Annotated in this window: 54 protein-coding genes and 1 tRNA gene (2 of these 55 running past the window's edge); 10 read left to right on the top strand and 45 right to left on the bottom strand. The window is 39.4% G+C overall.

The window, feature by feature from the left end; all coding sequences use genetic code 11:
* On the top strand, positions 1–397 hold the end of the coding sequence (locus NYF15_RS17990; protein WP_371354306.1) for a methyl-accepting chemotaxis protein. 1,628 nt of this gene lie to the left of the window's left edge; only the last 397 of its 2,025 coding nucleotides appear in the window; its start codon lies beyond the left edge, outside the window; the stop codon is at positions 395–397.
* Here NYF15_RS17990 and NYF15_RS17995 read toward each other — a convergent pair.
* From NYF15_RS17995 to NYF15_RS18005, 3 genes are all read right to left on the bottom strand, one after another.
* Positions 382–591: a hypothetical protein gene (locus NYF15_RS17995; RefSeq protein ID WP_130151644.1), complete on the bottom strand. Its 210-nt coding sequence runs from the start codon at positions 589–591 to the stop codon at positions 382–384. The two genes, NYF15_RS17990 and NYF15_RS17995, sit on opposite strands and share 16 nt — an antisense overlap.
* A gap of 243 nt (positions 592–834) precedes the next feature.
* Positions 835–993, bottom strand: a complete 159-nt coding sequence (locus tag NYF15_RS18000; RefSeq protein WP_064971745.1) for a YqaE/Pmp3 family membrane protein — start codon at positions 991–993, stop codon at positions 835–837.
* A 61-nt stretch (positions 994–1,054) separates the two neighbouring features.
* Positions 1,055–1,621: a BON domain-containing protein gene (locus NYF15_RS18005; RefSeq protein ID WP_130151643.1), complete on the bottom strand. Its 567-nt coding sequence runs from the start codon at positions 1,619–1,621 to the stop codon at positions 1,055–1,057.
* Positions 1,622–1,950: 329 nt separating this feature from the next.
* Here NYF15_RS18005 and NYF15_RS18010 point away from each other — a divergent pair, with 329 nt between their 5' ends.
* Entirely contained in the window at positions 1,951–2,610 is a 660-nt protein-coding gene (locus NYF15_RS18010) for a LiaF domain-containing protein (protein ID WP_371354307.1), read from the top strand.
* A gap of 220 nt (positions 2,611–2,830) precedes the next feature.
* Here the strand turns inward: NYF15_RS18010 and NYF15_RS18015 are convergent, their stop codons facing one another.
* Positions 2,831–3,247 carry a VOC family protein gene (locus tag NYF15_RS18015; protein WP_130151641.1) on the bottom strand — a complete coding sequence of 139 codons (417 nt, stop codon included), beginning with the start codon at positions 3,245–3,247 and terminating at the stop codon, positions 2,831–2,833.
* Positions 3,248–3,377: 130 nt separating this feature from the next.
* Positions 3,378–4,715: a metalloprotease PmbA gene (pmbA, locus tag NYF15_RS18020; protein WP_371354308.1), complete on the bottom strand. Its 1,338-nt coding sequence runs from the start codon at positions 4,713–4,715 to the stop codon at positions 3,378–3,380.
* A gap of 137 nt (positions 4,716–4,852) precedes the next feature.
* Between pmbA and yjgA the strand changes: the two genes are divergently transcribed.
* Positions 4,853–5,374: a ribosome biogenesis factor YjgA gene (gene yjgA / locus NYF15_RS18025; protein ID WP_062567435.1), complete on the top strand. Its 522-nt coding sequence runs from the start codon at positions 4,853–4,855 to the stop codon at positions 5,372–5,374.
* A gap of 146 nt (positions 5,375–5,520) precedes the next feature.
* On the opposite strand, the gene NYF15_RS18030 is transcribed toward yjgA, so the two are convergent.
* The 5 genes from NYF15_RS18030 to NYF15_RS18050 form a co-directional block, all read right to left on the bottom strand.
* Positions 5,521–7,593, bottom strand: coding sequence for a M13 family metallopeptidase (locus NYF15_RS18030; RefSeq protein WP_130151639.1), 2,073 nt, complete (start codon positions 7,591–7,593; stop codon positions 5,521–5,523).
* Positions 7,594–7,868: 275 nt separating this feature from the next.
* Positions 7,869–8,873 carry an NAD-dependent epimerase gene (locus NYF15_RS18035; RefSeq protein WP_371354309.1) on the bottom strand — a complete coding sequence of 335 codons (1,005 nt, stop codon included), beginning with the start codon at positions 8,871–8,873 and terminating at the stop codon, positions 7,869–7,871.
* Between the two features lie 286 nt (positions 8,874–9,159).
* Positions 9,160–9,561, bottom strand: coding sequence for an 8-oxo-dGTP diphosphatase MutT (gene mutT, locus NYF15_RS18040; protein ID WP_371354310.1), 402 nt, complete (start codon positions 9,559–9,561; stop codon positions 9,160–9,162).
* A gap of 62 nt (positions 9,562–9,623) precedes the next feature.
* Positions 9,624–12,332 (bottom strand): preprotein translocase subunit SecA, encoded by a 2,709-nt coding sequence (secA, locus tag NYF15_RS18045; protein WP_341803743.1) that lies wholly within the window; start codon positions 12,330–12,332, stop codon positions 9,624–9,626.
* A gap of 409 nt (positions 12,333–12,741) precedes the next feature.
* A complete protein-coding gene (locus tag NYF15_RS18050; protein ID WP_371354311.1) occupies positions 12,742–13,215 on the bottom strand; it encodes a DUF721 domain-containing protein in 474 nt (157 codons plus the stop codon).
* Between the two features lie 199 nt (positions 13,216–13,414).
* Between NYF15_RS18050 and NYF15_RS18055 the strand changes: the two genes are divergently transcribed.
* Both NYF15_RS18055 and NYF15_RS18060 read left to right on the top strand, forming a co-directional pair.
* A complete protein-coding gene (locus NYF15_RS18055) occupies positions 13,415–14,335 on the top strand; it encodes an NDP-sugar synthase (RefSeq protein ID WP_371354312.1) in 921 nt (306 codons plus the stop codon).
* A gap of 7 nt (positions 14,336–14,342) precedes the next feature.
* Positions 14,343–15,419, top strand: a complete 1,077-nt coding sequence (locus tag NYF15_RS18060; protein ID WP_130151633.1) for a phosphotransferase enzyme family protein — start codon at positions 14,343–14,345, stop codon at positions 15,417–15,419.
* Between the two features lie 162 nt (positions 15,420–15,581).
* Here NYF15_RS18060 and galU read toward each other — a convergent pair whose 3' ends face one another.
* From galU to NYF15_RS18100, 8 genes are all read right to left on the bottom strand, one after another.
* Positions 15,582–16,490 carry a UTP--glucose-1-phosphate uridylyltransferase GalU gene (gene galU / locus NYF15_RS18065; protein ID WP_130151632.1) on the bottom strand — a complete coding sequence of 303 codons (909 nt, stop codon included), beginning with the start codon at positions 16,488–16,490 and terminating at the stop codon, positions 15,582–15,584.
* 546 nt (positions 16,491–17,036) lie between these two features.
* Positions 17,037–18,203, bottom strand: a complete 1,167-nt coding sequence (locus tag NYF15_RS18070) for a nucleotide sugar dehydrogenase (protein WP_371354313.1) — start codon at positions 18,201–18,203, stop codon at positions 17,037–17,039.
* A 9-nt stretch (positions 18,204–18,212) separates the two neighbouring features.
* Positions 18,213–19,298 (bottom strand): glycosyltransferase family 4 protein, encoded by a 1,086-nt coding sequence (locus NYF15_RS18075; RefSeq protein ID WP_371354314.1) that lies wholly within the window; start codon positions 19,296–19,298, stop codon positions 18,213–18,215.
* A complete protein-coding gene (locus NYF15_RS18080) occupies positions 19,295–20,179 on the bottom strand; it encodes a glycosyltransferase family 2 protein (RefSeq protein WP_371354315.1) in 885 nt (294 codons plus the stop codon). The genes NYF15_RS18075 and NYF15_RS18080 overlap by 4 nt, the downstream gene beginning before the upstream one ends.
* Complete coding sequence (locus tag NYF15_RS18085; RefSeq protein ID WP_130151628.1) at positions 20,176–21,450, bottom strand: O-antigen ligase family protein; 1,275 nt, start codon at positions 21,448–21,450, stop codon at positions 20,176–20,178. The genes NYF15_RS18080 and NYF15_RS18085 overlap by 4 nt, the downstream gene beginning before the upstream one ends.
* Positions 21,450–21,998, bottom strand: coding sequence for a DapH/DapD/GlmU-related protein (locus NYF15_RS18090; protein WP_341803738.1), 549 nt, complete (start codon positions 21,996–21,998; stop codon positions 21,450–21,452). The genes NYF15_RS18085 and NYF15_RS18090 overlap by 1 nt, the downstream gene beginning before the upstream one ends.
* The gene (locus NYF15_RS18095; protein ID WP_371354316.1) at positions 21,988–23,190 is read right to left on the bottom strand and encodes a glycosyltransferase family 4 protein; all 1,203 of its coding nucleotides are present in this window, start codon (positions 23,188–23,190) and stop codon (positions 21,988–21,990) included. Before NYF15_RS18095 ends, NYF15_RS18090 begins: the two co-directional genes overlap by 11 nt.
* A 5-nt stretch (positions 23,191–23,195) precedes the next feature.
* A complete protein-coding gene (locus NYF15_RS18100; protein WP_130151626.1) occupies positions 23,196–24,095 on the bottom strand; it encodes a Wzz/FepE/Etk N-terminal domain-containing protein in 900 nt (299 codons plus the stop codon).
* Positions 24,096–24,362: 267 nt separating this feature from the next.
* Here NYF15_RS18100 and pssD point away from each other — a divergent pair, with 267 nt between their 5' ends.
* Positions 24,363–24,839, top strand: a complete 477-nt coding sequence (gene pssD, locus NYF15_RS18105) for a PssD/Cps14F family polysaccharide biosynthesis glycosyltransferase (RefSeq protein ID WP_130151625.1) — start codon at positions 24,363–24,365, stop codon at positions 24,837–24,839.
* Positions 24,836–25,291 (top strand): PssE/Cps14G family polysaccharide biosynthesis glycosyltransferase, encoded by a 456-nt coding sequence (gene pssE / locus NYF15_RS18110; protein ID WP_237119787.1) that lies wholly within the window; start codon positions 24,836–24,838, stop codon positions 25,289–25,291. The genes pssD and pssE overlap by 4 nt, the downstream gene beginning before the upstream one ends.
* 40 nt (positions 25,292–25,331) lie before the next feature.
* On the opposite strand, the gene NYF15_RS18115 is transcribed toward pssE, so the two are convergent.
* From NYF15_RS18115 to NYF15_RS18130, 4 genes are all read right to left on the bottom strand, one after another.
* A complete protein-coding gene (locus NYF15_RS18115; RefSeq protein ID WP_237119788.1) occupies positions 25,332–26,480 on the bottom strand; it encodes a glycosyltransferase family 4 protein in 1,149 nt (382 codons plus the stop codon).
* On the bottom strand, positions 26,455–27,735 hold the full coding sequence (locus tag NYF15_RS18120; RefSeq protein ID WP_371354317.1) for a lipopolysaccharide biosynthesis protein: 1,281 nt from the start codon (positions 27,733–27,735) through the stop codon (positions 26,455–26,457). Before NYF15_RS18120 ends, NYF15_RS18115 begins: the two co-directional genes overlap by 26 nt.
* Positions 27,736–27,773: 38 nt before the next feature.
* The gene (gene wecA, locus NYF15_RS18125) at positions 27,774–28,865 is read right to left on the bottom strand and encodes a UDP-N-acetylglucosamine--undecaprenyl-phosphate N-acetylglucosaminephosphotransferase (protein WP_341803734.1); all 1,092 of its coding nucleotides are present in this window, start codon (positions 28,863–28,865) and stop codon (positions 27,774–27,776) included.
* 384 nt (positions 28,866–29,249) lie between these two features.
* The gene (locus NYF15_RS18130) at positions 29,250–30,398 is read right to left on the bottom strand and encodes a polysaccharide pyruvyl transferase family protein (RefSeq protein WP_346729912.1); all 1,149 of its coding nucleotides are present in this window, start codon (positions 30,396–30,398) and stop codon (positions 29,250–29,252) included.
* A gap of 131 nt (positions 30,399–30,529) precedes the next feature.
* Here NYF15_RS18130 and NYF15_RS18135 point away from each other — a divergent pair, with 131 nt between their 5' ends.
* Both NYF15_RS18135 and NYF15_RS18140 read left to right on the top strand, forming a co-directional pair.
* Complete coding sequence (locus tag NYF15_RS18135) at positions 30,530–31,861, top strand: flippase (protein WP_371354318.1); 1,332 nt, start codon at positions 30,530–30,532, stop codon at positions 31,859–31,861.
* Positions 31,833–32,726, top strand: coding sequence for a hypothetical protein (locus NYF15_RS18140; RefSeq protein ID WP_371354319.1), 894 nt, complete (start codon positions 31,833–31,835; stop codon positions 32,724–32,726). Before NYF15_RS18135 ends, NYF15_RS18140 begins: the two co-directional genes overlap by 29 nt.
* A 95-nt stretch (positions 32,727–32,821) precedes the next feature.
* Here the strand turns inward: NYF15_RS18140 and NYF15_RS18145 are convergent, their stop codons facing one another.
* The 17 genes from NYF15_RS18145 to NYF15_RS18225 all read right to left on the bottom strand — a co-directional run bounded on the left by NYF15_RS18145 (position 32,822) and on the right by NYF15_RS18225 (position 51,103).
* Positions 32,822–33,364, bottom strand: a complete 543-nt coding sequence (locus NYF15_RS18145) for a hypothetical protein (RefSeq protein ID WP_371354320.1) — start codon at positions 33,362–33,364, stop codon at positions 32,822–32,824.
* A 202-nt stretch (positions 33,365–33,566) separates the two neighbouring features.
* Complete coding sequence (locus NYF15_RS18150; protein WP_371354321.1) at positions 33,567–34,946, bottom strand: hypothetical protein; 1,380 nt, start codon at positions 34,944–34,946, stop codon at positions 33,567–33,569.
* Positions 34,947–35,675: 729 nt separating this feature from the next.
* Positions 35,676–37,751: a secretin N-terminal domain-containing protein gene (locus NYF15_RS18155; protein WP_371354322.1), complete on the bottom strand. Its 2,076-nt coding sequence runs from the start codon at positions 37,749–37,751 to the stop codon at positions 35,676–35,678.
* Complete coding sequence (locus tag NYF15_RS18160) at positions 37,732–38,229, bottom strand: hypothetical protein (protein WP_371354323.1); 498 nt, start codon at positions 38,227–38,229, stop codon at positions 37,732–37,734. Before NYF15_RS18160 ends, NYF15_RS18155 begins: the two co-directional genes overlap by 20 nt.
* Positions 38,226–38,807 (bottom strand): hypothetical protein, encoded by a 582-nt coding sequence (locus NYF15_RS18165; RefSeq protein WP_371354324.1) that lies wholly within the window; start codon positions 38,805–38,807, stop codon positions 38,226–38,228. The genes NYF15_RS18160 and NYF15_RS18165 overlap by 4 nt, the downstream gene beginning before the upstream one ends.
* Positions 38,800–39,924 carry a hypothetical protein gene (locus tag NYF15_RS18170; protein ID WP_193988210.1) on the bottom strand — a complete coding sequence of 375 codons (1,125 nt, stop codon included), beginning with the start codon at positions 39,922–39,924 and terminating at the stop codon, positions 38,800–38,802. Before NYF15_RS18170 ends, NYF15_RS18165 begins: the two co-directional genes overlap by 8 nt.
* Positions 39,921–40,817 carry a general secretion pathway protein GspK gene (locus tag NYF15_RS18175; protein WP_193988209.1) on the bottom strand — a complete coding sequence of 299 codons (897 nt, stop codon included), beginning with the start codon at positions 40,815–40,817 and terminating at the stop codon, positions 39,921–39,923. The genes NYF15_RS18170 and NYF15_RS18175 overlap by 4 nt, the downstream gene beginning before the upstream one ends.
* A gap of 1 nt (position 40,818) precedes the next feature.
* Positions 40,819–41,526 (bottom strand): prepilin-type N-terminal cleavage/methylation domain-containing protein, encoded by a 708-nt coding sequence (locus NYF15_RS18180; RefSeq protein WP_371354325.1) that lies wholly within the window; start codon positions 41,524–41,526, stop codon positions 40,819–40,821.
* Positions 41,520–41,921, bottom strand: coding sequence for a PilW family protein (locus NYF15_RS18185; protein WP_193988208.1), 402 nt, complete (start codon positions 41,919–41,921; stop codon positions 41,520–41,522). Before NYF15_RS18185 ends, NYF15_RS18180 begins: the two co-directional genes overlap by 7 nt.
* Positions 41,911–42,318: a type II secretion system protein gene (locus NYF15_RS18190; RefSeq protein ID WP_130151608.1), complete on the bottom strand. Its 408-nt coding sequence runs from the start codon at positions 42,316–42,318 to the stop codon at positions 41,911–41,913. Before NYF15_RS18190 ends, NYF15_RS18185 begins: the two co-directional genes overlap by 11 nt.
* Positions 42,302–43,501 (bottom strand): type II secretion system F family protein, encoded by a 1,200-nt coding sequence (locus NYF15_RS18195; protein ID WP_237119801.1) that lies wholly within the window; start codon positions 43,499–43,501, stop codon positions 42,302–42,304. Before NYF15_RS18195 ends, NYF15_RS18190 begins: the two co-directional genes overlap by 17 nt.
* A complete protein-coding gene (locus NYF15_RS18200) occupies positions 43,501–45,159 on the bottom strand; it encodes a GspE/PulE family protein (protein ID WP_130151606.1) in 1,659 nt (552 codons plus the stop codon). Before NYF15_RS18200 ends, NYF15_RS18195 begins: the two co-directional genes overlap by 1 nt.
* Positions 45,156–45,551, bottom strand: coding sequence for a type II secretion system major pseudopilin GspG (gene gspG, locus NYF15_RS18205; protein WP_130151605.1), 396 nt, complete (start codon positions 45,549–45,551; stop codon positions 45,156–45,158). Before gspG ends, NYF15_RS18200 begins: the two co-directional genes overlap by 4 nt.
* 76 nt (positions 45,552–45,627) lie before the next feature.
* Positions 45,628–46,662, bottom strand: coding sequence for a nitroreductase family protein (locus NYF15_RS18210; RefSeq protein ID WP_130151604.1), 1,035 nt, complete (start codon positions 46,660–46,662; stop codon positions 45,628–45,630).
* 8 nt (positions 46,663–46,670) lie between these two features.
* Positions 46,671–49,361, bottom strand: a complete 2,691-nt coding sequence (locus tag NYF15_RS18215; protein WP_237119802.1) for an SLBB domain-containing protein — start codon at positions 49,359–49,361, stop codon at positions 46,671–46,673.
* A gap of 108 nt (positions 49,362–49,469) precedes the next feature.
* On the bottom strand, positions 49,470–50,249 hold the full coding sequence (locus NYF15_RS18220) for a YdiY family protein (RefSeq protein ID WP_130151602.1): 780 nt from the start codon (positions 50,247–50,249) through the stop codon (positions 49,470–49,472).
* Between the two features lie 23 nt (positions 50,250–50,272).
* Entirely contained in the window at positions 50,273–51,103 is an 831-nt protein-coding gene (locus NYF15_RS18225) for a mechanosensitive ion channel family protein (protein WP_062567247.1), read from the bottom strand.
* A 278-nt stretch (positions 51,104–51,381) separates the two neighbouring features.
* Here NYF15_RS18225 and NYF15_RS18230 point away from each other — a divergent pair.
* Positions 51,382–51,457: transfer RNA gene (locus tag NYF15_RS18230), tRNA-His, on the top strand.
* Between the two features lie 248 nt (positions 51,458–51,705).
* Here NYF15_RS18230 and NYF15_RS18235 read toward each other — a convergent pair.
* The 6 genes in view from NYF15_RS18235 to rfbB are tightly spaced (at most 21 nt apart) and all read right to left on the bottom strand, a layout consistent with a single transcriptional unit that may run on beyond the window.
* Positions 51,706–52,716 carry a glycosyltransferase gene (locus NYF15_RS18235; RefSeq protein WP_237114743.1) on the bottom strand — a complete coding sequence of 337 codons (1,011 nt, stop codon included), beginning with the start codon at positions 52,714–52,716 and terminating at the stop codon, positions 51,706–51,708.
* Positions 52,701–53,264, bottom strand: a complete 564-nt coding sequence (locus tag NYF15_RS18240) for an acyltransferase (RefSeq protein WP_193988202.1) — start codon at positions 53,262–53,264, stop codon at positions 52,701–52,703. The genes NYF15_RS18235 and NYF15_RS18240 overlap by 16 nt, the downstream gene beginning before the upstream one ends.
* Positions 53,265–53,269: 5 nt before the next feature.
* A complete protein-coding gene (locus tag NYF15_RS18245; protein ID WP_193988201.1) occupies positions 53,270–54,343 on the bottom strand; it encodes a DegT/DnrJ/EryC1/StrS family aminotransferase in 1,074 nt (357 codons plus the stop codon).
* 21 nt (positions 54,344–54,364) lie between these two features.
* Entirely contained in the window at positions 54,365–55,789 is a 1,425-nt protein-coding gene (locus NYF15_RS18250; protein ID WP_237114742.1) for a lipopolysaccharide biosynthesis protein, read from the bottom strand.
* Between the two features lie 4 nt (positions 55,790–55,793).
* Entirely contained in the window at positions 55,794–56,660 is an 867-nt protein-coding gene (gene rfbA, locus NYF15_RS18255; RefSeq protein WP_130151597.1) for a glucose-1-phosphate thymidylyltransferase RfbA, read from the bottom strand.
* Between the two features lies 1 nt (position 56,661).
* Positions 56,662–57,671, bottom strand: the 3' portion of a protein-coding gene (rfbB, locus tag NYF15_RS18260; protein ID WP_237114741.1) for a dTDP-glucose 4,6-dehydratase. 139 nt of this gene lie beyond the right edge of the window; 1,010 of the gene's 1,149 nt are visible here — the last part of the coding sequence; the start codon falls outside the window, past its right edge — the gene reads right to left on this strand; its stop codon occupies positions 56,662–56,664.

Consider the following 57,671-nt stretch of genomic DNA (forward strand, 5'->3'; position numbering starts at 1 on the left):
TGATGAGGTTCGTTCATTGGCAAGCAGAACGCAAGAGTCAACTGATGATATTCGTAATATGATCAGCCGATTGCAACAGATTGCTCAGCAAGCATCAACGATGATGCAACAAGGACAAGAGCGCGCTGAAGGTTCTGTTGAACAAACACAAATTGTGCTTACAGCACTGCAAGACATTGCACAATCAGTGACAAATGTGCAAGATCAAAGTCATCAAATTGCGACTTCAACGGAGCAACAAACGGTAGTCGCAGAAGATATCAATAACAGCCTTGCGGCTATTAACCATTTAGTGAATAGCACGGCAGATCATGCTCATGAATTGGCTGATGAAGCCCGTGATTTGAATGAGTTAGCAGTCTCGTTAAATAAAACGGTTAATCAGTTTAAGTTATAAAGATAAATTGCTGATGTGATTAAAAACCCGATATCACCTGAAGATAATATCGGGTTTTTATCGTCAGCCTTCCCTGTTACCTGCGGCGCAACTGCTTTCGCATGATCCATAAAGTCTTGCCACTGCTGCTGATTCCATAAAGCAGCTCCTTGTTTGTCCATTCCTTGTTTTGATTGCGTTTGTACTTGTTCCATATAGTCACCTCCTTACGCTAGCTTCATCCATTTTAGGTTCCTTACCACTTGCCGCTCCTTAGCAATTATCCATTCACCTTTTCCATAAAGCGTTGCCATTGTGCGCTTGTCCATAACGCCTTGTTACTTCCTTGCTTTCCATTATGCTTTGCTACGTTTTCCATTATGTAACTCCTTGCGGTTTATAATCCATTATTCCTACAGCTTTTCCTTGCTGTGCTCCTAAATCATCCTTATGTGCAATTATCGTTTAGCAATGATATACACAGCATGAATCAAGCCTGGAATGTACCCTAATAAGGTTAAAAGAATATTAATCCAGAATTGTGCACCCAAACCTACCTGTAAAAATACACCTAAAGGGGGAATTAAAACTGACAATATAATGCGAATTAAGTCCATGATTCACTCCTTGAAAACAAAATAAAAACCCAGCCAAAGCTGGGCTTTCATTAATTACTTATTATTCAGCAACAATCGTTAACTCATCGATTACTTTGCGAACATCTTCAGCATTTTCTGCAATGCTTACTGCAAGCTGTTTTTCAGCTTCTGATTCAACGGTACCTTTAAGGGTTACAACACCTTTGTCAGTATCTACATCGATATCAGTACCACCTACTTCAGAATTAAATAGGAAGCGAGTTGTAATCACAGTGCTGATTTTGGCATCTGTTAGATCACTTTCAGCTGAATCACCTTTCTCTTTTTTGGCGTGCTTAGCTTTCATGTCTTTTACGACTGTAAGCTTGTTTTCAACATCAGTTACGCCATCTAAGCTTAATACCAGCTCTTCTGCTAACTCTTTATCAAGCTCACTATTCACTTTACCAGTTAGTACAACCTTGCCATTTTTTACATCTGTGTTGATGTCAAAGTTGTTTAGATTTGTGTTCATTAAAAGAACAGTTTCTGCCTTACCATCAATCCAAGCGTCTTTACTTTCATTTTCCCAGCTGCTTGCCTGAGCTGACATGCTAGTAGCACCAATAACTAACGCGGCAATCATAGACTTGTTGAATGTATTCATAATCTTTCTCCTTTTGATTAAAGACACATTACTTAATGCGACTTTGATGCCAACTATTTATCACTTTAATATCAAAAGGTTATAATTACATCTATTCAAGACACATATTCTTCTCGGTAACAATTTACAGGCTGCTCGGTAATAAGTTCACAATGTTGCAAAAATAACCAATTAATTGCAGATAACATTAATCTATGGTTAATTTAACGAAGTTGCTAATAAGCCAAAAAACACAACAACTTGATTTTTATATAAATAAAATTTGGCCTAAGCTTTGCTTTATATCGAATAACAGAAGAATCACTTTATAATCACAACAGGGAACTACCATGGCCGTTAAGCTCGAAGATCGTCCAATCGATCAAGTAAGAGAAGAAGTCATTGACCAACTCATTTATAACTACAGTCATGCAGTTATTTCAGCTGAAGCATTTGAACGCCGACTAGATCAAGCAATGGCAGCCACCAGCAACGAAGTACTTGTTGAGCTTGTTGCTGACTTAGCGCTAAAAGCTGATACAGATTACAAATCGCATAAGCATGCGCAATTTAAACCTCACTACAGCCATAGCAGCGACAACGAAAACTTACAGCTACGCAGTATTCTTGGTTCAAATGAGCGTAGCGGCCAGTGGCTTGTGCCAAAAGAAATTCACCTCACAAACTGCTTAGGTTCAATCGAGCTCGACTTTAGCGAAGCGATTTTCCAGCATCAGCATGTCACTATTTACGTAAACTGTATTTTAGGTAACGACGAAATCTACGTGCCTGAACATGTCAATGTGGTATCTAAACTGTTTAGCGTTATTGGCAGCGTAGAAAACAAGTCAGTCGCTCTAAATAAAGGTCAGGGCCCAACCATTACCATTGAAGGTAACGTATGGCTAGGCTCAGTAGAGATCAAAGTAAAGCGTACCATGAAAGAAAAGTTCATCAGCTTTGCCAATAGCCTAAAAGCCAGTTGGAAAGAAATGAACAAGGTGCAGTAAAAGTTGCGAGATATTGTAGGCGCGATTTTACATCGCGCAATAGGAACAAATGACGCAGGGTAAACCTGCACCTACAACCACCACACGAAATAAATTTCACGCTTTTATCAAACCGAAACCACCTTTGTAGGCGCGATTTTACATCGCGCAATAGGGTAACAAATGACGCGTGGTAAACCTGCTGCTACAACTACCGCGCGAAATGAATTTCACGGCGAGATCAAAGATCATTATTCCTTTCACTTGGAATATCACTGAAATATTCTACAAACTCCACTTCAAAACCTGCGGGGTCGATAAAATAAACATTTTTACGGTATGGATTTTCTGGGCCGTGTTTATCAATTTCATAACCGGCTGAAACAAGACGTTCAATGACGGCATTAATGTCGTTTGTTACATAAGCAAAATGGGCAAGGCCAACTTGATGACCCGCTAAATCACGATTTTCATCTTCACCGTTATCACTTAATGCAAGGTATTGGTAATCATCACCAAAGTGCAGCCATTTGCGTGGTTTTCCAGACCATGTGCTGTCACCTTGACTACGCACACGCCAGTGCGGGAATGCGACTTTATAAAAGTGCAGCATGGCATCAACATTACTAACAACAAGGTTTACGTGTTCTAAATACATGGTAGTTTTCCTTTTTATTTTTAAACTGCCACCAAGATAAAACCTCAAGTTAAGTTTAGGTAAAGCGTTTTTTCAAATAAAAAAGCCCCACTAAAGTGAGGCTTTTAAAAAATGATTAGTTATTGATGAATTAACTACCCGCAACCTGCATTTGTTCAATTAATACAGAGCCTGTTTGAATACCGCCACGACGCTCAATATCACCACCTAAGCCAACGACCGCTTTAAGCATATCTTTTAAGTTACCAGCAATTGTGATTTCACTTACAGGATATTGGATTTCACCATTCTCAACCCAGAAACCCGCTGCGCCACGTGAGTAATCACCAGTCACCGTGTTCACACCTTGACCCATAAGTTCAGTTACCAATAAGCCTGTGCCCATGGTTTTTAATAGCGCTTTCAAATCGGCATGGGTTTGTTCAACTAGCCAGTTATGAATACCACCAGCATGACCCGTTGGTGCCATCGATAGTTTACGCGCTGCATAGCTTGCTAACAGGTAAGTTTGCAGCTCACCACCTTGAATAATTTCACGATCGACGGTTTTTAAACCTTCAGCATCAAACGGCGAAGACGCTAAACCTTTTAATAAATGCGGGCGCTCAGAGATATTCACACAATCGCTAAATACTTTAGTTCCTAAGCTATCAAGCAAGAAACTCGATTTACGATAAAGCGCACCACCGCCAATTGCCGACACTAAATGGCCGAATAATGAATTGGCAATATCCGCTCTAAAAATAACAGGCACTTTCATGGTACCGAGCTTTTGGCTATTAAGTTTAGCCAAGGTTTCTGTTGCTGCTTCGAGACCCACTTTTGCAGCGTCATTTAAATCATCTTTATGGCGCGCTACGGTATACGCGGAATCGCGCTGCATTTGCTCGCCTTCTTTACCAATCACCATAGTGCTAATGCTATGACGCGTACGCGGGTAACCTGCAATCATGCCATGGCTGTTACCGTAAACACGTAAACCTTGGTGAGAAGAAAAACTTGCACCGTCTGAATTTACAATACGCTCATCGGCGTTTAGTGCCGCTTGCTCTGCTTGATGACAAAGTTCAATACCTTGCTCTGGGCTTACTTCCCACGGGTGGTATAAATCTAAATCGAGCGGCGCAAACTCAAGTAGCTCTTTATCAGCGATTCCATTATATGGATCGTCAGAAGTAAATTTTGCGATATCAATGGCTTTTTCAACCACTGTACGTAATGTTTTAGGGTTTAAGTCGGCCGTTGAAGCAGAGCCTTTGTTATTACCCACATAAACACTGATACCTAAGCCACCGTCTTGGTTAAACTCTATTGTTTCAACTTCGCCCATGCGTGTACTGACAGACAAACCTGACGTGCTCGACATCGCCGCTTCTGCTGCTGTTGCACCGAGCTTTTTTGCATGCTCGAGTACTTCGCTGACCGCGTCTTTAACTTCAGAAATGTGTTGATAAATAGGATCTTTCATCTTGTGTGTCCTAGGTTCTGCTATTTTTTATAGTGTAACGAATGCTAACACACTGCGAGACGTGCATCAGCTAATATTAATCATTAACTAAATGACGTATAATAGCGAATAGTTAAGTTTACTGAATGAGCATCCTTATGGCGAAGAAGAAAAAGCCACTTATCGAAGAAGAAATTATTTACGTATCAAAAAGCGAATTAAAACGTGAAGCCATGCAATATCATGGTCTGGGTGCTGAAATCGCAAAAATGCCAAAAAAGCAACGTGATCGTTTACCACTCAATCACGATTTAAAAGAAGCGTTAGTTGTTTCTGATAAGGTCAGTGATAAAAGTGATGCTTACCGCCGTAACTTAAACTACATCGCAAAAGTATTACGTACCACAGAAAACGTGGACGAAATTCAGGCCATGATCGACATCATGCTAAACAAAAATAACCAAGCTGATGTATTAATGAATAAAATCGAAAAGCTTCGAGATGATTTAATCAAGCAAGGTGACGACTTAATTAATCCAACTATTGAGCAATATCCAGCACTTGAGCGCCAAAAAATGCGCCAGTTAGTGCGCGGCGCTGCCAAAGAAGTAAAAGCAGAAAAACCAGCTAAAAGTTACAAAGAATTATTCCAGTATCTGAAAGATGCGATTATGGTTTAAATTATTTTAATAAACTGAAAGCCGCTTGATGTAAATGGTACGGATTTTTACAGCCATTCCTGCGTTGAAATGCTTCCTGAAAAATAAAACATATACAAAAAAGGCTCTGAGCGTTCACTCAGAGCCTTTTTTAAATCAATAATCCATTACCAGATTTTTACACGATCTTCTGGTTTGATATACATCTTGTCGCCTTCTTTCACATCAAACGCCTGATAGAATTCTGGCATGTTTGAAAGAATACCGATTACACGGTAATGGCTTGGTGAATGTGGGTCTGTCATAAGACGGTTACGTAACTCTTCGTCACGGTATTTACGACGCCAAATTTGTGACCACCCCATAAAGAAACGCTGATCACCTGTGTAACCATCAATGATAGGCGCTTTTTCATCACCCAGTGATAATTGATAAGCAGTATAGGCAACTGTTAGACCGCCTAAGTCACCAATGTTTTCACCAAGTGTAAGCTCACCATTTACGCTAGCATCTTCAAATGGCTTATATTCATTGTATTGAGCAACTAACTGGCCGGTGCGCTCTTCAAACTGTTCAAGGTCTGATTCGCTCCACCAGTTACGTAAGTTACCGTCACCATCATACTTCGCACCTTGGTCATCAAAACCATGACCTAGCTCGTGACCAATTACCGCACCAATTGCACCATAGTTAACAGCATCATCTGCTTCTAAGTTAAAGAATGGTGGTTGTAAAATAGCCGCAGGGAATACAATTTCATTGTTCACAGGGTTGTAGTAAGCGTTTACTGTTTGCGGTGTCATGTGCCACTCAGAACGATCAACAGGCTTACCTAGTTTTGCAGTCATATCTGCAAATTCCCACTCGCTATGGCGAATGTAGTTACCCACTAAGTCATCACCTTTCATTTCAAGTGCTGAGTAGTCTCTCCACTTATCTGGGTAACCGATTTTTGGTGTGAACTTATCAAGTTTTGCTTTAGCAGCAATTTTTGTTTCTGGGCTCATCCATTCAAGGTTTTCAATCGCAACGGCGTAACCTTTGATTACGTTATCAACTAACTCTTCCATGCGTGCTTTCGCTTCAGGTGGGAAGTTGTCTTTAACGTACACTTTACCCAGCATTTCACCTAATACACCGTTTGATGCATCAACGGCTTTTTTCCAAAGTGGTGATTGCTCTGTCACACCACGAAGTGTTGTGCTGTAGAAATTAAAGTTAAGATCAACGAGCTCTTTATCTAATAACGCAGAATAATTACTAACAAAGTGGAACTTAAGATAGTTCTGCCAAGTTGCTAAGTCTGTATCGCTATAAATACCTGCAAATTTTTCTAGGTAACTAGGTTGGCGAACAATGACATCTTCAGTCTTGATGCCTGACGCATCAAGGTAAGCAGCAAAATCAAAGTCACCAGTAAGTTTGTTGGCATCTGCAACGCTCATCTTGTTGTAAGATTTAGTTGCATCACGGCTTTCTACTCGGCTCCACTGTGCATCAGCGATACGTGTTTCAAGATCAATAATAGCTTTAGCCGCAGATTCTGCATCAGCGACACCCGCTTTGCTTAAGATAGCTGTGACGTATGCTTGATAAGCTTCACGAATTTTTGTGAATTTTTCATCATCTTTTAGGTAGTAGTCGCGATCGGGTAAACCTAAGCCAGACTGATAAACATACATCGCGTTTTCGCTAGAGTTTTTTGCGTCGTTATTTACGTACCAACCAAACGGCAAGTTACCGCCTTTAATACGAAGTTCAGCCATTAAAGCAACAAGATCGGACTTGCTCTTTACAGCATCAACGCTTTCAAGTACTGGTGATAATGGCTTGATGCCTGCCGCTTCACGAGCAGCTTCATCCATGTAACTGTTATAGAATGCAGCGAGTTTTGCTTCATCAGAACCTGGCTTAACATTGGTATTTGCCGCCGCTTTTTCGAGTACTTCTTTCATCGCTTTTTGCGAATCATCATAAAGCTGAGTAAATGAACCGTAGTTTGATTTATCACCTGGAATATCTGTTTTTTCTAACCATTCACCGTTTACATGATAGTAAAAGTCATCTTGTGCGCGAACAGACTTATCCATGTTCGCCAGTTCAATACCTGAATTTAAAGGCGCTTTTGCTTCAGTGACGGCAGCAGTTGCTGGTGCTTTAGTTTCTTGTTCTTTTTCACCACAACCAACAAGACCGAGCGCAAGTGCAATACTTGCCGCGGTAAGTGTTACTTTTTTCATGAGGTTCCCGTACTTATCGTATAGTTAGAGGTATCTTCGAAATACTACGAATAGGCAGTCTTTCGCTTTGTCCATCATAAACCTCTCAAGCAAAACAATAAAATCGAATATGTAACAATTCTTATCAAAAGCGATGAGTCGCATATTTAAGCGATAGTGGGAAACAAATAGACGCTTATTTTGTAAGGTCGCAATTACTTAAATAAAGATAATAGTTACCTTACAAACATCCGCAGGTCGAAGCTGAATCATCTATTGTATTTGGGCTTTATAGTTTAGCTATAAAATGATTTATACCAAGTAACCAACTTTGTTACACCCTCTTCTAAACCAATAGCTGGTTTGTAACCTGTTGCAGCAAATAAGTCTTGGGTATCTGCAAACGTTTTATAAACATCACCCAGTTGCATTTCTCGGAAGTTTTTCTTTGCTTCAATACCCAGCTCAGACTCGATTGCTTCAATAAACTTCATTAGATTTATAGGGCTACCATGACCAATGTTATAAACACGGTACGGAGCAGAACTTGTCGAAGGTGACCCCGTTTCTACTCGCCAGTGTTCATCACGCTGTGGAATAACATCTGCCGCCCTAATAACGCCCTCAACGATATCATCAATATAAGTAAAATCGCGCCACATATCGCCATTGTTATTGATATCTATCGCTTCACCTGCAAGCATCTTTTTAGTAAAAATAAAAGGCGCCATATCTGGGCGACCCCATGGGCCGTACACAGTGAAAAAGCGTAACCCTGTGGTGGGTAAATCATATAAATGCGAGTAACTATGCGCCATTAACTCATTCGCCTTTTTAGTTGCCGCATAAAATGACACAGGATGATCAACGCTATCTTTTGTTTCAAATGGTGTTTTTTCATTTAAACCATATACAGAACTAGAAGACGCATACACTAGATGTGCTACCTTGTTATGGCGACATCCCTCTAAAATATTTAAGTGTCCAACTAAGTTTGAATCAGCGTATGAATCAGGGTTTTCAATCGAATAACGTACACCAGCTTGAGCCGCCAAGTGAATAACGCGTTCAAACTTCTCTACTTCGAATAACTCAGCCATTTCAACGCGATTCGCTATATCAAGCTTTTTAAAAGAAAAGCGCTCATGAGATTCAAATTGAGCCAATCGAGCCAGTTTTAAGTTAACATCGTAATAATCATTTAAATTATCGATACCTATAACATCATGCCCTGCGGTCAATAGGTTTTGACACGTCGCAGCACCAATAAAACCCGCGGCTCCGGTGACTAAATATTTCATTGTTAACCTTAAAAAAGAGGTTCAGCACTAAACGCTGACAAAAAACAAAAGTGTAGGTCAAAAAACACTGAATAGAGAAGCTATGATACCGTAAACAAGTAAGGCATATAATATTAGAATATATTTATCATACGCTATTTAGTGTAATTTTATTTTATCTCAGGACTTTTGATAGAGAAAGAGGGAATTACACACCACCAAGCGGACAATAGCTTGCAGGGCGCGTTTTCAACATAGCACAAACTATAATCTTTGCGCGAAGGAAACTTCGCGCCTTCATCTAGATTTAAAGCGCATATTTTTGCTTTATCTTTTCAACTATTTCTACATTGGCAGCAGGAAAAGCATAAGCATCAAGTGCATTAATTGCTACCCACTTACCTTGTTGCCCCTCAGCGCCATGAGCAGTGCCTGTGAAGTCGTCAACAATATGCACATCTAAGCGTACGCATTTATCGCCGTAGTCATGTTCAATCACGATTAGCTCTTCACTGCCATTAACGGTTAGATTTACTTCTTCTAGTAACTCGCGCTGTAGCGCTGTAAATACGCTTTCGCCCTGCTCTACCTTACCGCCGGGGAATTCCCACAAGCCGCCTTGGTGTTTGTCATCTGGACGTTTACAGATAAATAGCTGCTGATCTTTATAAATAACGCCGACTGCAACATGCACTATTTTTTTAGTCATTTTATATTTCCTCAATCATAAAAAAAGCGACGCAAGCGTCGCTTTTTATCCCAATGCTTAGGTTACTTTAATTTACCGCAACACTGTTTGAATTTTTGACCTGAACCACAAGGACACGGTTCATTACGACCGACTTTTGGTTCTGCACGATGGCTAACCACAGCATCTTGTGGTGTTTCGCCACCAAGGTGCTCTGCCTCTTCGTGCTGGTATTCACGCGGTGCATTTTCGCTCTTACGATGTTGCTCTTCAACTTTCTCAACATCTTCTTCAGCGCGAACTTGTACTTTACTCAAAATACCGACAACGTCGACTTTTAAGTTCTCAAGCATTTCAGAGAATAACTCGAACGACTCACGCTTATATTCTTGCTTCGGATTCTTCTGTGCATAGCCACGTAAGTGAATACCTTGACGAAGGTGATCCATCGCTGCCAAGTGATCTTTCCAGTGTTGGTCTAGGCTTTGTAGCATAATCGCTTTTTCGAATTGACGTAGGACAGACTCACCGACCATCTCTTCTTTTTGCTTATATGCTTGCTCAACCGCTTCTTCAATGCGCTCACGAAGTTTTTCTTCGTACAGTTTATTATCATCAGCTAACCATTGTGCAATAGGTAGCTCGATTAAGAAATCCTGCTTTAAGCGCTCTTCTAGGCCTGGAATATCCCACATTTCAGCTAGACTTTGTGGTGCAATATATTGGTCAATCGTACCGTTTAGCACATCGCCGCGAATTGCAGTGATAGTTTCTGAAATATCGCCTTCTTCAAGTAGCTCATTACGTTGTGAGTAAACAACACGACGTTGATCGTTTGCTACATCATCGTACTCAAGTAATTGCTTACGAACATCGAAGTTACGCGCTTCAACTTTACGTTGTGCGTTTTCTATTGCACGGTTAACCCAAGGGTGCTCAATCGCTTCACCGCGTTGCATACCTAGCTTACGCATCATGTTCGTCATGCGCTCACCAGCAAAGATACGCATTAACGCGTCATCCATTGATAAGTAGAAACGGCTTGAACCGGCATCACCTTGACGACCCGAACGGCCACGTAACTGGTTATCGATACGGCGAGATTCATGACGCTCAGTACCAATGATATGTAAGCCACCCGCTTCGATTACCGCGTCGTGACGTTTTTGCCACGCTTCTTTAATCGCTTTGATTTGCTCATCCGTTGGCTCTTCAAGCTTTTCAACCTCACTTTGCCAGTTACCACCTAACACGATATCGGTACCGCGACCGGCCATGTTAGTTGCAATGGTTACTGTGCCAGGTAAGCCCGCGTCAGCAACGATGTCTGCTTCTTGCGCATGGAATTTCGCATTAAGTACGTTGTGCTTAATTTTTTCTTTACGTAAGAACTGCGATAAGTACTCAGAACTTTCGATAGAAATAGTACCCACAAGTACCGGTTGACCGCGCTCTTGACAATCTTTGATATCAGCAAGGATTGCTTCGTACTTTTCTTCTTGTGTAAGGTAAACAAGGTCAGCACGATCGTCACGGATCATCGGTTTGTTAGTCGGCATTACAACTGTGTCTAGACCGTAGATAGACTGGAACTCAAACGCTTCTGTGTCTGCTGTACCTGTCATACCCGCTAATGTGTCGTATAAACGGAAGTAGTTTTGGAATGTGATTGATGCCAATGTTTGGTTTTCGTTTTGAATGCGTACACCTTCTTTTGCTTCAACAGCTTGGTGTAAACCTTCTGACCAACGGCGACCTTCCATTGTACGGCCTGTGTGCTCATCTACGATGATAACTTCGTTTTCTTTAACAACGTAATCAACGTCTTTTTGATACAGTTTGTGAGCACGAAGCGCCGCATACACATGACTTAATAATGTGATGCTTGAAGCTGAATAAAGTGAATCACCTTCTTCGATTAAGCCGCGCTCAATTAATAGCTCTTCAACTTTAATTTGACCACGTTCAGTTAAGTGAACTTGCTTAGACTTTTCATCGATAGTGAAGTCGCCGTCACCTTCAACGCCTTCTTCATCTTCTTTTTCTTGTAGCTCAAGATCAGGCACAATTTTATTGATTTCGATGTAAAGCTCAGAGCTGTCTTCAGCAGGGCCTGAGATAATAAGCGGCGTACGCGCTTCATCGATTAGGATTGAATCCACCTCATCCACTACCGCGTAGTAAAGTGGGCGTTGTACACGCTCTTCGATGCTAAATGCCATGTTATCGCGAAGATAATCAAAGCCAAATTCGTTATTAGTACCGTAAGTGATATCTGCAGCGTAAGCGATTTTCTTTTGCTGTGGCATCATACCCGGTACGTTACAGCCTACTGTAAGGCCTAAGAATTCAAATAATGGGCGGTTAGTTTCGGCGTCACGTTTTGCAAGGTAGTCATTCACGGTAATTACGTGAACACCTTTACCTGTTAAACCGCGAAGGTAGGCAGGTAATGTTGCTGTTAGTGTTTTACCTTCACCGGTACGCATCTCTGCGATGCGACCTTGATGTAAAACCATACCACCAAGTAGCTGTACGTCGAAGTGACGCATGCCGTTTACACGCTTAGATGCTTCACGTACCACAGCAAATGCTTCTGGTAAGATATCATCTAGGCTTTGTCCGTTATCGTAACGCTCTCTAAATTCTGCTGTTTTTGCTTTTAGATCTTCATCAGAAAGCGCTTCTAATTGCGTTTCAAGCGCATTGATCAGTGCGACCGTCTTTCTTAGGTTTTTAATAGTGCGGTCATTGCGACTACCAAAAATCTTGGTAAATAAATTAGATATCATGATAAAACCGTTACAATATATTCTTTGTTAGCTAGTCGTTAGCTAACCCACTTTCTTTAATTGATAATTAATATGCGCTTATGCTCATGATGTAGGGCATATTAATTAACAATTTATCAGTACGCTGTTTAAAACACAGCTTATTTCGTGCGCTATCATACCAGAGTCTGCGCAACATCAAACCTTCTGTGTGTGAAGATATGGATTTTCAGCAAGAAAATTTAAAAATTAGCCGTAATCTTTGATCTAATGCGTAAAAATTAAATCACTGAGTAGATATGGCGACAATCGAAATAAAATCAAGATCAGGAAAGAAAAAAGGCGAATCTGAGGGCCCTATGCTTGCGAGGCACACTTTGAATTCAAGTAAACCGCAGCCCTCGTGTGAAATAAATTTCACGCCTACACGTTACTTCTTACGACCATGTTGCGCTAAACGCTCTAACTTCGCTTTTAACGACGGTGGTGCATCTGCGGCGATGGCGCTGAGGTAATCGGCTGTTTGCTCGCTCATTTGACGTTTTGTAACTGGTTTTTTATCTTGTTTTGATTTTGCTGACAAACGCTGGGTTGCTTGTGGATTAGCAGTAATTTTAATTTGTCCGAGCTCGGCCATGCCCGCCTTTCGAAAGTGCGAAAGCATGTCCATTTTTAAATAATTTAAGCGCAGCGCAATCGGGGCAGAGACCGCCTCAATCATCAAAGTGCCGTCACGATAATTACTCACTCGGCATTTTTTTGATAATGTTTCGCCTAAAAAGTCATTCAGTATAGCTTGTTGACTCGATAGCCCTTGCGCCTTGCCTGCATAGGACGCAAGCCGGCTATTGAGCCCTGCCATAATATCGCCCAGCGCTTTAGGCGCATACCTATCTTTTGCCATCGCCCACTCTACTTAAACAATGTAATACCACAAATGACAATATACCACTGAGGTAAAGGGGATGCGAGTAAACATTACTCGCTAAAATAATGCCCACAGAATGGCTCCAACCGTAAATAAACGATTCAATATTAAAACGCCTCCTACGTTTTGCTTGTTTCTGATAGACTCAGATTTTGTTTTTTATTTAATAGATATAATGGCACAACATTCTCTCACTTTAGTTGTATTAGCTGGTGGCTTAGGTAGTCGCTTTGGCGGAAATAAACAAATCGCTGAAATTCCAACTCTTGGTCGCACAATCATGGAGCTAAGTATCGCCGATGCAGTCAAAGTGGGTGTTAGCCAAGTTGTGATCATTATTAATCAAAAAATTCGCGCTGAACTTGAGGCCACAATCTTACCTCGGCTTCCTAATGACCTCGATATTGTTTTAGTTGAGCAAAGTATTGATGCGTTACCCGATAAGTTCAGCCATCTAGCTGCAGATCGCATCAAGCCATGGGGAACGGGGCATGCACTGCTTTGCGCAAAGCCTTATGTACATAACCCTGCGATTGTGATCACCGCTGATGACTATTATGGCGATACTTCGTTTGAAATAGTTGCTGAGCACTTTAAGCACAGCACGCAATGGGCCATGGTTGGTTATCCTATTAGCCAAACTCTGTCAGATGAAGGGGGAGTTAACCGTGGGCTATGTGAGGTAGATGAACAGCAGCAACTCACTAATGTGATTGAATACTTAAATATTGAACGCGAAAATGCCACTCTCTACGGCGATACGCCGCAAGGTAAAAGAGTGGTAATTACAGATGACTCACTAGGCTCCATGAGCTTTTGGGGAATAACTCCCGATGTGTTCAATTACTTAGAAAGCGGCTTTTTTGAGTTCCTAGAAAGTAATGACAACGGTGTCACAAAAGAGTATTATTTGCCCGACCAAATCCAAGCCGCCATCCAAGGTAAACATCAATCTGTCATTGTCTATAAAGCACAATCACCTTGGTATGGTGTGACTTACAAATCAGAGCTAGAAAAGGTTTCGAAAAAGCTTTATGAATTATATCACGGAAGAAATAGCAGTCATCGCCCCAGTGCAATCAAAAATGAAGAGTGAACTCTCAATGAAGTCAAACCCTGTAGCTGAGCATTTATCTCAGTGCTATGGCCTAAACGACGCCAATATTAGCTTAAAGCCAATTGGAAATGGTCATATAAACACAACCATGCTACTTAAAACAGATGATCAGGCCTTGGTGGTACAAAAGTTAAATACGGATGTATTTCCAGCCCCTGAGAAGCTCGTTGAGAATGCACGTTTAATAGAACAGCACTTAACTAAGAAAAATAATAATGGTGAGTATGATTTAGATATTATTCGTCACGTACCCACTATTGAAAATGACTTTTTGGTTGAATATGACCAAGGAGTATGGCGCGCACTCGAATTTATTGGCGGCAGTTATAGTGAAGATGTTGTAGCCAGCATCTCGCAAGCACAAACTGCGGCCAATGCATTTGGTCAATTCGCCCTTGCTCTGCAAGATTTTCAGGCTGAACAGTTACACCATGTTATTCCTAACTTTCATAACCTAGAAATGCGATTTGATGCCTTCAAAAAAGTGCTAGAGCAAAACCCACTGAACAGAACTGCACTATGCCAAGACGATGTTGATTTTTGCTTAGAACAGCAAAGCCTCGTTGCAGAACTAAAAGCGCTTGAAGGCACCATTCCTTTAAGACCTTGCCATAATGATACCAAAATCAACAATATGCTGTTTTGCACAAAGTCAGACAGTGCGAAGGCGGTGATCGATCTTGATACCTGTATGCCTGGCTATTGGCTGTTTGATTTTGGCGATATGGTACGTACATTCTGTTCACCTGAGCAAGAGGATTCAACTAACTTAAATAATGTTCGCGTGCGTGAAGAAATTTTCGCAGCAATTGTAAAAGGCTATGTTGAACCGCTGCAAAATGTGATCACCGATGCCGAAAAACAAAGCTTTTGGCTAGGCACCAAAGTCATGACGTTTATGATTGGCTTACGCTTTTTGACTGACTTTATTGATGGTGATAATTACTTTGCCACTAAACATGCGAACCACAATTTAGAGCGGGCTCGTAATCAGTTTGCACTGTATCGCGATATTCTTGATAAAGAGCATACCCTTAAAGCGATTTTAGAAATCAATAATTAAGGTTGTTGCGCGACATAAAGTCGCGATTAGGATTAGGCTGGCTGCATTTGACTTGCGCGACATAAAGTCGCGACTACATGTTTAACTAAGGTCATAACGATTAGATACAAAAACGCCTGCATTAATGCAGGCGTTCTGTGTACTCTAAACCAGCAAACAGTATTAAACCGCTTTTAAATGAGCTGGCTGTGGTGCAACTGCTTGTGCAACAAACTCTGAAAACTCAGCACCTAGCTTTTCATCACGCATACCGTATTCGATGATTGCTTTTAAATAGCCTAGCTTGTCACCACAGTCGTGTGAACGGCCACTCATGTGGAACGCTTCGACTATTTCAGCTTCCATCAATGCATCGATTGCATCTGTTAATTGAATTTCGCCACCAGCCCCTGCCGAGGTTTTTGCTAGGATAGGCCAAATAGCTTTAGACAATACATAACGACCAACAACCGCAAGATTCGATGGCGCTTCTTCAGTTTTTGGCTTTTCTACCATAGTTTTGATCGGTGCGCTTTCGCCAGCTTTAATCGTCACTCCACCAATATCAGCAATACCATATTTACTAACATCTTCAGCTGCAACAGGCTCAAGCATGATTTGGCTTGCTCTGACTTCTTTGAAGCGTTTGATCATGGCGGCAATATTTTCTGTTTTTTGATCAGCGGTATAGCTATCAAGAATGACGTCAGGTAGCACAACAACAAAGTCATCATCACCTACAATAGGTTTCGCACACAATACCGCATGACCAAGCCCTTTTGCTTCGCCTTGGCGCACATGCATAATCGTCACATCATCAGGGCAGATAGAGCGTACTTCCTCTAATAAAGTACGTTTAACACGCTTTTCGAGTGTCGCTTCGAGCTCAAAGCTGGTATCAAAGTGGTTTTCAATGGCATTTTTAGAGCTATGTGTTACAAGCACAATCTCTTTAATGCCTGCCGCTACACATTCATCAACAATATATTGAATAAGAGGTTTATCGACAAGCGGCAACATTTCCTTTGGAATGGCTTTTGTCATTGGAAGCATACGAGTTCCAAGACCCGCAACAGGGATAACAGCTTTCATATTAAGTCCTTTTTTAAATATTAACTCAAATTTATAACTAAGTTAGCAGTGTAAAGCTTGATCAAATATGAACAAATCATCACTTTTACTACTCATACAAGCGAGGCAAAACTTCGCTCACTTCATCAAATATGGTAACCCTTTGAGGTTCATGTCCTTTTAGGCTAAGTCGCTAAGCTAATTTAATACCCGCTATTTTTTATTTTATGACTTGCTGAATAAAATAAAGCGTACGACATAATCAATCATTTATTGTTACGCGCTCAACTCAATAAAGTGCTAAATCGTGACTAAAATAGCGCTTTAACGTAAGACGTTCATTTGGCTTAACGGAGTATAATGATACCACTCAAAAAGGGAACATTATATCAAACCGAAGGTAATTTATTATTAATATTCTTCATGTTAACAATAAATAATGACACTTTTTGTGTTGAATAAAAGATGGGGAAATACAGCGCAAAATAAAACCATACTATTGAATTAACCAAGCCCCTCACCTAAAGATAAAAGGCTTAGTTAACATTTAATTATGGTAATAAATAACTAATCACTACCGAACAAATCGCGTGTGTACACTTTTTCAGCTACATCAGCCAATTCATCGGTATTTCGATTAGAAATAATAATATCGGCGCGTGATTTGAGTTCATCAATTGTTTTTACGACTTCTGAATTAAAGAACTCACTCTCTTGTAGGCTAGGCTCATAAATAATAACCTCAATGCCTTTTGCTTTAATACGCTTCATAATGCCTTGCACAGCTGAAGCCCTAAAGTTGTCAGATCCGGACTTCATAACCAGCCTATAAATCCCTACGACTTTAGGGTTTTGTTTAATAATTGATTCGGCAATAAAGTCCTTTCTTGTCGAGTTTGCATCAACAATTGCTCGAATCATATTATTCGGCACATCTTTATAGTTTGCTAGTAATTGCTTGGTATCTTTTGGTAAGCAATATCCGCCATACCCAAACGAAGGGTTATTATAATGAGAGCCAATACGCGGATCTAAACCAACACCTTGAATTATTTGCTTAGCATCAAGGTCATGACTTTGGGCATAACTATCCAGCTCATTAAAATAGGCTACACGCATTGCTAAATAGGTATTCGAAAAAAGCTTAATCGCTTCGGCTTCCGTTGAGTCAGTAAACAAAATATCAATATGTTCTTTTTCTGCCCCTTGGGTTAATAGCTCAGCAAATACCTTTGCACGCTCACTTTTCTCACCAACGATAATACGTGATGGGTGCAAGTTATCGTAAAGCGCTTTACCTTCACGCAGAAACTCTGGAGAAAAAATGATATTGTCGCTATTCACCTGCTCTTTTATTGCTTTAGTAAAGCCAACCGGAACCGTAGACTTAATCACCATCGTTGCATCAGGATTGATAGCTAAAACATCATTAATAACCGCTTCAACTGAACCCGTATTAAAATAGTTAGTATCTGGGTCGTAATCAGTGGGTGTTGCAATAATCACAAATTCAGCATCTTTCAATGCTAAGTGCTTATCTGTGGTTGCCGAAAACTGTAAATCTTTATTCTTCAAGAATGCTTCGATTTCTGTATCGATAATTGGCGACTTACCAGAATTAAGCAACTCAACTTTTTCTTCAACAATATCCAGTGCAATAACTTGGTTATGCTGAGCAAGTAACATTGCATTTGATAAGCCTACATAACCAGTTCCAACAATAGTGATTTTCATTAAACTTTCCTAGGGTAATAATCGCTTTTTGAGTTCATTTTCTAAATGCTGCGCGACTTCAGTTGAACGATAGTTACATACCGATTGACGAGCAAATGAGCTCAGTAATTCATAGTCTTGAGGTGCCATTTCGAGTAATTCGACGATTGTATCGGCAATAGAGTTTTTGTCCTTTACATCAAACAATAAACCGTTTTTACCAGGTATGACTATGTCATTCACTGGGCTGATATTGGATGCTAAAACGGGTGTTCCACATGCAAGAGCTTCTACGGCCACTAAACCAAAACTTTCTCTGTGAGTTGGAAAAATAAATGCATCCATTTCACTATACTTATCAACTAATTGATTTGGCTCTAATGCCCCATAGTATGTAACCAACGAAGATAAGTCACTGTTGGCTATTGTGTTTACTAGTTCGTCAACCTCTGCGCCTGTGCCATAGATATTCAACCTTAGTTTACTAATCAAATGAGGGTGAGACTGTCTAATTAACACTAAGGCTTCTAGCAATTCTTGCCACCCTTTCCCTTCATCTATTCGAGAGACATACCCTAAAGTAAAAAAAGATGGTGAAGGGCTGATGGTTGGTTTAAATATATCAAAGTCCACACCACCAGACGGAGATACAATAATTTTCTCCTTATCATACCAAGGATGTAGCTCAAGAAGTTTATCTTTGAAATAGGATGATGGAACAACGACTACAGTACTTTTTTTTAATATTAACTTAGACGCAAATCCCATTACTTTATGGATAGTTGTATTACCAACAAGATCATCACCATGAATATTTACTACGTACTTCGGCTTTCCAACCAATAGAAAAGGAATAAGGCAAAGGGTCGAATATGTTAAGTAATGAAAATAAATGAAGTCATAATTCCGCTTACTTATTGCATACATCCCGCTTGCAATAAATTTTATATAGCAGATAAGCTTTGCAAAACCTGAAGCACGGTGATCAATAACGACTTTACTTACAATATGATTCCCTTGTGTTTGAAGCTGTAGATAATTTTTACCCACAAAGCTACCAAATGAAGGGTCTTTTTTTGATGGAAAAAGGTTTGCAATAAAACAAATCTTACTCATTTTTGAACCTTTCTAAAACGCTCTAATCTCTTTTTAGCAAGTCCAGGAAATAACGAAGCCAGCCATGCTCTCAGTAATTTCCCCGCAATAGGAGGAGTAAAGTATTTAAATACAGTTAGCAGACTTACTTTTTGACCGCTACTGTAATAAACCAAAAAATCAAAACACTTTTTGTTTCTTTTTGACATTAAATGACCATACCGATCGTAAAATTGTTGGAACCCTACAGAGCGATTCTTTTGATTATCCGTAATTCTGGGTTTGTCATGAGCAGTATGCACTATATATGAAGGAGTACTTATTCGTTTCGCAGCACCAAATTTCAAAATCATTCGAGTCCACAGTTCCCAATCCTGAGATGACACAACTGACTCATCAAATAATCCTGCCTCTATTAAACGCGCTCTCTTAGTAAGAACTTGATTAGACGCTTGATTGAAGTTCAGCTGAGCATCTATATCAATGATCATATCTGAATTTAAGATAGGTCGTTGAGTTTGACCGTAATCCCAAATATAGCCGCTACAAACAAAGGCATATTTCTCTTCAAATGCCTCAACTAAGTCTGCGATTCTGGTTGGTAAAAATTCATCATCATCATCAAGGCCTGTCACATACTCACCTTGAGAATGTTGAATTGCATAGTTGCGAGCACGACATGCGCCCTCATTTTTAGCAAAGCTATGAAAGCGGATATTTTCATTTTCGCCAGCTAGCTGCTTTAAATACTCAACAGTCCCGTCTGTGGAGCCGTTATCAACGATAAATATTTCTATGTTTTTATAAGTTTGCTTTTTTACCGACTCAACAGCTCTTTTGAGAAGTGAAAGTCGGTTGTAGGTTGGTATCCAAACACTCACGAGAGGTTGGCATAATGTCATGAGTTACTCCTACTTTCCGTGTCTACCCATAATAACGATACAAAACAACCGAGTGAAATCCCTAACGTGCCAGAAATCCAAACATGGCCACTCAGCTGCGATAAAAATAGCAGGATAAGAGTACCAGCCAACACCGCAGGACTATAAATAGATTCAGGCCTAACACACTGCTTTAAGGCTTTAATAAAGGTAAAAAAGTAAAAGGAAAAACATACAAATAAGCCAGTGAATCCAAAGTAAACTAATACATCGATCGCATCAATTTCTGCAGAGTATTTTATAGGGATAAACTCAGCGATTCCCGCAGTTCCGACCCCAATAAGTTGCTGCCAAAATTCTAGGTAATTAACGTAAACAACTAACAATTCTTGTGCAAATTCATCTCTGCCAGATAGAATTATTCCTAAAACGCCTTTTTGGCTCAATACCCACATGAGTCTGTCGTACAAGCCTAAAGCCATGAGTAAATCGTTAATTACATATACAATGACCGCTATAGCACAGAACATAGGTACAAGAATATATAATTTCAGCTTCGTCATTTTAAACAGCCTCTCTCTTTCATTGAGAATAGGCACAATAAACACAAGACTAACAGCAGCGAGCATGGCAGTTTTAGTGGCGACAAGTAAGCCACAAAGCACAGTAAATAAAGAAAACACAATGTACCACTTACGCTTATAGTTCCAACACATATGAAGCATAAAAGAGAAAAGCACGACCATGGTCGCACCTAATTCATTTGCCGCATATATAAAACCATTAGAACCTGCCGTTTCACCATCTCTTAATTGATAACTTGAGCGACCAAAACCTAACGCACCTAAAAATAAGTTAAAACACAGGATAGCAAAATTACTAATTAATATTCTTTCGAGCCATTTTCTAGTAAACAACCCCCAACGCGCAGCCAACAGGCCAAAATAAATAAAAATAGACATTGGCATGAGGATTTTATACACGTTTGAGAAGTCAGTAATAAAAAAGAAAGTATCAGCGTATGAGAGTAATTGAAATACCGGCCCCATGAGCAGTATCGCTAATAAAAGGCATAAGAAAATAAAATACCTTGGATCAAGTTTCAGTACGAGTAACAGCACCAATCCAGTTAATGGTAATTTGTATAGCAGTGACAGCTTTAAATCCACCCCTAACTGAAGAACAGTAAATCCAGAAGCAACATCAGCAAGTAGATAAAGGCTCATCATAAATACGCATAGCTTATCCGCATATGAAGGCCCATCATCGTTAGAAAAAAAGAGCTTTAACATCAGAAATTACCGGGCTCTTTTTTAAGGGTTTCTCTATAAGCTGTAACGTAGTCGTCTGTAGACTTGACAACTTTAGCAGGGTTTCCAGCCGCAACCACTCCATCAGGAATATCTTTTGTGACAACACTTCCTGCACCAATGATAGTGTTACTTCCAATAGTGACCCCAGGTAAAATAATGCTCCCCCAACCGATGAAAACATTATCGCCGATGGTAATTGCTTTTCGGTAAGAGCGCCGAGATCCTTTCCTATAGCTATCTTTGTGAACCACCAGTTCCTTTAAAAACAATGTAGGAGAAGCATCGTGACCTAAAAGTGTAGCTCCGGTAATAGTGCAATCTTTACCGATATAAAAACGGTCTCCTTTAGATGAAGACGAGAGTTTAGTATCAATAATAAGTGTATTTTCTCCAATCTGAGCACCTTGTCTGGTGTATTTTTGGATACTCAATGCATAGCCTAAGCTATCAATTTTAGTCTGTAATTTATCAGAACTAACGACTCTACTAATGATTTTTAATAAATAATAGAATAACTTAGAAATCACCTGCTAACTCCTTAGCAAGCACACGCCAGCTGAATTTTTGCTCTGCAAGTTCTCTATTTTCATATTGTAACTGAGCATACTGCGTCTCAGGTAAAGCCATTAAGCTCGTCATTCCTCTGGCAAAGGCAGAGGCAGAATACTCATCGACCAATATATTGTTTGAAGGCTCCAAAATCTCACTCGTCGCAGTAACTACGTTGCTGCTCGATTTTGCACCTATAATAGGTAAGCCTGACGATAACGCTTCTAAAATGGTTTGTCCTAAGGGCTCATATGTTGAAGACATAATGAAAAAGTCAGCTGCTTTATAATAATTTTCAGGGCAACTTTGGCGACCTAAAAAGATCACTCTATCACTAACATTTAACCGTTCAGAAAGTGCGCGTAATTCAGCCTCTTCAGCGCCTTCACCTAGTAGCCAAAGCGACGCATTGTTGTCGTTTAAAAGCTTTAAAGCTTCAATTGCAGTATCAAACCCCTTTGCTTTCACAAAGCGTCCTATACATAAAAAAGCCTTGCTTTGCTCTGGTAAACCTAGCTCTTTTTTTAGCTGAGATTTTTCAGTTTGTGTCGCCAAACTAAATCGAGACAAACTAACGCCTGGCTTACAAATATTCATTGCTTTAGAGCGGTTAATATTTCGGATTTGCTGCTGCATGTTTTCGCTGAAAACAAATAATTTATCAGCGCTATTAAATGCCATACGTTGCACAGTTTTATGCAAAAAAAATGATAGGTGCCCTTTTAGCTTTAGTAGCTTATTATCATTAGCTCTGTAGCTGGCTTTTGTTTCGTTAGCAACAACCCCTGGCACTAAATAAACAATATTTTTATATTTTAGGGCTTTTAAATACAGAACATTAAAGTGAAAACGACAAATAGTTAATACCGGTGAGTGACGCTGTAAAACTTTTTTATAAAGCTTAACAGCATTATAAGTCTGCTTTAACACTCGCCCTAAACCTCTGCTGCGTCCGAAACAGTAGCGATAAATAGTCACACCCTCTTCTATTTCGACTTCAGGTAATTCTTTATTTTCTGGGTTGAGATCACTGGCTACAATAACAACTTCATAGCCCAGCAGAAGGTATTCTTGTGCTAAGTGATAAAGCGAGTTCTCAATTCCACCAATATTAGGTTTATATTGATTACTCGTGAGCAACACACAAGGCTTAACATGTTCTGTCGTCATTGCTTTTAAGCCTTTTTTCTTAACGCAAGAATAAATGCAACAATTAGAGAAACAAGGCCTCCAAAAAATGTTATTCCTAAGCAAATAAGAGCGCGAGAGGGGCCCGACTTCTCTTCAGGATAAATAACCGGAGATAAAGGTTTTACTAGGTGAAAATCGCCGACCGTAGACAATAACTTTGAGCGAGTTTGATCCGCAATAAGTTCGTAGAATAAAGAGCGCAACTCAGCGACATTAGTTTCCGCAGCTTTCTCTTGTAGGTAATTAATAGCCTCTTCAGCTTCATTGCGGTCTTTGTCACGCCAAAAGGCATTAATATCTTCAATTAACCAATTAGTGATATTAACTGATAACTCTGGTGAAAGCGCAGTCACCTCTAGCTGAACGACGCCCTTTTTTTTCATATAAAGTACATCGAAGCTGCCCAGTAGAGGAATATAACCATCCCACGGCGAAGGCTCAACATCTTTACCAGGAGGCGGAGTTCTTACCCACTTTTTTTGCTCAGCATCGTAAACTTCAGGATTATAAATATAGGTGTCAGTGCTTTGGTCCCACCCCTTTAGAGCAAGTAACTCTGGTAGTAAGTTCCTTTTTTCTATAAACGGTTGAATAAAGCCTCTGCTTCTCATAAATTCAATTGCTGTTTCAACTTCGTCAGCCTCAGAACCACCAAGCGATATCCCCGCCATACTTGCAAGACCACCAAATTGACCAGCTAATTTATTAAGACCGCCCCCTTCCTTAGCATTAGATGGGACCAAGTAGACTTTTGCTGTGTATTTATTTGGTTGCTGCATAGCCACATATACAGACAATGCTGCCGAAAGTAGAGTACCAATTACAACTACCCATTTATACTTCATTAACTTAGAAAATGTTAAGTTTATACCTTTACTTTCCATGGAGTTTCTCAACCAACTGACTACTAAAAGTCAGGCATTATAGCAAATGAAGGTATGATTAAAATAGATTTAAAAACTTTAGTTACGCCCGCGAATATTTCACTTAAAAATGCTGATAAAACTAGCGTTAAGTAATTGCTGCTAGGAAATGTTTTTTGAATTCGTTATCATAAAGCATGTGTGTTTCTTATCCTTTTGTCCCCCGACTTTATAGCCATAAGAACCGATTACAAAAATGAACCTAAAATCGAATAGAAATCAATAAGCATGTCAAAACAACCAGTCGTTATTCTCGCATATGGGGAAGGTGGGCACAAAAAAGAGATGAGCTTACTATATAAACACATTAAAGAGTCAGAACTTAAGTTTATATCTTTAGGGCCATCTCCACTATGTTCACGAGTAACACATTTCAAACTAGGTGATGTTCGTCACAAAGAGAATCGTTTAAAGTCATTGTTAATGGCAATGGTTGGACTCTTTCGCTCTACCGTTATTACGCTAAAGATTTGTCATAAATACCAAGTGACGGGGATCGTTTCAACCGGACCAGGTATGGCTATTATTCCTTCTATCATTCTAAGAGCTATGGGTAAAAACGTCATTTTCATCGAGACGTTTTGTCGCTTTTATACACGCTCTTTCACTGGTAAATGGATGTCGAAAATATGCAGTGAATTTTGGGTGCAAAATAAAGAGCAACTTACCCTCTATAAAAATGCAAAATATTGTGGACGCTTATGAAAATCCTTGTCACTGTAGGCTCATCATCATTTGATTCTTTAATTCGTGCGGTAGACCAAGCCGCTACAAAATTGACCGCGTTCTCATTTACTTTTCAGATAGGCACGGGAGAATACAAGCCTCAAAATGGCAACTCTTTCGCTCGTTCAAATGAGTTTTCAAGCGTGCTTGCCGATGCAGATATTGTTATTACACACGCGGGGGCTGGCACTGTTTTTGAACTATTAGAGCTCAACAAAAAAATTATTGTCGTGCCAAATTTTGACAGAGTCGATAAACACCAATCAGATTTAGCCCTATATATCGAAAGAAACAACTATGCCTTGGTTTGCCATGATGTAAGCCTTATAGAAGGTCATATAGAAGATATCATCGCGTATGAGCCTGTTCCCTACAGCAAAGACTCTTTTTTCCTCGCGGATGAGTTAACAAGTAAGCTCCTAAAAAAGTAACTCCGTACTTTTTTTGAAAAGTACGGTTTAACGTTCTGAACTACTGAGTTAACTCGCTGTAAAGTCTTTTAATACTTGCTGTATTCATGTCTATTGAAAATAGCTCAGCTAATTTATGTCTTTGCGCAAGGGTTAAACTCGCTTCATTTTTATATAACTCAGCTATTGCCCCTGCCAATGACTCAGGATCTCTTTGAGGCACCACCTTCACTGCAGGTGTATCGACCAATGAAGCCAGCTCAGTTAAACCACCACACTCTGAAACAACCGTTGCTAAACCCGATGCCATTGCCTCTAGTGCTGCTACACCAAAAGACTCTTCTTGAAATGTAACATCATCTCGAATCGACGGCTGCGCATAAACATTATACGATGAAAGAAGATCTGGTAATGCTTGATGACTCACCATATCGATAAATTTCACATGCTTAGTTAAAGCTAACTGGTCAGTTAAGCCCTGTAAATGCTCCTTAAGCTCGCCACCACCAATAAGGGTGAGGGTCGCATTAGGGTAGTCTTTATGTAAAACAGCCAATGCACGAATCAAAAATTCATGACCTTTACAATTAATTAAGCGTCCAACCGAGACAATATTCAAAGTATCAAAACTCTTTTCCTGCTTTGTTGACAAAAACATAGAATTAAAAGAGTTATGCACAACTGTAATTTTTTCTCTCGGAACATCCAGATTTTCGACTGTTTTACGTTTTAAAAACTCTGAAGGAACAGTCCACTTTATAAAGTCTTTGCTGCCAGCTTTTTTAAGTACAGCCCTGTATTTAGCCCTAATTAAAGGCTCACTATTTACATCAGAGCCATGCAATGATGCCAATGTTGGTATGTTGAGGTTCAGTTTTTCACTTACGTGCATCCATGTCTTCACCCCATTACCAGTGTGGCAATGAACAACATCTGGCTTAAATTCGTCAATTACCTCTTGCCAACGTTTGTAGTCAATCATATATGGCAGCAACTGTAGCCTTAGCGCAAATGCTTGTGTAAAGCGCTCATTAATAACCGTTTTAATTGGGCAAAAGTAGACAAGTTCAAAAGGACGGCTTTGTTCATTGACTCTTTTAGCTGTCACTACCGCAGATTCTATCCCCGCTTTTTCCAACGCTGTAACTTGATCATAAATAAATGTTTCCGTACTCATTGAAAAATTAGGTATGTAATGTAGAACCCTCATTCTTTTCCTTTCTTAATCTACTTAAAATTACAGGGAGCTTGCATGCTATAGTCAATAAATATTGAGCGAAGATAGCAAAAAGCACTCCCCAAAGTTCAATTTTCGCCCCTAGAACTAGGATCCCTAAACATAAAACCAGATTAGAAAAAAGCGTAATCAGTAATAAACTCTTAACATAACCTAAAGCCAGAAAAACAGGATGTATAGGAGTCAATGCAGCTGATACTGCATGAACAATCATAAATACCACAATATGCCACTTGTAAACCAACAACTCTGCAGAAAAAAGAGTCACAACCCAGTAATCAAATGTCATACTTGCAACAGCAACAAATGCAAGAGAAGGTAACAATAGTAACAGCACTATTTTTGACATTATCTTTTTGACTTTGTCATATGCTTTTTCAGCTAAATAGACATTAATCTCTGGGTATAAAACCTGATTTAAAGGACTGGTTAACCTTGTTGAGATAGTGGCTATTTGCTTAATAACACGATAAGCACCAGCGGCACCGACGGAGACAACAGCACCCACTAAAATAGTGTCTAATTGCTTGACTGGAATATCGGCCAACGAGGTCATGTGTACAGTCAAATTAAAACGGTTAAATTCTTTTTTCTTATCATTAGACAGTAAGTTGCAATCACTCTGGCTTTTTATCAATGAAGCAACATACCGACTGCTGTGGCATTGTATATAAATAACCCCCACACCTAAAGTCAGAAGGTACGCCGTTACAAAAAAACCGACACCAAAGTTTTTCCAGTAGCCTAATAATACGCACAGAAAAAACAACACAGCGCTAACGATTGCCTGCATCGCCAAAACGTTGTAGCGTTCCTGATAACGCAAAACACCTATAGCAACGCTAGTTTGATTAAGTAGGATATATACTGAGCACCACTGCAATAATTCAGTGTGATGCTGCAAGTTGAAGCTCTCTGCATAGGTTTGTGCAAAGCATATCGCAATTAGAGTCCCGATGAGGGCACATATCAGATCATACTTGAGGGTTAACACAATAAGAGATGCTTTATCTTTTTCAAGATAAAAGTAGCGAATAACGCCCTGCCATGCTTGCGGATTAAAACACAGACTTAAAACCAATATGTAAGCTTGAAGTAGAGTCACCTCTCCAAAAGACTCAACACCTAATGCTTTCAACGAGATGGCGACAGAGAAGAAGTTAAGGACAGACGCAGATAAATTTCCGCTGATCAGCGTTCCAGTCTGCCTTATTAATTTACTTAGCATTACCTAGGTTGTTCACTAATACAGAAGCAATAACAAAGCTATTGCTTAACTTTATGAGCCTTTCCCTCTGGCTGCTTTTTTGAAATACCAAAAAATCGGCGAGCACGTACTGTTAATCGCCATATGTTAACCATAACTTGATGATATACGATTAAACAGAAGATAAAGCCGTAAAACATGTAGTAGTCAGGAACAGAGTTTAACTGGGCTAAAATACCCACTAACGCAAAACAACAACCTAGCATAGAAATAACAAACAAGGTCATCTTAGGGCCAACCCCTAATCTTTGCAGAATATGGTGTAAGTGCTCTCGGTCTGGCTTAAATGGAGACTGGCCTTTTTTGATTCTGCGAATAATGGTAGAAATCGCATCCATAATTGGAATAGCCGCAATCCACAGCCCTGTAACAGGGTTAAAGGCTGCGCTTTCTGACTGCGAACCTTCGAGTAAAAGCCAAACAACGCTAAAACCTATCACCGTACTGCCAGCGTCGCCCATAAATATTTTAAAGCGCTGACCTAAAGGAATACCTAAATTCATTAATATATAAGGAATCGTCGCTGCAACAACAACCATGCAGAATACAGCTAGCTGGATTTGACCATTGAAATAAAATAACAGACCGAGCGAAGCAAACGTAATAGTCGCTAATGCACCTAATAAACCATCGATTCCATCCACCATGTTGTAAGCATTAATTGCCCCCACTACCACAACAACGGTAACGAGATAACTAAAATACGACAACTCTAAATCAAAGCCACCGAAGATTTGTCCTGCATTGGTAAAAACCAACTCGCCAAACACCATCATCATGGTTGAAATAAACGCTTGTACTAATAACCTTAATCGGAAACTAATATCGTATAAGTCGTCAAAAACACCTATTACTAATAATATACTGGCGCAAAACAAATAAATAAAAGTGGAAGAGATTGAATCGGGGTAGATAACTAAATAACTGAATACAACAACAAAAACAGCCAAACCACCCACTAAAGGGACAGGGCCGTTATGATGTTTACGCATATTTGGCTGATCAACAAGATTTATATAAATGGCAAATTTTCGAAATACAAAAAGGCTCAAAAACGAGCACATAAAAAGTGCAATAGTTGTTAAAATCACAGAAAATAAACCTTAATCAACATGAAGTACCCCGAAACATCATCAAAACGCCTATCATTATAGATGATTACAAATAAAAAGACATAAACGTTTTAACAGCTGTAACCCTTGTTTTACTAAAAACCTAACTTTAGCTACCGATTAGTACCTATAAGTTATAAAACTAAAAACTAAACTTTGACCCACACATATAAACCGTACCTGTTATAGTTACGAACGAGACAAAGGCCGAAAATAATATAAGAATTACAATTACCTTACAAGCAAACATAAAAACAAACTGTAAAACTTCGTTACTAACATGTAATCATACAATTAAGAACTGAATTAAAGCTGACTTCCCCCGTCAGTTAGCGCAACTTTTAATCGTGAGCCAAAAAACAGTTACTGTATGGTAGACAGCAGCGTTTGCCACATGTCTTTACTTTGCTGCTTATACTTCATCGCGTAATTTTCTAGCTGAGACTTTCTTTCAGTGTTTTCGTTCAAACACGTATTGAGTAAAGCATCTAAACTCGCTGGTGAAACATTGGCAGGGAGCAGCGTTTCCTCAGAGCCGTACTCTCTAAAAAGCTCTTGATACTTGTGGCTCCAACCAGTTGCAATACATGGAATAGCCTGAGAAAGCGCACTCACACAACCGTGAAAGCGTGAGCAAATAATAAGCTTGCCTCTGGCAATTAATGCTTTGACTGACTCAGCATCTGCTGGCTCAACCACTTCGCAAGGCGTGTCTAACAAGCTATTAATTTCATGGCACAGCGGTGCGTCATCTGCCCCACTGTGATTGAGAATAATCACCTTCTCCCCTTTTTTAATAGCTTGGTTAGCCAAGTGAGCCAAGGTTGTGACATAGTTCTCTCGCCACCATGTGTTTTTATTTCTTTTACTGAGCATTTTTGAGTTAGGGATCAAAATAACATGATCCTGGTATATGTCGTATTCAGGCTTGGCTGTTGGTACAAATAAATTGGTAAAATCAGGAGCTTGCTTAATATTAGTTGATTCACCCACAAGCTCTACAATGTGCTCATACGAAGGCTGCTCTCTTGCAAACACAAGGCTTGCATTAGAAAACGCGATCTTCGCATACTTTTTATTTTCATCGCGTGAGAAAGGCCCTAACGATTGCGGCATAAAAATATAATGCTTTGAGCGAGACTGAGTGCGTTTAACAACACTTGCCACTTGTCTTAAAACGAGATCAGACCATTGGTCGCCATAACTAAAACCTGACGCATCTAAAATCACATCAACATCCGCTTCAGTTACAATGCCAAAGCGATTTTTAAAATAACGACGTATTGAAGACGGAACACAATAAAATAGCCAATTAAGGTCAAGAATATTTTTGCACAGGTTGATCTTTTGGTATGCACCTACTTTTGCTCGTTTTACATAAGGTGAGTTAGCATTATGCACTAAACAAATTTCAGCATTTGGTAACGCTTTATTTAACTGCGCAATAATCGATGCAAGCATCAACTCCGCACCCTTATTAACAAATTGAACACCCTTAATTTCAACTAACACAAGCAACCCAAACTGAATGAAAACGCAAAGCGAGTAAGAATATACAGCAATCTACAGTCATTCAAGCATTCCGTGCAATTTCTTTGATTTACGATAAACTACCCGTTCAAATAGGCAATAAAACACCTAAAATGAGCTCAAACGTTAAAAACTCACTACTGCTTATCATCGAAAAAGTTGTGCTACTTGGCCTTGGCTTTATAAACAATATTTTATTAGCACGGCTAGCTGGCCCTGACCTATTTGGCGAGTTTTCTTACATAGTTTCGTTTGCTGCCATTTTCAGCCCATTGGCAGTCATGGGGCTTAATAATATTATTACTAAATACATCGTAAAATACCCTGCAAACAGCCACTACTATATAAAGTCTGCCTTACTTATTCGCTTATTGGGTGCCATTGTCTCGTTAGCGATTACTACCTTAGTGTGCTTATACGCCTTTAATTTAGATCATCAGCAAGCAGGGCTGATAATCATGTTAGTCGCTATGCAAGGTTTCACATTTTTATATGTGCTGGAATTTTTCTATATAGCTAAAAAGCAAGTATCTCAGTTGGTAAAGCTACGCCTTGTAACCATAACACTTATTAATATTGCAAAACTCATCGCTATTATTAATGCAGCTGATTTAACAACACTTATTTTTTTACAAGGGCTTGAGACCGTACTGATCGGCGTGTGTTACTACATTATGTATACCAGCCAAAAGCATCATCAGGTTTATAAACTACAACCCAAAAAGCAAACTTACCTTGCGCTTTATCAAAAAGGAAAATGGCTTTTATTTTCAGGCGTTGCAGCCGTTATCTATTTAAAAATAGATCAGATAATGCTTGCTAACCTAGTTAACACAGAAGCAGTGGCTTTCTATGCCGCAGCGGCTAAGTTATCTGAATTTTGGTATGTGTTTCCGGTATTAATAGCCAATGTTTATACAACACAACTTAGCCATTGTCGTTTTAAACACCCTACCCTGTATCAACAGTTACTACAGCGATTGATCATAGTGCTAACCTGCTCTGCCATTATTTTAAGCTTAGCGACTTGGTTTTTTGCTGACAACATCATTGCACTAATTTATGGCTCAGCATACACAAGCAGTGCCGCTATTCTTAGTGTTCATATTTTTGCGAGTTTGTTTGTTTTTCAGCGAGCAGTGCTATCTAAATGGCTTATTCTTGAAAAACTTTATAAATACAGCCTGCTCTCTAACCTTTTAGGGGCTGTTGTAAATATTTTACTCAACTTATTACTCATACCTAAATACCAAGGGTTAGGGGCTGCATGGGCAACAATTATTGCTTATATGGTTGCAAGCTATGGCTTTTTGTTTATTAACGCAAAAACTCGTGAGTACGCAAAAGTATTGCACCAAGCTGTGTTACACTCTGTGCCAATTTTGACAAACCTTATTCACGATTTAAAAGTACAGTATGAAAAGCACAGTAAAAAAAATAATTAACCGACTTGGTTACGACGTTGCCTTTAGACGTATTGCTAAAAACAGCCATAACCACTCAAAACCAATCTGCTTTGTACACGTACCTAAATCGGGAGGTATTTCTATTGATTTAGCCATGCGTGAGCAATTTGCGATTGCTGGTCAACCTCGCTTTAGCCGCGAAGGTGCCATTGCCATGAGCCTAGCAGGTATGAACCGCGAAATTACTGATTTAGATAGTATTAGTGAGTTTAGCGATCACCATGCTAAACAATTAACTGGCTTGCTTGCGTACCACCTTGCACAAGACTGGCCCTATATAAGTGGCCATGTAACAACAAACAAACAATTGCTTAATCAATTTGCCAATCAGTATCACTTTGTGACTGTGCTGCGTGAGCCAGTAAGCCGATTTAAGTCGAACTACCTATACAACAAACTGACCAACTCATTGCCAATGATGGCACCAAACAACTTAAACTACGATAACCTCACAGCAGAGGTCGACACCATTTTGCAGCACCGCAGGGGGTGGCAAATGGCCAATGTTACCAGTATGTGTATTGCTGGCCGCTTTGCTAGGGATGAGCATGATGCTAAAACAATGCAAAGTGAGTTCAGTGATAACCTTGAAAAATACAGCGTGGTGAGTTTTTTAGATAATCTGGATGGGTTTTCTTCTAAGATACACACGTTAACAGGTAAGCAGATTAACATTGGCAGTCATAATACAACCGAAAGCCATTTAGATAAGCAAAAGCAAAGTGTGAAAGACACACTGCAAAATTATTTAAATGAACCGCACATCAACAAACAAATACAGCATTTATGCCGATTTGAAACCGACAACTACCTACGCGCAAAAGACAAGTACAGTACGCTTTAAAATCAGCATATGTAGAGGTGAGGGTGAGTAGAGGTGAAGAGTAGAGGCGAGAAGTAGACGATTTTAGAAAAGTTAAAATCGTCTACAAAAAAGCATTAAAGGCTAAATGAATTTACCAGTTTAGTGTATTCGCTTTTAATTTCATCACTGACACGCTCATTACCGCTAACAGAAATGGTAATTACTTGGTTATTTTTCTTATCTAGCAATGCAAGGTTATGAATCACTTGCTTATTACCGCCATTATCACCGGTAAAAATATATTCAATATTGGCAAGTTCACCGTTATACACAGCGTCATTAGTACCGACTTTCGTAAACTGTACATCAGTCACACCTGATTGTAGTAAGCCCTTTATACCGTTATCAATAAAACCCGCCCATTCTTGCTCTGAGCCAGTATAAGCATGCCCCGTTAAGTGCTGACATACCACATTTGAAGCTATCTTTGTCCTTTTTACTACCTTAGTTGCAAGGTATTGCTTTATATCCACCTTAACCGTCGGCGAGGCGTTCACCGTTTGTGAATTAACTTTAGGTAATGAAGAAAATTTAATATCAAATTGGCATGCGCTATCATTTGCAACCGCCACACCTGAAACCAATAAAGAAGCGGTAAATAAGAGTGCTTTGTACATCGTGTCATTATCCTTAAGGTAGTTTAGAGGCTTATACCTCATACTGCGAAGTCGCCATCATATAAATAACTGCGTCTGTGGGCAAGCATGATAGGAAAAAATCAGAGAGGCATTTTTGATTGTTTTTAAGTGCTAAAGAGTGCTTAAAAATAAAAAACCCAGCCTAAGCTGGGTTTTTTCAAAAAAGATTAAGTAATATTAATTACTTGATACCTTTTTCTTGTGAAGTTACTAGTGCTTGACGACCAGTACCAGCGTTGCTGAATGCGTATGCATTAACGTCGCCATCGTTAGCGTTGATGTTGAAAGTAACGCTTAACTTAGAACCAGCAGGAGCACCTAGAGCTTCCATGATAGCTACTTGAGATACTTTAGTTACTGTATCACCAGCTAGGTCAGCGATAGTACCATCGTACTCGTTACCAGCTTGGTCGATTGCAGTTACGATTACGTCTGCATCGTTAGCTGACTCGTTTGCAAAGTGTACAGAAGTTGAAAGACCTTCAAAACCTACTGGGAAGTAAGGGATGTTGATTACTAGTGCGTCAAGAGCCCACTCACCAGCGTCAACGTTAGTAGCGATTTCAAGAGTTGCAGCTGAACCATTTGATACTGCAAGAGTAGCAGATGCAGCGATATCACCAGTTTGAGGGATAACAACTGGAGCAGTGTTGTTATCAAACACTAAAGTACCAGCAGTTTTTGCACCATCAGTAGAAGGTGTAACAGCAGTGAATGTTAGGCTGTCTTGAGACGTTGAGAAAGTAGCAGCAGGAGCAAATTGGCCACCAAGTACTGGTGTACCAGTTACGCCGTTGTCGAAGTCACCTTCAAGCTTAACAGTTGCAGCAGTAACAACTAGAGATGCTTCTAGGTTGTCAGCGTTATCAACAAGGTAGTAACCAAGTGTATCGTAATCAACTGCGCTCACTGTTAGGTTGTTACCGTTTTTAGCGAAAGTTGTTTGTGCAACACGCTCAATACGACCGTCGAAAGGTGCAGTTACAGCGAAATCAAACTGTGATGTAGTAGTAGCTAGAGTACCAGTACCAGTTTCGATAGCAGCGCCGCTTGATTCTTCAGAAGCGTAAGCGATTTGTGAAGCACCTGAGAAATCAATACCAGCAAAAGTGCTTGCACTTAAACGGAATGCAGATTCAGCAGTGATTGGGTTACCTAGGTTTACTTCGAAAGAAATAGTACCTGCGTCAGCATCAACAACTAAACGGTCAAATGTGAATGAACCAGTACCGTAGCTGAATGTTAGAACAGTGTTAGTACCGTCGCTAACAACACCCGTACCTAGCGCAGGGTCATTAGTTACTGCAACAGCAGATGTACCGATAGCAGTTTCTAGATCAGCAAGATCAACAGCGTCGTCAAAAGTTAACGTGATAGTTGATGCAGCTGGAGTTAGTTTTTTAACTACGAAGTCAACGTCAAAAGCAACGTCAGTAGCGCTAAGACCTGCAGCAACACCTTCAGCAGAAAGCTTTAGTGGATCGCTTGATACTGTAGCAGCTTGTGCACCCATTGCACCAAAGATAGCCGTAGCTAATAGTGCTTTTTTGAATAGTTTCATTATTTCCATTCTCCTAGTTTCATGAAACTGGCATATTGTTAATGAAGGCAATACACCAAGATTTTTTATTGTTCCGGCTGGAGGTTTGCCAGATCAATGCAAATTTAAGGGCTTATTATAGAGATGTCAAGTAATTACAGCTAAATTGCAACTTTGTTCACAATTTAAACTACTTTTAATATGAATTTTGCTTGCTATAAACAGCTTTTAATACTTTTTACAACAAACCTACTTAACACTCACCTGTTATTTACAATCGATTATTGCATATAACGAATAACTAACCCAAGTATAAAATTGTTACTAGCATGCATTTTTAAATCATTTTTGATTTAAAGCAAACACGCACCTTATAACAAGCCTACATTACAGTTTTATGTAATGTTGTTTAGTACGTACAGTTGTCGTTTTATTACCGCTTTTTTATTACGTAACTTGACTTTGACTGAACAATCTAAAGTTATCTTTTAAGGCACATCTTTTCAAGTGATTATTTATACAATTTTGCCACTTTTACAGCTATTTAGCACTTTTTTTGCACAATTAGAGCAATTACACAACTAAAATTCAAATTTAACTATTTGGTAGTAAGTGTAAAACATCCTTTAACACAAAAAGCTTACAACCACTCTAATAAAAAAGAGAGGCCGTTTAGCGAAACACTCACCAAACGGCACCTTAGTATTTATATCGTCGCCCTATTCACATTACTTTAGCGATTTACAACAATTAAAAGGTAATGTTTTCTAAGCCTTTAATAAAGCTGTCTTTTACCCGTTGCCAGTCTTCTTTATTTTGAACAATTTTAGGGGTGACTAATATTACTAACTCAGTTTTATCTGAGCTACTGCTGTCAGTTCTAAATAAGTGGCCAAGCACTGGTAGATCACCAAAAAATGGCACTGATGAAGCACCGTTTGATTTATTCTCACTAATTAAGCCGCCCAGCATTACTGTTTGGCCGTTACCAGCCACGACTTCAGTGTTTAAGGTACGCTCAAAAATAGACGGGTTATTCCCAGCCCCACTACTGTCTGGTGATATATTCGAAATATTTTGTTCAATAGTCATAATCACCGTACCTTGGGCATTAATGGTTGGCGTTACCGTTAAATCAACACCGGTTTTACGGTATTCTACTTCTGTGGTTTGGCGGTCGCCACTAATTGGGTCAGTGGTGGTACTGCCAACGGTTGGTATGTCATCACCCACGCTAATATTGGCAGCAACCCCATCACGTACCAGTAAGGTTGGGCGCGACAGCACATTCACAAGGCCATCTGTTTGCGATAAGTTCACGCTTATATTGCCAGGTAAACCAACAATCGAGTAATTAAAAGCCCCTTCGCCATCAGTATTAAAGCTAAAACTTTCTTTACGGCCTGTGGCCTCACCGCTTTCTATTGCATATTGCACACCTTTAGAAAAACTGCCGGTAAGCTTGACCTCAGCAATCACCACTTCCATCATTACTTGCTTAGGCATTATATCGAGCTGGCGAATAATAGGCTGTAACTCTTGGTAATATTGCCCTGTCGAGTAAAAAATCAGGGCATTAGCGCGCTCATCCACAACCAAGCGAATACCATCACCTTCAATGCTACTCACTGTATTTGCTGGCGTTTTGGGGGACGCATTATCAGGTGTTGGCGCATCGGTACTTGCTTTTTCAGCTGTTTTCTTACTTTTAAAAGTGCCCCCTAATAATGGTGCAAGGCTTTGCCCTAAGTCAGAAGCCCGTGCATATTTAGGATGGTAAATATAAAAGCTTTGTTCAGCCCCTGTGGCTGGTTTATCAAGCTGATTGGCCCAATACTCAACGCGGTCGAGTATTTCATTTGCAGTCGCGAACACAACGATTTTACCTAGGTGCTCAAGCGGTACAAACTTCAAGGTTGCTGAGTTACCTCTTGACGAGCTTGTTACAATTCCTTCTTGCTTAAGTAGTTCAGTCACTTTTTCAATAAAGGTTGTAGAGTCAATGTAATTGAAACCAAGTAATGCCATTGCTTTATTACCAAGCGCAGGCGTGTCTATAAGCTCAACGAGCGATAAGGCTCTTAATACTTGCGTTCTTCTACCTTGTATCTCTAATGTGTTTTGCTCTTCATCAACCGAAATACGCGCATCCACTAATGCTGAAAACGTTGTTCGCATGCTAACCGACACACCGTATTTCATCGGCACAACTTGAATAATTTTTCCTGACACATTAGGAACAGACTCTGGGGTGCGGCCATAACCATAAGCAACATCTGACTTATTGCCTTTTTTGGGTTCAGGAAACACATAAAACACGTCGTCATTTAGGGTAATATTCACCCCATTTTGTGAGAGTATTTCTTGAAACAACTGAAACAAACGCTTTGCCGATACTTTTTCTTTTAGCTCTAACGTGATAGGTGTTTTAGCTGACTTAACAGACGGCTCAATGTAATAAGAAACCTGTAATAACTCACCTAGGGTGTAGTGAATAAAATCGTTTAACGGTAACTCATTAACCGACACCTGATAACTGGCTTGGTTTGAAAACTGGCGCGACAAATCAATTTCGAGCTTTACGCCAGCATTTTCGTCAATGCGGTTAAGTCGCGTGAAAGTGTTTTTTTCTTCATCGTCTTGTTCAGAAGCGTTCGGTACTTCATCGCCTGTTTGCAACTGTGTATCTTCTTTTAAGAAAGAGTTTGCTACATCGACTTTTTCTGCACGCGTACTGCTAGTCGGATCAATTAATGAAGCACAGCCAGTGCTAAAAAATAAAATAGCAAAAAGTAATGCGCTTGATTTATGAAGGTGATTGTTCATGAGACTGCCGTTGAAAAAGTTTAAATTCTTTTGTTTGTGTTTCGTTTGCAAGGGTAATGGTGTTATTTGTTACAGCAATTAACTTTACATTGCCGCCCAGTGTATCACCTAATGTGGCTTTTACTAACTGCTGTTGGTCATTTTTTATAATCACAAACACTTTGTTCTGCTGGTTAAAAATACCTAATAAATGAAAAACCTGATCGCCAAATACGAGTTCATTTTCAGCCGCTGTTTTTTTATTTTTGCTCTCGGCTTGCTTTTGCTCAGCCAGTTGCTGGCGTTTTATGCTGTCTGCTTCGTTTTGCAATTGAGTTAATAGTAATGACGGTGAATCTTGCTTTAATGCTGACTCAGAAATAGTTAATGCTGCAATATCAGTACTATTACTGGATTGCTCTGTGCTTGAGTCAAGCAATTCAGGAACAGCAAAAAACATGACACTCATAACAGAGATGGCTGCGATTATCCAATTCATGCTGCTGGCTCCTGTTCTTGTGGTTGGAGCACTTGACGGTTATTCCACATAATAAGATCAATATCACCCGTTAATGACTTTGTTGTACTTCCATTCCACTCTCGGCTGGTAAAATTATATTCTGCAAAGCGTATTAAAGGCGTTAATGACTCTAGCTTTTTAGTGGCCTTTACAACACATAATGCATCACCGTTGAAGCGCACATTGAGTCGCCACTGGCTAATGTTTTCACTTATTGGAGTTTCGCCTCGCCACGCAACCCGTTCTATTGAGCAATTAACAGGCTCTAAAGTTGACTCCAAAAGTGTTTGAGCCGTGAGTTTAAAGTCGCTCTCAGAGGGTTTATTAAACATAAGAGCTTGTAATTTCGTTTTATTTTGCTCGGCTAACGCCAGTTGCTCAGCGAGTACTTGTTGCTCAGAAAGTAAGGCTGTTAATTTAGTTTCACGCTTTTGATTCAGCGTATTCGTTTGTTTAAGCTCATCGTAGGCTAGCATTAATGGTTCGGTAATATATAAACCAAAAATTAAAGCAGCGGTGACAATTAAATAATGCTTATATTTTATAAGTTCAGCCATTCGCTTTTGCTCCTGCAGGTACTTCTGTATGCAAGGTTATCTCAATTTCAAACTTTTCAGAACCTCTGTACTTGCGCACACCTGATTTAAAAATGGCACTATCAACCTGAGATAACTTAGCAATTGCAGCGATTGTCGTATTCGCGCTTTTAGATTCACCACTTAATGTGATCACTCCTTGGCGTGATGAAAACTTGTCTATTAACATGCCTGTACTTAATGCGCTGTGGACTATATCCCAGTCTGAAAAAACGGCCGGATTTTGTTTAACCTGTGTTTCAAGTAAGGTAACTTTATTGTTCAAATCGTCAAGTTGCTGCTTTTGCGATAATAACTGGTTAGCATTGTCAGCTTGATTTTCAATTGCTTGCTTCGTGGCATTAATACTTAACCACTGCCATCCAGCCATAACAGCAAAGTACAAGGTAACACTAATGAGTGGCCCCCAGTATAGGGCATGTAGCTGCGTACTTTTAATTTTATGCTGGTAATTAAATACACTTATTTTGGCTAAATCAGCAATGGCTAATGCATTAAATTGCTCAGCCAAAAAGCGAAAATAAGCGGATTGACTAATTATTGTTGGCTCTATGTCATCAGCAAGACCAATACTGTGTTTATATGCCGCTATATTTTGAATGAGTCCCTTACAATAGGCACTATGAGTAGTTGTGCCTGAACGACTAAAAAACAATACACCTTGGGGTGTAGTAAGCTCAAAAAGCTGTTTTTCTGCCGTGCTTTGCTTAGATAGAATAGCCGTTTCAGGGATCAGCACTTTGCTTCCTGTAGCAAGTGCTGCACACTCTTGATCAAAGACGATTGTTGTTACATCAAAACCATCAATTTCTTTGTTGGGCTTTATTTCAACTAACGGTTTTGCATCACTGTATTGTTGCTGATTTATTTTCAGTAATGCCTTTAGCTCTGTCATGTTAAGCGCAGGGTAACTTTTACGAGTGATGCTGTAGTGCTTTCTAGCAACCACTACAAAAAACGGCTTAAAGTGAGTGCAGTCCTCATAAATAGGGGTTATTCCCCCATTAGCGAGATAGCCTAAAGTATTTTTAAGCTGCGTGTTTAATAATCTTGATTTTGTAAGTTGATTTAATTTCACGATTTATTCCAGCTAACTTGAGAGAACACCATAGGTTTTATGTAAGAACGTGGAGTAGCATCTAAAATATATTGCTTGCTCAACTGCGCACCATTTAAAACAACACGTAATTGTACTCTTATTTTGCTGCCAGTGACAAAATTTATAAACTCACCTTCTTCAATGCCTGTTAGCAAATAAAAGTCATAACTGCTTAGTGTTCCTGCTGCTCTGCGTTTCAACACTTTATTGGCTGTCGATTCATCCTTTATTATCGCTTTTAAAATAGCCTCTGGTGCGTTAATTGGGTTAAAACCTGTCACCATTTCTGTTGAGAAATAGCGTGCAAAGTATTCTTTCGGTATTTGTTCAGCGCCTCGAATAAGAGCCGCTTCATTTACGCTTTGTAAATAACCATTACGGGGAACATAACGTTTACCTTGCTGCTTATAGAAGCTGGCCTCAGCACCATTGACACGACTTACATCGTTTTCGTCTTTCCAGTCAGTCAATGAGCTTACAAAGGTTTGTGCTGTGTTTTCTTCAACATTGAGTTGAACTAACAAATTTTTGATCAGATCAGGACTTGAAATATTCAAACTAAATAATGATTTCATGTCCATTAAGCTTATAAATATTGAATCGCTTAATCTAAACTCTTCACCATAGAAGTTCCAATTTTTAACTAGTTGGTTATTACTATTAGTGTCTGGGTATTTTTTATGGGCTAATAAGGCTGAAAATAGCTGAGTTTCGGCCTCTTCCAGCTCCAAACGCATTGCAAACTTGTTTTGAATTTGCTGCGTAACTTTAACTTGTTGTTGTATCGACTGATTAATAAAAATCCCTAATAAGGCCAAAATAAAGGAAATAATAAGGACTTGTATAAGTGCAATACCTGTCTGAGCTTTCATATTAAACGTCCAGCCTTAAGTGTCTAACGAGGTCAAGGTACGAAACGTTAATCAAATCAACTTGTATATGAGTAACTTGCTGTTGTTCATTTTCAAAAAACAGCGCTAACTTATTAGGTAAAAGCCTGTTGTTAGGGAGGTTATGTTCTGTATACCAACGCCTTTTAACACGCGTTTCTCCAATTGATAGCTCAGCACTATCAAGGTTACCAGCAACGGCATTTTCTAAGGTTTCCCAACCGTAAAACTGAAAATTTATCTTCGCAATGTCGTTTACTAAGATATGTTGGTACTGCCAGTTTTCTTCTATTGGGTAGTTTAACAACAATGTGTTGTTTAAAGGCATTTCACTATAAAGTAAGCTTTGTAGTCCGTTATCTTGGTCAATTGCTTTAATATTAATAAGCGCAGTTTCATTCGAAAATAAGCCTGTGTTGGTGACAAGTGTGATTTCAGTTTGCTGGCCTGCAAATAATATTGAAAATTGCTCTTTTTGATCGCGAACAATATACACACTTGCCGCTTCTAATGTTCTTATAATTGCCTCTGTACCGAGTGCACTTTGGTTAAGCTGCCAAAAATGGTCCGCTCGCTTTTGCCATTTGTCTGTATATAGGCTGTATGCAAAGTAACCTGTAAACATTACCATAGACAACAGCGCTGTGGCTATCATAAGCTCAATGAGTGAAAAGCCTTTTTGCTTTACCATGCAACCACCCTAAATTGAAAAGAACGCCCAGACTTTGGTGCTTCCACTTCAACTAGAAAGATAGGAAAACGAGCATCAGGCGGGAAGTCTTCATCAACTTCCATTGGCGGGGTTATCATTGTTTGTGTTGTTGCCTGCCATTCAAATTCGAAACCGAAAGCTTGTGTTACACCACTGTACTCTTTTTGTTTTGTGGTTTGATAACGCTCTCTAAGCTGCGACTTTATATTAGTTATAACAAGCTCAGCACTTTGATAATACTGAGCTGTGTTTGCTGCTTTTTCGGCAGATAAGCTGCTAGCACTGTAAAGTTGTGCTGTTATTGCCAGCGATGAGAATAATATAACCGCAGCTATGAGCACTTCAATTAAGGTGAAGCCTTGGTTAGTTTTCATAAGGGGTAAACATACTCTCGAGTTTGTATTCTTGAATTGTGTCTGCGCGCAGTATTTTATAGCTATTTGGGGTCACTAATGAGTTAGTCGCAACTAGGTAGTCGTTAGGTGAAAACACTAATTGCTCAAATTGCATGCTTGATACTTGCTGATTAACTGTAATCGTGATCTCACTGCCTTGCATACGAACATTAATAGGAAAACCAGAGTAGTAAGCTTGATAACTGAGGCGTTTAAATAGTTGCCTCACTTTTTGCAATTCAACTTGGCGCGTTTGTTGATCAACCGCCTTGGTGACTAACCCGCCGGTCAAACCCATAACAATCGCCATGATTGCCATCACAACCATTAGCTCAATAAGTGAGAAGCCAGCGGCTTTTTTAGAATGGAACATCATTAATAGAGACCATACTCATTAACATTGTTATGACGATGCCACCTACAAAGCCCCCCATAAAAATAAGCATGATGGGCTCAAGCATAGTCGTCAGCTTTTTGATCACACTTTCAAGTTCGGCTTTACTGCGCTGTGCAACCTCAGAAAACACTCTAGGTAGTCGGCCTGTCTCTTCACCCACTTTAATAATAGATAAGAAAAAGTCAGGAAAAATACGTGTTTTCTCTAACACTTGGCTCAGTTGCTTACCGGTTTTTAATTGTTTTAACGCTAGTTTTGCATCGCGTTTCAGCTCTGGGTGTTTTAAGGTATTTGCAGTGAGCTCTAAGGTGGTATCTAGTTGTAGGCCAGCCTCTAGCATCATCGCCATAGATTGCGAAAAGCGAATACGTTCTGCTGTTAAAATTACGCTGCCAATGCCTGGTAAGCGCGAGATTTTTATGTAAAACCAGTTTTTTACCTCAGGCCGCTTTAAACCATATGACAATCCCATGATTGCGGCCACCACAGAGCCAATAATAATCACTTGGTAATCAACAAAAAAGTTACTCACATTGATGATCATTTGTGTGTACCAAGGCGCTTGGCTAAGGTCGGTAAAAATACCCGACATTTTTGGCACAATGAAGGTAAGCACAAAGTAAACCGCCATAATACACACAAAAAAGATAACGCTTGGATACGTTAACGCGGTACTAATTTGTGTGCGAAGGTCTTTTTGAAACTTCAAATCGTTTGATAGGCGATTAAGCACCTCTGGTAAGTTACCCGAGGTTTCACCTATTTTCAGTAAGCTGATATATAAAGGGCCAAATAAATGCTCATGCTCTGAAAAGGCTTCGCTCAGTGACGAGCCCTTTTTTAAAGAAGCCGAGATTTGACTCAATAGCCGTGTTAACGCTGGGTGACCATTTGCTTTTTTAATGATATCGATACCGCGGTCAACACGTATGCCACTTTCTAGCAAAAGCGCCAACTCGCTAGTAAAAAACTCTAGCTGATCAAGGCTTACTTTTTGTGAAAATAAGCCACTGATGCTCGAAGCACTGGCTATAGGCTTAATAGATAATGCATTTAAACCATCTGCGAGGAGTTTTTTTTGTGCCTCTGCTTGGCTGGCAGCATTGACGACACCTTGATGCCGCGCCCCTTGGTTATCAATGGCTTTATATTCAAATTCCATTAGCCTGCTACCCGCAATACTTCATCTATGGTGGTCACGCCAGTAACCACTTTATACAAACCATCTTGCATCAGGTTACGGCGCTTCAATTGCGCATTATGGGCTTGTGCTTTAGAAATAAATTGATCATTTTTAGGCAGTTGTTTTATTTCGTCATCGCATCGCAAATATTCGTTAATCGCAATTCGGCCTTTAAAGCCGGTGTGATTACAATGTTCGCAGCCAACAGCTTGCTTGATGTTTAATTCACTGATTGCGGCATTTTTAGCAACTTGTTCTAACGGATACTGGGCAAGTAATTCGCTGGTATCTTCTAAAGGTGTCGCACAGTGCTGACATAGGCGCCTAGCCAAACGCTGAGCAACAACAGACACCAGCGCCGCATTAAGTAAAAACTCTTCAACACCTAAATCGAGCAAACGGGTGTAAGCACTTGCTGCGTCATTGGTGTGCACGGTACTAAAAACTAAGTGCCCTGTTAATGCTGACTGCAAAGCGATACGAGCGGTTTCTGCGTCACGTATTTCACCGACCATGATAATGTCTGGATCTTGACGTACTATTGAACGTAAACCCGCAGCAAAGTTAAACCCTATATCGTTATTAACTTGTACTTGGTTTACGCCTTCTAGTTGGTACTCCACTGGGTCTTCAAGCGTGATAATTTTGACATCAGGGCGGTTAAGTTCATTTAAGAACGTGTAAAGGGTTGTGGTTTTACCTGAACCCGTGGGGCCCGTAAGTAAGATAACCCCTGTTGTTTTACGTAGGTCTTGCTGAATAAGATTTTGTGTATCATTAGACAAACCAAGTACCGACATATCATAGCGAATTGAGTCTTTTAATAAGAAACGTAAAACAATACTTTCACCATCGTTGAGCGGTAAAGCGGAAACACGTATATCAAGCTCTTGGTTAGCGATACGCAGTTCTATTTTACCATCTTGAGGACGACGCTTTTCTGCGATATCCATGCCTGACAATATCTTTAGACGCGTTGTGATTGGTAACTGCATTTTAGGCGCAAGTTTATCCACTTCATGTAACACACCGTCTATTCGGTAGCGCACACGAAAGCGCCCTTGATGCGGTTCAAGGTGCATATCTGACGCGCCTCTTGCCAGCGCTTTGGTGATCAATGAGTTTAACAGGTTTACTGTTGGTGCTTCTGAAGCAAGCTCTCTTAATCTGGCCTCTTCATCACCGGTGAGTTCATCATCCTCAATATTATTTTCTGAGGTACTTTGAATCTCGTAAAAAAAGGTTTGTAGCTGTGACTCAGTTGCAACGAGTATGTTGACATCGACATCATGCTGCTGAATAAACTGTGCCAGCGATAACGAAAGCGGGTCCTTACAGGCCAAAGTCCATACATCACCCGCCTCAAGTAATACGCAATCTAGTTCCTTGAGCGATTGAAGTAGTGTTACATCAACCCCTTCAGGAAGTTGCCAATTAGGGTAGTCATCGACAGAAAACAGCGGATAGCCTAATAACTTACTGTACAAAGGGGCTAAATCATCTTCAGTTAAACAGCCCATATTAACTAAAATTTGCTCTAGCCTACCATCGTATCTACTTTGATATGACTTTGCTTTGTCTATGTCAGCGGCAGATACTTTAAATTGCTCAGCAAGTAATTGGCTAAGATCGATCATTTATGAATCACATCCTCGTTTTCACCTTCACCACCAGGTTGTCCATCTAGGCCATAACTCATAATGGTATAAGGTGCACCGTTTTCACCCGGTACTTTATAAATATATTCTTTGCCCCACGGGTCTAGCGGAATGTCTTTTGGTAGGTAAGGACCATCCCAACTTGCCGATTCGCTTCTACGTAATGCTTGTAATGTTGGTGGCACGGTGCCCATATCTAAACGATATGTGTCGATAGCTGTTTCAAACATCTGCATTTGTGCAACCGCAGTTTTAATTTTCGATGAGCTTACTTTTGAGAATAATTTAGGAGCAACCAAAGAACCTAATAGCCCAAGAATGATAAGCACTATCATTAGTTCCATTAAACTGAAACCTTTATTTTTTTTCATGAAAACTCCTTAAATTTAAATTTGCTTGAGTATATCAAGCAGGAAAATAGCTGTCGATATAACGAATTTTCAAGCATTAAAGCTGCTTTAAAATATCTTTCGCTTGCTTTTTATCTGAATAAGGTATCATTCCTGAATTGGCGGGATAGCCTACAGCAATGAACATCACAACTCGCTTGTACTGCGGTAAGTCAAGTAACTTAGCGACTCGTTTATCTAAAGTGATAAGTTCAGGCCAGTTGATAGGACAACTACTCAACCCTAAAGTTTCAAGTGCTAGCATAAACTGCATGGATGCAAGCGAGCCATCTATATATATCACATGCCGATCTCGCGAAAATGGATAATACGATAAATCTCCAACGACGGCGATCAAATGTGGAATATTGTCTGCGAACCCTGCCGTCCCACCTGGTAAGTTAGCCAGTTTATTAAGCAAAGGTTGTTCTGTAATAGAATAAAATTCGAAAGGCTGCCTATTACACGCGCTCGGCGCTTGCAGTGCAGCAGCGAGTGCTTTTTCAATTTTTTCTAGCTCAACTTGCTTTTGCTCAAACCAACGTACAGAGGTACGAAACTTGGTTAACGCTAAAAACTGCTCATAGCTAACTTGGTGTGGCTCTTTTTGTTGGTAAGCGTACGGCTTTTTCAAACCGCTATATGCCGTAGATAGCTGCTGAAATACAGCATAATTTTTTGCGATAGTTAAATGCTGTTTATCTACAACAGAAAAATACTCGCTGAGAACATCCGTTGCCCATTGCAATTCTGACTGTTCTACATTTGATTGGGTTACTGCAAGTTGGTAAGCCGTTAATGTCTCTGTTAAATAATCGAGTGCAAATACACTACGCCTAGGCTGCATTATGAGCCCCTTTTCTAAGCGGTGTATATTGCGTCTTAATAAGGCACTTGATTTACCATGCATGCCTTGTTGATTGTTATATGCAAGACGAGCTTTAAGTATTGCTTGGTGCTCGTAAAAAAAATCTCGCGAGAAAAAAGTAAAATACAAGCCAGACAGTATTGGGGATTTACTGCATAAAGGTAATAGAGCAACTTGAAGTTGCTCTATTACACGTTTAAGTAATTTGATTACATAAGCTTTCATCAAATAGTCTAGTTACCTAATGAGCTAATTGCGGCAACCGCTACACCCATTTGATACATAATTTGTGTTGCTGAACTCCAAAGAGTTAAGTTATCAATGTAATCGGTATCAAGAGGTACAACAATTGTATCCCCAGGTGATAGCTCAAATTCGTTATTAACCGCAAACCAAGAACCTCGGTTTGGTACTTCTACTAGGCCACTGGCTTTTATAATGTAGATGCGGTCTTCATCAGCACGCGGTTTTAATCCACCACTGCGTGTTAGGTAATCATCTAAACTCAGTTCATTTTGATATAAATGCGAACCTGAGAAGTTTACTTCACCAACAACATCAACACTGTTACGTTTTGAAGGAACATACAACACATCGCTGTCTTCAACTTGTAAATCACGTTTACCGCTGGCAATGGCTGGTAAATCGATAACCAGTCGGCCAACCGCTTTCACTTTAGCTAAGTCTTTAATCAAGCTGTCCATATCTTGATAAGAAAGTGATGCATCAGTAATTGAGTTATTGAAACTTTTAGACGCAATATCACGACGTAGGTCTTCTGATATTTTATTTAATTGCTGCTGTTGTTGTAGTCTGATTGCTTCACGGGTAAATACCGCCCCTTCAGGGAAAGAAAAATCAGTAAAGCCACCAGCACGCTTGATTACGCTCGATAAGCTTTCACCTTTTGCAATGCTGTAAATCCCTGGGAATTTAACTTCGCCAAGAATATTAATTTTTCTGTCTTGCTGCCAATTAGGAATTGGGTAAACATTGATTGTATCTTTACTTTCTAAAGCAAAATGCTCTGTGCCTTGTTTTGTATTTAAGGTCGATAAATCAATACTAATATGCTGTAAGTCTGAGTTTTCTGCGAATCGCGTTACCTCAGCATTTTGTAAAAAAGCAGACTCTTTTAAGCCACCAGCAGCTGCAATCGCATCATGTACGTCCGCATTAACAGGCATCGGATACACACCTTCGTAAAATACTTCACCACGCACACCAATAATCTGCAAGCCACTGTCTTTAGTTGCTTGTTGATTTAACTTGGCTAAAATTGGTTTTAGTAATTTCTTACGGCTAAATACAGCATACTCATCATCTTCTAACTCATCTTTGTTTGTGAGCATTTCTGTAATTGATAAAACTTCTTCCTCTTCTTCTTCAGCGACACTGAGTGCTAAGTCTTTATCGAATGACGAGCCTAAATCGATGAACTCATAAAACTTACGCTCTTCATATTCATCCCATAATCTGATTTTTTCTTGCTGCTTTAACTGCTCTTTAGTAAGTGCCATTGTGTTTAAAGCATTTTCTTCACTTTCAATTGATTGAAAACGGCTAAATACCACAACGATATCACGCGGCTTAAGCTCTAAATCTTGCTTACCATTTACTGCATCTAAAAGAGAAAACTGATGGACTTCAATATCACCACGAACATTAATTTCACGTACAATGAGTGAGTAATCGTAATCCGCAATTGGCAGTAAATCAGATTTAAGCGAGTTAAATAACTGGCTAACCGTTTTACCTTCATGCCATGAATAGTTACCAGGATGAGAAACTGCACCAATTAGAGTCACCGCATCGTCTAGCTCTTGGCTTGATGAAGGCACTTTTACCGTGTCACCATTTTTTGGTGTATAGGCGTTTTTGTCGAATAGGTTTAATTGCAATACAGTTTTTGAGCTATGACCTGTATAACGTTCTACTACTGATTTTTGAGGGAACGCAGCGGCACTAAAACCACCTGCCATGGCAATAAGATCTTGACTAGACTCGCCTTCTTTTAATTCAAAAATAGCAGGACGACGTACTTCACCATCAACCGTTACTTGCATACCTACAGGCGGAATAAATACCACATCGCCAGGCTTTAAGATTACATCGTTACTGCTATCACCTTTAATAAGTAGGTTGTATAAGTCAAGAGTAGTGACCGTTTTGCCCGCTCTTTTTAGCTGTATGTTACGTAACGAACCAATTTCTGAAATACCACCACTAACAAACAGAGCATGGGTAATCGAAGCAAGTGAAGGAACCGTGTAAGCGCCTGGTTTATAAGATTCACCTAACACCATGATTCGAATAGAGCGTGTTTTACCCATTGATACAAATGCTTCTGCACCAATCATTTCTTGCTGAACTTTTGCTTTAATTAACTGAACTACATCAGCATACTGCATACCTGCGACAGTCACAGGCTTAAGCGAACCAACCGTTAAGCGCCCTTCACGGTCAATCGTTGCCTCTTCAGTTGATGCTTCTTTACCAAATAGGTTAACCGTTAATGTGTCACCAGAACCTACAATATAGGTGTCTGGTACCAGTGCGCTCTCTGTTGGCGCGAATGTTGTAGGCTCTCCTGAAAACAACTCATAACCAAAAGGCTTAAGTTCATCAGGTTGAGGCTTGAATTTTTCTTCATCCGTGAGTTCTTCTTTATTATCTTTTTTCTCACCGAATAAATCTCTTGGCATCACTGAGCTGTTATTCTCATCGTCAAGCGATTCGCCATCCTTGTTGGTAGAATCCAGCATGCTTATATCCAAGCCATATTTCTTTGCTATAGCTTCTTGCTGTGATTTAGGTAGCTTTTTAAATTGTTCAATTTGCTGCTTGGTCGGAGTGACGGAGTGCGCTTCTGTTATAAATAAAAGCGATATAAAAAGAGCGATTACAAGCCTAAAAAACTTCACAAAGTTTCCCTTCTAAGAAAATAAAGATTAACCGCCGCATACTACATCATTTTTTAAGCAAAAAAAATGGGTAAACAAGTTTACCCATTCAATCTTAAATTAAAGCGCTTAGAAACTATAAACTAACGTTAATGATGTTTCTGTGTCGGTATTTTCTTTGTCGTCTGCTACATCTGAGTTATGAGTGATGTTATACGCCACTTTCATTTGTAGAGAGCCGTTGATTTTCGCCAAAATAGCTGATTCAGAGCGTGTTTTGGTATTTGTATCACCGTATTCCACAGATACAAGCTGAGTAAAACGTGCGCTTTCTGAAATTTGCCAGTTGTAATCAACTTTACCTAACGCAATGACTTCACCTTCGCGCTCACCGGCAAGTGAATTACCGTTGTCATCCATTTCAGTGCTGTCATCAGGGTATTGGAAGTATTTATAACCTGGACCAATTTCAGCGTTCAGCCACATGTCTGAACGGTCGATTAAACGTAAACCGTAACCTGCTGAGATAACTGTTTCGTTACGATATGCACCAAAATAATCAGATACGTGCGAGCCGTAGATGAATAAGTGTGAGTGCTTTTCGTTTAATTTATAGTTACCTTGCGCAGAGAATGAGTACTTTTCATTAGTACGCTGCGTTTCTTTTTCGCCCGCATCATTCTCAACTTCATCTTCTTTATAAAGACCGTCAAGTTTATATTCGTTATTCCAGCTTTCAAGATTGTGTAATACCTTTATACCGCCTTTTAATGTGGTTGTTTCAGTATTACCGCTAGTGATAATTGCACCCAATTCGCTGGTTACATCCCACGTTTTCGTTTCGTCAGCTGCGAATGCGCTAGTTGCAGCTGAGGCTGCAACTAGAATTGATAAAGCTTTTAATTTCATTAAAAAATAACCTTTACTGCTTTTTATTTGACGCTTGCGTCTTCTTTATGCAAATGAACATCCATTTGCGGGAATGGGATAGTGATGTCTGCATCATCTAATGCGATCTTAATGTTTTCTACTAGATCAAAGTACGTTGGCCAGTAATCAGACGAGTTGACCCATGGACGCACAACAAAATTAACACTTGAATCAGCAAGTTCAGACACAGCAACTGTATAAGCAGGGTCTTTAAGTAAACGTTCTTCTTTATCAAGCACTGATTTTAGCACTGCTTTTGCTTCTTTTAGATCTGCATCATAGCCAACACCAATCACTAGATCGATACGACGTGTTGATTCGCGTGAGTAGTTAATAATGGCATCGCCCATGATTTTTGAGTTTGGCATGATAATCACTTTGTTATCAGGCGTGCGTAACTCTGTAGAGAAGATCTCAATCTTTTTAACTGTACCCGCTTTACCACCTGCTTCAACGTAGTCACCTGATTTGAAAGGACGAAGTAAAATGATCAGTACACCTGATGCGAAGTTAGATAATGAACCTTGTAGTGCTAAACCAACCGCTAAACCAGCCGCACCTAAAATAGCGATGAATGATGTTGTTTCAATACCTAATTGCGAAAGTGCCATTAGGATTGTTGCAGCAAATACGATCGCATACACAATGCTTGCTACAAATGAACCTACCGCTTTATCGACTTTTTTCTTGTCGAAAGCTTTTTCAGTTAACCCTTCACAAAATTTTGCGATACGGCCACCGATAAGGAAAATAATTAGCGCCAACACACCCTGAATGGCGTAATGTATGATTAAACCTGAATTCTCATTGATCCAGTTCATTATAGTATCCATGTTCTCTCCTGAAGTTCATTTTTAGCATAACGCTGTACAAATTATATATGATCTTTGATTAAAAAATCATTAAATTACAGACAGATTAAAAAATGAGTGATTGCTCTATTGCAGAAGCCGAGAGTCTAATCCGCAAAACTGAACACCAACTGACTAAATAGCCATTTCTGAATTTTCCGAGCAAAGAAACTTTTTTATAGTTTTTTCTATTTAGGACTTCACAAGGTGATATTAATTATGTAATATGCGCGCCACACCAATCGAGGTGTATCTCAGTGGCGGCTGTAGCTCAGTTGGTAGAGCCCCGGATTGTGATTCCGGTTGTCGTGGGTTCAAGCCCCATCAGTCGCCCCACTTTTTCCTCTATAAATATTCTTATTTATCAAATTAAACTTCACTTACTTTTTAAACTCCTTTGAAGTGCGCAGTGTCGACAAAATTCCCTATTTGCAAGTAGCGTTTTTGTAGCAATAAGATTAAAAGCTCTCCCCCTAAAAATAAGCTCTAAGCCCTAATAATAAATATAATGTCATTTTCAGGCTACTTAATAGATACTAAGTAGCCTTTTCGCTGCAGGTTAGTTTTTGTTGAAGCTGTAATATCTAAAATGCACGTCTCATAAATAGCGTTTTAGAACAACGATACAGTAAACTTAACAGTGATTTAAAAGCTGCGCCTTGTGCACGATATTTATTAAAGTATTTCACTGACTCTAAATATTTATTTTGCAACACGCTTTGAGTACATAATTGGCCAAATATGTATTGTTTTCTTATTTTTACATTACGAGAATATTCAGGCTCAAGGTAACGCTCTAGTTTATCTAGAGACTCTATCATGCGTAAGTTATGCTTTTTTAATTTCACGGTATTATTTACTGTTTCAGAAGACCAGGAGTTCTGACTTTCACGTCTGTAGACACTCATTTTTTCATGTAGATAAACAATCCCATTAATCCCAGAGAAAGCCTCCAAGAAAAAGTCTCCGATTGGCGCATCATAAAAAAAACTAGGTAAGTTATCCAAGACACTTTTTCTTATAAACATTGATGCTGTTGGGCAAAACTGTGAGTGTACTTTGTATATTTCAGCATAATCAATGATATGAGTAGCTTCTTTTCGTGTAGGAAACTGATATGAAGAGTGTGGCTCCTCTTCAGAGTTTATAATGTATGCATTGTGTACACATAGGTTCAGATCGCTATGTTTTTTAAGTTCCAGAATCTGCCTCTGCAACTTACAACGATCCACCCAAAAGTCATCCCCTTCACAAAGGGCAACATATTCTCCTTGCGCAATTGCTAACGAATGTTTGAAAGGCAAGTTAATGTTGATCGAAAACTGATTTACATCTTGTAGTATGAGTTTAATTATTGATGGGTATTTTTGCTGGTACTCTTGGATGATAGCCCGCGTGTTATCAGTAGAGAGATCATCGTGAATAATAATCTCAAACCGATACTCTGTAACTTGAGCTAGAAATCCTTCTATTGTATCGCGGATATAGCTTTCTTGATTAAATGTTGTGCAAATAATCGAAGTGAAAACTTGGTCAGCATATAACCAGTGTTTAGTAACCTCTTCCTCGCAAGGTGCGACTAGTTTTTCGAACATAATTCATTTTCCAGCGTTTCACAATTTCTGCTGCGTTGCTTGATTTTTTTAGCGGGTTGCCCTGCATATACAAAACCAGCCTCAAGAGATTTATTGACCAAAGATAGAGAACCAACTGCAACGCACTCTTCAATTATCACCCCTGGCAAAATAATGCTTCCAGCTCCAATTAAACTATGCTTTTTGATTGTAACCGGTGCATGACTTACATTGGTATATTGACTTGGAACCGTTGGGTTCGTCATATATTCGCCTGAATAGTCATCATTACTAGAGTAGACTGAACATCTTGATGATAGACATGTATAGTCTTCCATCGTAATTCTTCCTGCACCTATCAATGACGTATAAACAGCAATATGCACGTACTTGCCTATGCTAATCCCCTCTTTTCCCGCTGATAAAACGCAGAAGTCGTCGATTCTACTGTTATCGCCAATTTCTATGTTTGCCGCATTGTAAATAGATGCTAATTTTGACAATTTGACATTCTTACCTACATGCTTGAATCCCAAAGCTTCTAATTCAATTTGTGTATAAAAAGCCATATTTTCTACAATCCTTTTTTTACATTTTCGATAACGGTTGTAATATCGTGTAGTTTTAAATGCGCATGTAAAGGCAAGCACAAGATACTTTCTGATGCTTTTAAGCTATTGGACGTTCCGTAATTGTGTTCATCTACAAAGATTCGGTCTAATGAAGGAGCAAAGTAATTGCGGCTTTGAATGTTATTTTCTTCTAATGCTTGAGTCACTTTCTTTAGCTGTTTCTCACTGTCTAACAAGATTGGCATATAAGCACCATTGGCATTTGCTTCTGGGTGCCAAGTAGGTAACTTAACTACATCCTTTAAACCTTGTCTATATGCATGAAATAATTCAGCTCTATGATCAAGCACATCATCTATTTCTTCAAGGTTAACCAAACCAACAGCTGCTTGATACTCATTCATTTTTGCATTTATGCCAACATGGTTCGAATCACTTGGGTTAGAACCAAAATTAATGAGTCGCTCAGCTCTTTCATAACTGTCTTTATCTTTAAAAATAACAGCTCCACCTTCAACCGTATGAAAAACTTTGGTTGCATGAAAACTCAATGTACTCGCATCCCCATACTTTAAAATTGATTGTTCATTGATTTTCACACCAAAAGCATGCGCGGCATCATAAATAATTTTAAAGTCTTTTTGTTCGCCAAGATCTTTTAATTTAAGAACATCACAGGGGTTTCCATACACATGTGTAGCAACTAAAGTATCAGCTTTACAGCCTTGTTCATAAGCAGCTTTAATTGCATCTGGGCAAATATTTAAACTACTTGAGTCAATATCCGCAAATGCCACTTCATCTTTCTGCCATTTAAAAGCGCTAACAGTAGCTACAAAGCTAAATGGTGTTGAGATTAGAGAGTGGCTGTTAAGTGCCCTACCTGCGATTTGAAGTGCTGACGTACCATTATTTGTCAGTAAAAGGTTTTCTACACATAAATAATCCTCTAACTTTTCAGTTAATTCTTTATGCATAGGCCCAAAATTAGTGAACCAACTATTATCATTTATTTTTTCGAGTAATTTTTGGAGCTTTTTTAAGTTAGGTTTAACAGGGTTGTTTAAGGCAATCATTTATAATGACTCCATATAGGGTTAATTTTTTAATGTGTTTTTTAAGGCAATAAGCAATGATCGCTGCATCAGAATTAGAATTAGAATATAACTTCCTAGAGCAACACCTAACATAGTGATAATTTGAATAATATTGCTGCTGAAGTTCATACCAACGCTGTATCCTAAAAAGGCCGAAAAAGCGGTAATAAGCGCAATCGGAAGCAAGGCTATCAGCTGCTTATAAGCCGTTAAGCTCGAAAGCTTACCTGTGTAGTAAGTATTGATAAACAATGCCAAGTAAGAGCTGACAACCATACCTATACACATTGCTTTAATACCCATAGGTACCGTCACAACAAGTATTAAGGTAATCGTTATCTTCTTAATTATTTCTAATTTTAAGAAGAGGTCAGAACGTCCCTTCACTTGTAACATGTTTAAATTAATAGCATGAATTGGATAAAGCACTAACGCCATTGTAATGATACTGACGAGCTCTGCAGTACCCTGCCATTCTTGCCCTAATAAGATTTCAATCAACGGCTTGGCAATAATGCATAAACCAAACATAACAGGGAATATGACTACTGCAGCAAATTGCAAAGTTAATAAGTAGGATGCATCAAGTTTCTTCGTATCGTGTTGTATCGCACTTAACATAGGAAAAGTAACTTTTTGAATTACCCCTGTCAAAGTAACCGCAGGTAAGCTAGACAATCTATTCGCTTGATTGAATAAACCAAGCTGAACGGCTGTAAACTGCTTACCGATAATTAGGCTATAAATATTATTGTAAATAGTATCTAACAGGCCAGATAAAAGTAGCTTTGAACCAAAACCAAATAGGTTTTTAAAGGATTCTTTAGAAAACTTGCGCTTAGGCCTCCATGGCACCAAAATATTTAGCATCAATACATTGATGATTGCTAATGCTAGTTGTTGAGCCACTAATGCCCATACACCATGATCAAAATAAGCCAAAGCCAATGCTAATAGACTGCTACAAGTAAGTGCAATGAAATTGCACTTAGCTTGCGTTTTAAAGTTTAAGCTTACACTGAGTTTGACAATGGGAATTGCCGAAAAAGTATTAATCACGACAACAAGTGCAATAACTCTGGTTAGTGTAGTTAGCTCTGGCTGCTGATAGAATTGGGCAATATAAGGGGCGCAGAAAAATAGTAATAGGTAACAGCCTATGGATACACCAAGACTGAAATAGAAAGTAGTCGCAAAATCAGACTCATCTCTGTCTGTCTTTCGTATCAATGCAGCGTTGAACCCGCTATTAATAAACACATTAGCAACCGCAATAAATATCGCTAGCATGGCAATTAAACCAAATACTGCTGGACCTAAGATATTAGCCAGAACTAAGCTTGTAGCTAAAGCTATTGCTTGTGTGCCTAAACTATCTAATGCACTCCAAATAAAACCACTTTTAATTTTTTTCTTGTCGTGCATGAACTTAATTACTGACTAATTGTACAAGGTACTTACCATACTCATTTTTTTTCATTGGCTCCGCCAGCGCAAGTATTTGTTCTGCCGTTAACCAGTTATTACGCCATGCAATTTCTTCTAAACAGGCAATTTTAAGCCCTTGGACATGTTGAATTGTCTGTACAAAATTAGAGGCTTCATGAAGACTTTCATGTGTTCCCGTATCGAGCCAAGCAAAGCCTCGACCCAATAGCTCGACATGCAGTGTACCTTCTTCTAAATACATCTGGTTAATACTGGTTATTTCTAATTCTCCTCGTAATGAAGGCTTTACTTTTTTAGCTTTCTCAACGACTGAATTATCGTAAAAATATAACCCTGTAACAGCGAAATTAGATTTTGGTTTAGCTGGTTTTTCTTCAATAGAAATAGCTTTTAAGTTCTCATCAAACTCAACGACTCCAAAACGTTCCGGATCCTTAACATGATAACCAAATACAGTTGCACCACTTTCACGATGACTTGCACTCGCTAATGTTTTAGGGAAACCTTGACCATAAAAGATATTATCACCTAAAACCAAACACACAGAACTGTTACCAATGAACTCTTCACCGATAATGAATGCTTGGGCAAGCCCTTCAGGGTTAGGCTGTACTGCATACTCTAGTTGAATACCAAAATCTGAGCCATCACCTAAAATTCGCTGAAAACTCTGAAGGTCTTCTGGCGTGGTTATAATTAAAATATCTTTAATTCCAGCCAACATTAAAGTAGATAATGGGTAATAAACCATAGGTTTATCATATAAAGGCAGTAATTGTTTGGAAACACCACGAGTTAAAGGATATAGGCGTGTGCCAGACCCCCCAGCTAGAATAATCCCTTTCATATTATTGCTCCGTTTTGTTGAGGTTTATTTCACCAAGGCGTTCTCGTTGGTAGGAACCATCTTGCACATTTTGACACCAGTCGAGGTTATTTAAGTACCACAGTACCGTTTTTCTAAGGCCAGTTTCGAATGTTTCAAGTGGCTTCCAATTAAGCTCTTTGCTCATTTTTGTTGAGTCTATAGCGTAACGTCTATCGTGACCTGGGCGATCATTTACATGCTTTATAAGTGAAGAATATGTAGTTAATAATTCACCCTCTTTCGATTTCAGCTCTTTAAGTTTAATTGGGGCTAACTCATCTAAAAGATCGCAAATCATTTTTACGACTTCTATATTCTGCATTTCATTATGCCCACCAATATTGTAAGTTTCTCCGACTTTTCCTTCTGTCACTACTTTATATAAGGCACGGGCATGATCTTCTACATATAACCAATCACGGATCTGATCACCTTTGCCATAAATCGGCAGCTCTTTCCCTTCTAAAGCATTTAATATCACTAATGGAATAAGCTTTTCAGGAAAATGATAAGGGCCGTAATTATTTGAACAATTGGTGACGATTGTTGGAAAATTATAGGTACGAGCCCAAGCTCTTACTAAATGATCACTCGATGCTTTACTTGCAGAGTATGGGCTACTTGGTGCATAAGCTGTTTGCTCTGTAAATAATGGCAAACTCTGAGGTTGCAGCTCATTTTCTTCCAGAGCAAGGTCTGCTGGGTGTGGCAGATCACCATACACTTCATCTGTCGAAATATGATGAAATCTAAATTTTTCTTTAGCATTACCTTCTAATGTATTCCAGTACTGGCGAGCAGCTTCAAGTAAATTATAGGTGCCGATTATATTTGTTTGAATAAACTCTGCAGGGCCTGTAATTGAACGATCAACATGGCTTTCCGCAGCCAAGTGCATCACAGCATCTGGTTGATATTGCCTAAAAATGCGATCAAGTTCTTCACGGTCACAGATATCTACCTGCTCAAAAGTATAACGCTCACTCGAAT

It is taken from the genome of Pseudoalteromonas sp. 68 DY56-GL68 (assembly GCF_041414825.1).
GTDB lineage: Bacteria > Pseudomonadota > Gammaproteobacteria > Enterobacterales > Alteromonadaceae > Pseudoalteromonas.

Bases quoted from the DNA above. Each gene is read 5' to 3' on its own strand.
- NYF15_RS17995 (WP_130151644.1), bottom strand. From the start codon at position 591: ATGGAACAAGTACAAACGCAATCAAAACAAGGAATGGACAAACAAGGA.
- NYF15_RS18000 (WP_064971745.1), bottom strand. From the start codon at position 993: ATGGACTTAATTCGCATTATATTGTCAGTTTTAATTCCCCCTTTAGGT.
- NYF15_RS18005 (WP_130151643.1), bottom strand. From the start codon at position 1,621: ATGAATACATTCAACAAGTCTATGATTGCCGCGTTAGTTATTGGTGCT.
- NYF15_RS18010 (WP_371354307.1), top strand. From the start codon at position 1,951: ATGGCCGTTAAGCTCGAAGATCGTCCAATCGATCAAGTAAGAGAAGAA.
- NYF15_RS18015 (WP_130151641.1), bottom strand. From the start codon at position 3,247: ATGTATTTAGAACACGTAAACCTTGTTGTTAGTAATGTTGATGCCATG.
- pmbA (WP_371354308.1), bottom strand. From the start codon at position 4,715: ATGAAAGATCCTATTTATCAACACATTTCTGAAGTTAAAGACGCGGTC.
- yjgA (WP_062567435.1), top strand. From the start codon at position 4,853: ATGGCGAAGAAGAAAAAGCCACTTATCGAAGAAGAAATTATTTACGTA.
- NYF15_RS18030 (WP_130151639.1), bottom strand. From the start codon at position 7,593: ATGAAAAAAGTAACACTTACCGCGGCAAGTATTGCACTTGCGCTCGGT.
- NYF15_RS18035 (WP_371354309.1), bottom strand. From the start codon at position 8,873: ATGAAATATTTAGTCACCGGAGCCGCGGGTTTTATTGGTGCTGCGACG.
- mutT (WP_371354310.1), bottom strand. From the start codon at position 9,561: ATGACTAAAAAAATAGTGCATGTTGCAGTCGGCGTTATTTATAAAGAT.
- secA (WP_341803743.1), bottom strand. From the start codon at position 12,332: ATGATATCTAATTTATTTACCAAGATTTTTGGTAGTCGCAATGACCGC.
- NYF15_RS18050 (WP_371354311.1), bottom strand. From the start codon at position 13,215: ATGGCAAAAGATAGGTATGCGCCTAAAGCGCTGGGCGATATTATGGCA.
- NYF15_RS18055 (WP_371354312.1), top strand. From the start codon at position 13,415: ATGGCACAACATTCTCTCACTTTAGTTGTATTAGCTGGTGGCTTAGGT.
- NYF15_RS18060 (WP_130151633.1), top strand. From the start codon at position 14,343: ATGAAGTCAAACCCTGTAGCTGAGCATTTATCTCAGTGCTATGGCCTA.
- galU (WP_130151632.1), bottom strand. From the start codon at position 16,490: ATGAAAGCTGTTATCCCTGTTGCGGGTCTTGGAACTCGTATGCTTCCA.
- NYF15_RS18070 (WP_371354313.1), bottom strand. From the start codon at position 18,203: ATGAAAATCACTATTGTTGGAACTGGTTATGTAGGCTTATCAAATGCA.
- NYF15_RS18075 (WP_371354314.1), bottom strand. From the start codon at position 19,298: ATGAGTAAGATTTGTTTTATTGCAAACCTTTTTCCATCAAAAAAAGAC.
- NYF15_RS18080 (WP_371354315.1), bottom strand. From the start codon at position 20,179: ATGACATTATGCCAACCTCTCGTGAGTGTTTGGATACCAACCTACAAC.
- NYF15_RS18085 (WP_130151628.1), bottom strand. From the start codon at position 21,450: ATGTTAAAGCTCTTTTTTTCTAACGATGATGGGCCTTCATATGCGGAT.
- NYF15_RS18095 (WP_371354316.1), bottom strand. From the start codon at position 23,190: ATGACGACAGAACATGTTAAGCCTTGTGTGTTGCTCACGAGTAATCAA.
- NYF15_RS18100 (WP_130151626.1), bottom strand. From the start codon at position 24,095: ATGGAAAGTAAAGGTATAAACTTAACATTTTCTAAGTTAATGAAGTAT.
- pssD (WP_130151625.1), top strand. From the start codon at position 24,363: ATGTCAAAACAACCAGTCGTTATTCTCGCATATGGGGAAGGTGGGCAC.
- pssE (WP_237119787.1), top strand. From the start codon at position 24,836: ATGAAAATCCTTGTCACTGTAGGCTCATCATCATTTGATTCTTTAATT.
- NYF15_RS18115 (WP_237119788.1), bottom strand. From the start codon at position 26,480: ATGAGGGTTCTACATTACATACCTAATTTTTCAATGAGTACGGAAACA.
- NYF15_RS18120 (WP_371354317.1), bottom strand. From the start codon at position 27,735: ATGCTAAGTAAATTAATAAGGCAGACTGGAACGCTGATCAGCGGAAAT.
- NYF15_RS18135 (WP_371354318.1), top strand. From the start codon at position 30,530: ATGAGCTCAAACGTTAAAAACTCACTACTGCTTATCATCGAAAAAGTT.
- NYF15_RS18140 (WP_371354319.1), top strand. From the start codon at position 31,833: ATGAAAAGCACAGTAAAAAAAATAATTAACCGACTTGGTTACGACGTT.
- NYF15_RS18145 (WP_371354320.1), bottom strand. From the start codon at position 33,364: ATGTACAAAGCACTCTTATTTACCGCTTCTTTATTGGTTTCAGGTGTG.
- NYF15_RS18150 (WP_371354321.1), bottom strand. From the start codon at position 34,946: ATGAAACTATTCAAAAAAGCACTATTAGCTACGGCTATCTTTGGTGCA.
- NYF15_RS18155 (WP_371354322.1), bottom strand. From the start codon at position 37,751: ATGAACAATCACCTTCATAAATCAAGCGCATTACTTTTTGCTATTTTA.
- NYF15_RS18160 (WP_371354323.1), bottom strand. From the start codon at position 38,229: ATGAATTGGATAATCGCAGCCATCTCTGTTATGAGTGTCATGTTTTTT.
- NYF15_RS18165 (WP_371354324.1), bottom strand. From the start codon at position 38,807: ATGGCTGAACTTATAAAATATAAGCATTATTTAATTGTCACCGCTGCT.
- NYF15_RS18175 (WP_193988209.1), bottom strand. From the start codon at position 40,817: ATGAAAGCTCAGACAGGTATTGCACTTATACAAGTCCTTATTATTTCC.
- NYF15_RS18180 (WP_371354325.1), bottom strand. From the start codon at position 41,526: ATGGTAAAGCAAAAAGGCTTTTCACTCATTGAGCTTATGATAGCCACA.
- NYF15_RS18185 (WP_193988208.1), bottom strand. From the start codon at position 41,921: ATGAAAACTAACCAAGGCTTCACCTTAATTGAAGTGCTCATAGCTGCG.
- NYF15_RS18190 (WP_130151608.1), bottom strand. From the start codon at position 42,318: ATGATGTTCCATTCTAAAAAAGCCGCTGGCTTCTCACTTATTGAGCTA.
- NYF15_RS18195 (WP_237119801.1), bottom strand. From the start codon at position 43,501: ATGGAATTTGAATATAAAGCCATTGATAACCAAGGGGCGCGGCATCAA.
- NYF15_RS18200 (WP_130151606.1), bottom strand. From the start codon at position 45,159: ATGATCGATCTTAGCCAATTACTTGCTGAGCAATTTAAAGTATCTGCC.
- gspG (WP_130151605.1), bottom strand. From the start codon at position 45,551: ATGAAAAAAAATAAAGGTTTCAGTTTAATGGAACTAATGATAGTGCTT.
- NYF15_RS18210 (WP_130151604.1), bottom strand. From the start codon at position 46,662: ATGAAAGCTTATGTAATCAAATTACTTAAACGTGTAATAGAGCAACTT.
- NYF15_RS18220 (WP_130151602.1), bottom strand. From the start codon at position 50,249: ATGAAATTAAAAGCTTTATCAATTCTAGTTGCAGCCTCAGCTGCAACT.
- NYF15_RS18225 (WP_062567247.1), bottom strand. From the start codon at position 51,103: ATGGATACTATAATGAACTGGATCAATGAGAATTCAGGTTTAATCATA.
- NYF15_RS18235 (WP_237114743.1), bottom strand. From the start codon at position 52,716: ATGTTCGAAAAACTAGTCGCACCTTGCGAGGAAGAGGTTACTAAACAC.
- NYF15_RS18240 (WP_193988202.1), bottom strand. From the start codon at position 53,264: ATGGCTTTTTATACACAAATTGAATTAGAAGCTTTGGGATTCAAGCAT.
- NYF15_RS18245 (WP_193988201.1), bottom strand. From the start codon at position 54,343: ATGATTGCCTTAAACAACCCTGTTAAACCTAACTTAAAAAAGCTCCAA.
- NYF15_RS18250 (WP_237114742.1), bottom strand. From the start codon at position 55,789: ATGCACGACAAGAAAAAAATTAAAAGTGGTTTTATTTGGAGTGCATTA.
- rfbA (WP_130151597.1), bottom strand. From the start codon at position 56,660: ATGAAAGGGATTATTCTAGCTGGGGGGTCTGGCACACGCCTATATCCT.